40 protein-coding genes and 2 pseudogenes (1 of these 42 cut by a window edge) are annotated in these 40,813 nt (G+C 70.7%); 25 read left to right on the plus strand and 17 right to left on the minus strand.

Annotation, left to right across the window (positions count from 1 at the left end; genetic code table 11):
* Window positions 1–357, minus strand: the beginning of a protein-coding gene (locus KXC43_RS30285) for an alpha/beta fold hydrolase (protein ID WP_221379598.1). 537 nt of this gene lie to the left of the window's left edge; the window shows 357 of its 894 coding nt (coding positions 1–357); its start codon is at window positions 355–357; its stop codon lies off the left edge, out of view.
* 70 nt (window positions 358–427) lie between these two features.
* Between KXC43_RS30285 and KXC43_RS30290 the strand changes: the two genes are divergently transcribed.
* On the plus strand, window positions 428–961 hold the full coding sequence (locus KXC43_RS30290) for a GNAT family N-acetyltransferase (protein WP_221379599.1): 534 nt from the start codon (window positions 428–430) through the stop codon (window positions 959–961).
* A 180-nt stretch (window positions 962–1,141) separates the two neighbouring features.
* On the opposite strand, the pseudogene KXC43_RS52860 reads toward KXC43_RS30290, so the two are convergent.
* Window positions 1,142–1,228: pseudogene (locus KXC43_RS52860) on the minus strand (hypothetical protein); the annotation flags it as partial.
* A gap of 257 nt (window positions 1,229–1,485) precedes the next feature.
* The gene (locus KXC43_RS30300) at window positions 1,486–2,724 is read right to left on the minus strand and encodes a hypothetical protein (protein ID WP_221379600.1); all 1,239 of its coding nucleotides are present in this window, start codon (window positions 2,722–2,724) and stop codon (window positions 1,486–1,488) included.
* A gap of 227 nt (window positions 2,725–2,951) precedes the next feature.
* Here KXC43_RS30300 and KXC43_RS30305 point away from each other — a divergent pair, with 227 nt between their 5' ends.
* Window positions 2,952–4,421, plus strand: a complete 1,470-nt coding sequence (locus tag KXC43_RS30305; RefSeq protein WP_221379601.1) for a mannitol dehydrogenase family protein — start codon at window positions 2,952–2,954, stop codon at window positions 4,419–4,421.
* Here the strand turns inward: KXC43_RS30305 and KXC43_RS30310 are convergent, their stop codons facing one another.
* From KXC43_RS30310 to KXC43_RS30325, 4 genes are read right to left on the minus strand one after another with little or no spacing between them, the layout of a single operon-like run.
* Entirely contained in the window at window positions 4,422–5,120 is a 699-nt protein-coding gene (locus KXC43_RS30310) for a phosphatase PAP2 family protein (protein WP_221379602.1), read from the minus strand.
* A gap of 31 nt (window positions 5,121–5,151) precedes the next feature.
* Window positions 5,152–5,850: a phosphatase PAP2 family protein gene (locus KXC43_RS30315; RefSeq protein WP_221379603.1), complete on the minus strand. Its 699-nt coding sequence runs from the start codon at window positions 5,848–5,850 to the stop codon at window positions 5,152–5,154.
* A 45-nt stretch (window positions 5,851–5,895) separates the two neighbouring features.
* Window positions 5,896–6,192, minus strand: a complete 297-nt coding sequence (locus KXC43_RS30320; RefSeq protein WP_221379604.1) for a hypothetical protein — start codon at window positions 6,190–6,192, stop codon at window positions 5,896–5,898.
* Window positions 6,153–6,815: an MFS transporter gene (locus tag KXC43_RS30325; protein WP_221379605.1), complete on the minus strand. Its 663-nt coding sequence runs from the start codon at window positions 6,813–6,815 to the stop codon at window positions 6,153–6,155. The genes KXC43_RS30320 and KXC43_RS30325 overlap by 40 nt, the downstream gene beginning before the upstream one ends.
* A 351-nt stretch (window positions 6,816–7,166) precedes the next feature.
* On the opposite strand from KXC43_RS30325, the gene KXC43_RS30330 reads away from it, so the two are divergent.
* On the plus strand, window positions 7,167–7,631 hold the full coding sequence (locus KXC43_RS30330; protein WP_221379606.1) for a CGNR zinc finger domain-containing protein: 465 nt from the start codon (window positions 7,167–7,169) through the stop codon (window positions 7,629–7,631).
* A gap of 19 nt (window positions 7,632–7,650) precedes the next feature.
* Here the strand turns inward: KXC43_RS30330 and KXC43_RS30335 are convergent, their stop codons facing one another.
* The 7 genes from KXC43_RS30335 to KXC43_RS30365 all read right to left on the minus strand — a co-directional run bounded on the left by KXC43_RS30335 (window position 7,651) and on the right by KXC43_RS30365 (window position 16,573).
* Entirely contained in the window at window positions 7,651–8,277 is a 627-nt protein-coding gene (locus KXC43_RS30335) for a hypothetical protein (RefSeq protein ID WP_221379607.1), read from the minus strand.
* Window positions 8,278–8,768: 491 nt separating this feature from the next.
* The gene (locus KXC43_RS30340) at window positions 8,769–10,091 is read right to left on the minus strand and encodes a family 4 glycosyl hydrolase (RefSeq protein ID WP_221379608.1); all 1,323 of its coding nucleotides are present in this window, start codon (window positions 10,089–10,091) and stop codon (window positions 8,769–8,771) included.
* Entirely contained in the window at window positions 10,081–11,106 is a 1,026-nt protein-coding gene (locus KXC43_RS30345) for a carbohydrate kinase family protein (protein WP_221379609.1), read from the minus strand. The genes KXC43_RS30340 and KXC43_RS30345 overlap by 11 nt, the downstream gene beginning before the upstream one ends.
* A 70-nt stretch (window positions 11,107–11,176) precedes the next feature.
* Entirely contained in the window at window positions 11,177–13,408 is a 2,232-nt protein-coding gene (gene yicI / locus KXC43_RS30350; RefSeq protein ID WP_221379610.1) for an alpha-xylosidase, read from the minus strand.
* A gap of 35 nt (window positions 13,409–13,443) precedes the next feature.
* The gene (locus tag KXC43_RS30355; protein ID WP_221379611.1) at window positions 13,444–14,325 is read right to left on the minus strand and encodes a carbohydrate ABC transporter permease; all 882 of its coding nucleotides are present in this window, start codon (window positions 14,323–14,325) and stop codon (window positions 13,444–13,446) included.
* Window positions 14,322–15,206, minus strand: a complete 885-nt coding sequence (locus tag KXC43_RS30360; protein ID WP_255645078.1) for a carbohydrate ABC transporter permease — start codon at window positions 15,204–15,206, stop codon at window positions 14,322–14,324. The genes KXC43_RS30355 and KXC43_RS30360 overlap by 4 nt, the downstream gene beginning before the upstream one ends.
* Window positions 15,207–15,259: 53 nt before the next feature.
* Complete coding sequence (locus KXC43_RS30365) at window positions 15,260–16,573, minus strand: extracellular solute-binding protein (protein ID WP_221379613.1); 1,314 nt, start codon at window positions 16,571–16,573, stop codon at window positions 15,260–15,262.
* A 419-nt stretch (window positions 16,574–16,992) separates the two neighbouring features.
* Between KXC43_RS30365 and KXC43_RS30370 the strand changes: the two genes are divergently transcribed.
* The 5 genes from KXC43_RS30370 (at window position 16,993) to KXC43_RS30390 (ending at window position 21,922) form a co-directional block, all read left to right on the plus strand.
* The gene (locus KXC43_RS30370; protein WP_221379614.1) at window positions 16,993–17,595 is read left to right on the plus strand and encodes a hypothetical protein; all 603 of its coding nucleotides are present in this window, start codon (window positions 16,993–16,995) and stop codon (window positions 17,593–17,595) included.
* A 758-nt stretch (window positions 17,596–18,353) separates the two neighbouring features.
* Window positions 18,354–19,079: an ABC transporter ATP-binding protein gene (locus KXC43_RS30375; protein WP_221379615.1), complete on the plus strand. Its 726-nt coding sequence runs from the start codon at window positions 18,354–18,356 to the stop codon at window positions 19,077–19,079.
* A 46-nt stretch (window positions 19,080–19,125) separates the two neighbouring features.
* Window positions 19,126–19,926 carry an ABC transporter permease gene (locus KXC43_RS30380; RefSeq protein WP_221379616.1) on the plus strand — a complete coding sequence of 267 codons (801 nt, stop codon included), beginning with the start codon at window positions 19,126–19,128 and terminating at the stop codon, window positions 19,924–19,926.
* A gap of 17 nt (window positions 19,927–19,943) precedes the next feature.
* Window positions 19,944–21,272: a sensor histidine kinase gene (locus tag KXC43_RS30385; RefSeq protein ID WP_221379617.1), complete on the plus strand. Its 1,329-nt coding sequence runs from the start codon at window positions 19,944–19,946 to the stop codon at window positions 21,270–21,272.
* A 14-nt stretch (window positions 21,273–21,286) separates the two neighbouring features.
* Window positions 21,287–21,922, plus strand: a complete 636-nt coding sequence (locus KXC43_RS30390) for a response regulator transcription factor (RefSeq protein WP_221379618.1) — start codon at window positions 21,287–21,289, stop codon at window positions 21,920–21,922.
* On the opposite strand, the gene helR is transcribed toward KXC43_RS30390, so the two are convergent.
* Window positions 21,866–24,007 (minus strand): RNA polymerase recycling motor ATPase HelR, encoded by a 2,142-nt coding sequence (gene helR, locus KXC43_RS30395; protein ID WP_308129319.1) that lies wholly within the window; start codon window positions 24,005–24,007, stop codon window positions 21,866–21,868. The genes KXC43_RS30390 and helR overlap by 57 nt on opposite strands.
* Before the next feature lie 63 nt (window positions 24,008–24,070).
* Between helR and KXC43_RS30400 the strand changes: the two genes are divergently transcribed.
* A complete protein-coding gene (locus tag KXC43_RS30400) occupies window positions 24,071–24,559 on the plus strand; it encodes a helix-turn-helix transcriptional regulator (protein WP_221379620.1) in 489 nt (162 codons plus the stop codon).
* Between the two features lie 10 nt (window positions 24,560–24,569).
* Window positions 24,570–24,977, plus strand: a complete 408-nt coding sequence (locus KXC43_RS30405) for a VOC family protein (protein WP_221379621.1) — start codon at window positions 24,570–24,572, stop codon at window positions 24,975–24,977.
* Window positions 24,978–24,986: 9 nt separating this feature from the next.
* Here the strand turns inward: KXC43_RS30405 and KXC43_RS30410 are convergent, their stop codons facing one another.
* A complete protein-coding gene (locus KXC43_RS30410) occupies window positions 24,987–26,003 on the minus strand; it encodes a LacI family DNA-binding transcriptional regulator (RefSeq protein ID WP_221379622.1) in 1,017 nt (338 codons plus the stop codon).
* A gap of 272 nt (window positions 26,004–26,275) precedes the next feature.
* On the opposite strand from KXC43_RS30410, the gene KXC43_RS30415 reads away from it, so the two are divergent.
* Window positions 26,276–26,578 (plus strand): protealysin inhibitor emfourin, encoded by a 303-nt coding sequence (locus KXC43_RS30415; protein WP_221379623.1) that lies wholly within the window; start codon window positions 26,276–26,278, stop codon window positions 26,576–26,578.
* A 183-nt stretch (window positions 26,579–26,761) separates the two neighbouring features.
* A pseudogene (locus KXC43_RS30420) lies at window positions 26,762–26,963 on the plus strand (transposase); the annotation flags it as partial.
* Window positions 26,964–27,005: 42 nt separating this feature from the next.
* On the opposite strand, the gene KXC43_RS30425 reads toward KXC43_RS30420, so the two are convergent.
* Window positions 27,006–27,815: an alpha/beta fold hydrolase gene (locus tag KXC43_RS30425; protein ID WP_221379624.1), complete on the minus strand. Its 810-nt coding sequence runs from the start codon at window positions 27,813–27,815 to the stop codon at window positions 27,006–27,008.
* Window positions 27,816–27,912: 97 nt separating this feature from the next.
* Here KXC43_RS30425 and KXC43_RS30430 point away from each other — a divergent pair, with 97 nt between their 5' ends.
* From KXC43_RS30430 to KXC43_RS30490, 13 genes are all read left to right on the plus strand, one after another.
* A complete protein-coding gene (locus KXC43_RS30430; protein WP_221379625.1) occupies window positions 27,913–28,326 on the plus strand; it encodes a MarR family winged helix-turn-helix transcriptional regulator in 414 nt (137 codons plus the stop codon).
* 91 nt (window positions 28,327–28,417) lie between these two features.
* Window positions 28,418–29,974, plus strand: a complete 1,557-nt coding sequence (locus KXC43_RS30435; protein ID WP_221379626.1) for a tyrosine-protein kinase domain-containing protein — start codon at window positions 28,418–28,420, stop codon at window positions 29,972–29,974.
* Window positions 29,975–30,044: 70 nt separating this feature from the next.
* On the plus strand, window positions 30,045–30,968 hold the full coding sequence (locus tag KXC43_RS30440; RefSeq protein ID WP_221379627.1) for a siderophore-interacting protein: 924 nt from the start codon (window positions 30,045–30,047) through the stop codon (window positions 30,966–30,968).
* A 132-nt stretch (window positions 30,969–31,100) separates the two neighbouring features.
* On the plus strand, window positions 31,101–31,517 hold the full coding sequence (locus KXC43_RS30445; RefSeq protein ID WP_221379628.1) for a response regulator: 417 nt from the start codon (window positions 31,101–31,103) through the stop codon (window positions 31,515–31,517).
* A gap of 216 nt (window positions 31,518–31,733) precedes the next feature.
* The gene (locus KXC43_RS53265) at window positions 31,734–31,820 is read left to right on the plus strand and encodes a hypothetical protein (RefSeq protein ID WP_369076962.1); all 87 of its coding nucleotides are present in this window, start codon (window positions 31,734–31,736) and stop codon (window positions 31,818–31,820) included.
* A gap of 25 nt (window positions 31,821–31,845) precedes the next feature.
* A complete protein-coding gene (locus KXC43_RS30455; RefSeq protein WP_221379629.1) occupies window positions 31,846–32,289 on the plus strand; it encodes a TadE/TadG family type IV pilus assembly protein in 444 nt (147 codons plus the stop codon).
* Window positions 32,290–32,336: 47 nt separating this feature from the next.
* The gene (locus KXC43_RS30460) at window positions 32,337–33,524 is read left to right on the plus strand and encodes a pilus assembly protein TadG-related protein (protein WP_221379630.1); all 1,188 of its coding nucleotides are present in this window, start codon (window positions 32,337–32,339) and stop codon (window positions 33,522–33,524) included.
* A gap of 25 nt (window positions 33,525–33,549) precedes the next feature.
* Window positions 33,550–34,353, plus strand: coding sequence for a Flp pilus assembly protein CpaB (gene cpaB / locus KXC43_RS30465; protein ID WP_221379631.1), 804 nt, complete (start codon window positions 33,550–33,552; stop codon window positions 34,351–34,353).
* The gene (locus tag KXC43_RS30470) at window positions 34,350–35,531 is read left to right on the plus strand and encodes a CpaE/TadZ family protein (protein WP_221379632.1); all 1,182 of its coding nucleotides are present in this window, start codon (window positions 34,350–34,352) and stop codon (window positions 35,529–35,531) included. The genes cpaB and KXC43_RS30470 overlap by 4 nt, the downstream gene beginning before the upstream one ends.
* Window positions 35,528–36,916, plus strand: coding sequence for a TadA family conjugal transfer-associated ATPase (locus KXC43_RS30475; RefSeq protein WP_255645084.1), 1,389 nt, complete (start codon window positions 35,528–35,530; stop codon window positions 36,914–36,916). The genes KXC43_RS30470 and KXC43_RS30475 overlap by 4 nt, the downstream gene beginning before the upstream one ends.
* The gene (locus tag KXC43_RS30480; protein ID WP_221379633.1) at window positions 36,913–37,866 is read left to right on the plus strand and encodes a type II secretion system F family protein; all 954 of its coding nucleotides are present in this window, start codon (window positions 36,913–36,915) and stop codon (window positions 37,864–37,866) included. The genes KXC43_RS30475 and KXC43_RS30480 overlap by 4 nt, the downstream gene beginning before the upstream one ends.
* A gap of 4 nt (window positions 37,867–37,870) precedes the next feature.
* Window positions 37,871–38,785, plus strand: a complete 915-nt coding sequence (locus KXC43_RS30485) for a type II secretion system F family protein (protein WP_221379634.1) — start codon at window positions 37,871–37,873, stop codon at window positions 38,783–38,785.
* 53 nt (window positions 38,786–38,838) lie between these two features.
* On the plus strand, window positions 38,839–40,503 hold the full coding sequence (locus tag KXC43_RS30490; protein WP_308129320.1) for a GAF domain-containing sensor histidine kinase: 1,665 nt from the start codon (window positions 38,839–38,841) through the stop codon (window positions 40,501–40,503).
* The last annotated feature ends 310 nt before the right edge of the window (window positions 40,504–40,813 follow it).

Consider the following 40,813-nt stretch of genomic DNA (forward strand, 5'->3'; position numbering starts at 1 on the left):
CGGCCCGGCGATCAGCACCAGCCCCGCCACACGCTCCGGGTGCGCCAGCAGGAAACGACAAGCCAGTTCGGTTCCGTACGAGTGCCCGACCAGCACAGCCGTGCGGTGCCCCCAGGCGTCGAGCAGCAGGCTCAGGTCACGGACGTGCCGCCCGAGCGTGTGCTCCCCCGCCCAGCGCGACCCGCCGGTGCCCCGCTGGTCGTAGCGGTGAACCACGCCCAGGTGCTCGACGAGCCCGGCCACCGGCGCCAGATAGTCGGGCAGCCCCGGCCCGCCGTTGACCAGGACCACCGGCCGGCCCGTCCCCCTCCCGGTCCACGTGCGCAGCCGCACCCCGTCGTCCATCACCACGTCCATGGCCCCGAGCGTAGGCACCACTGCGCCAAGGCCCGCGGTCCCGGTGCCGACGCGTCTGTAGATTCGGCTCATGCCCGAACTGATCGCACCCACCACCCGGCTGCACGCCTCGTGGAAAGAGGCCCGTGACGAGTGGCCGCCCGGCGCGCACATGGACGGCCACAGCGTACGAGCGACCGACGACGTCGACTCGGCGGAAGGGTTCGCCGAGTGGGTGGCCCGCCTGCGCGACGAGGAGGATCCGTCGACCCCGCTCGACGAGGGCCTGGTGCACTGCACGTACCGCTGGATCGTCGAGGACGACGAGTATCTGGGCGCCGTCGCCCTGCGCCACACGCTCAACGACTTCTTGCTCAACGTGGGCGGCCACATCGGCTACGGCGTCCGTCCCTCGGCCCGCCGCCAGGGTCTCGCCGGCTGGGCGCTCGGCCGCACCCTGGAAACGGCGCGCACGCTCGGCCTCGACCGGGTGCTGGTCACCTGCATCCCGTCGAACGTCGCGTCGGCCCGCACGATCGAGAAGAACGGCGGCGTCTACGAGGACACCCGCACCACCGGCCCCGACACGGTGAAGCGCTACTGGATCACGCTGGCCTCGGCCTGACCGCCCGGGCCAGGGCCCGCTCCACCGCGGACCGGTCGATCGCCCACGTGAGGAACCCGATACCCCACGCCGGTCGGTGCGGTCCGCCGGAATCGCCACCTCGCGGTCCAGCCAGCGCGGATCCCCGTCGGCGGCGCCGAGCATCCCGAGCCCGCCCCCGTTCGACACCGCCGCCGCCAGCGCACCCCCGGCGGTGCCCCCCATCGGCGCCAGCGCGATCGGATGCCGCACCCCGAACATCTCGGTAAACCTCGTCGACAACGCCATGTCCGTGGATCCGCCCCTCGTCGCCAGCGTGATCGGATACCGCAGTCCGAACTGTTCCGTGAGCTCTCGACCGTCATCGTCGCGGATCAGAGCCGCCGGGTCTGTGCGTGACCACTCACGCACGTCGCCGTGGTGGGGTGAGCGTTCTGGACGCGCCAGCGGCCAGCTCACCCCGCCGCGGCCCTCGGCGTGAGCAGCGGCCCGTACCACCCACCCCGCTACGACATAGGTCTTGACGTTTTCCTGCGCTGGATCCGTTACTTGCGGTTGATCGTGTAGTGCAGCACCAGGAATGGCATCCCGTAGAGCGAGAACGCGTGCTCGGCGCGCAGCCCGCCGTTCTCGGTGAAGACGTCCAGTTGTTCGGTGAAGCCGTGCACCGCCAGCGTCGTCAGGTCGCGCGTCCCCGGATCGATGTATGTCAGATAATGGCCGGGATGGGCCAGCTCGCTGCGGCTGGTCAGCACCAGGCCCCCGCCCGCGCGAGGCAGCGGCGCCAGCGTGGCCGTGAAGCTGCCCTGGGGCACCGGGAAGCCGACGCTCACATAGCCGCGGCCCTCGTGCCGGTACGTGGTGTAGATCCCCACGTAGATCGGCTCGTCGGTGTCGGCGTACGAGCGGATCCAGCCGCGCACGCCGATCAGGCCGGCGCCGTCGGGGGTGATCGTGTCGATGCGGCTGCGCACGCCGCGCAGGGTCTCGCGCTGGTTCATCGGCACGTTGGCCTGGCCCAGCGGCCGCGCCACGAACGTGCGGTAGAGCAGATAGCCGGGGCGCACCCAGTGCCGCCACTCGGGCCGGATGTCGAGCCGGAAGCGGGTGGTGTGCTCGTAGAACTCGCGCACCAGCGGGTCGACCCCGGCCGGGTCGAAGCCGGGGCCGGCGAGGTCGTCGAGCGAGGCCACGATTCCCACGTCGGGGGCGTCCGCCTCGTACCGGCCGCCCAGCACCTCGGCCAGTTCCCGGACGTATCCGGTGCCGACATAATTCGTCCGGGCCTCGAGCGGCACCACGAACGGCAGGTCCGCCGCCGGGACGCGCTCGGCCAGCAGATCCACCTGCGGATCGCGGAACAACACGGCCGACAGCGCCCGGAAGCCGACCACCGTGCTCGCCGCCACCACGGCCGGCGGAGTGTCGCGGCCCCACGCCGCTCCGACCGCGGCGCCGACCACCGGGCCCAGCAGCACCTTCTGCGGCCGCAGCCCGAGCGCGCCGGCCACCGCGCCCGCGGCCACGCCCACCGTCACCGGCCGGGCCCTCATCAGCCGGCCGCCGATCGCCGCCACGGCGCCGCTCATCACCACTCGCGACCACCACGCCGGGATCTCGCCCGGCCGTTGCCGCGCCCGGGCGACCGCCTCGGTCACGGCGAGCGCCGCCGCGCCCACGGGAGCACCGCGCCGCCCCGCCAGCGCGGCACCGGCCAGCGCCCCCACCGCGGCGGCCAAACCGATGCCGCCGACCCGTTTCCCCCAACCGTCCCGCCCCGTCATGAGCGCACGCTAACAAGCCGGCCGCCGGTTCGGCGCACGAGAAACGGGCATGGAGACGGCAAGGTCGGTCATCGCGGGTCCGGTGTGGCACACGAACGGCCGTCCGCGGCTACGGCCGGCGTGACCGCGACGTGCAGAAGATCCCTCAGCTCGGTCGCCGGTGACCTTTACGAACCAATGCGATGCTGTGGGTTATCCCCGTTCCACTGCCGGGAGGAAGAGCCACCATGCTGCCCCTCAACGCCGAGAACCTGTCCCGACTGCCCGCCGATCTGGCCGTCCCCACGTACGACCGCGGCGCCCTGCGCACCGGCATCGTGCACTTCGGGGTGGGCGGCTTCCACCGCGCCCATCAGGCGATGTACCTCGACCGCCTGATGAACGACGGCAAGGCCCTCGACTGGGCGATCTGCGGGGTCGGGGTGATGCCGGCCGACCGGCGCATGCAGCAGGTGCTCGACGCCCAGGACGGCCTCTACACGCTGGTGGTCAAGGCGCCCGACGGCACGCTCGAGGCCCGCGTCATCGGCTCGATCCGGGAGTACCTGTTCGCGCCGGACGACCCGGAGGCCGTGATCGAGAAGATGGCCTCCCCCGAGGTCCGGATCGTGTCGCTCACGGTCACCGAGGGCGGCTACAACTTCAACGCGGTCACCGGCGAGTTCATGGCCGACAACAAGGACATCCAGCACGACCTGGCGTTGCCCAACCAGCCGCGTACGACGTTCGGACTCATCACGGCCGCGATCGAGCGCCGCCGCGAGCGCGATCTGCCCGCCTTCACGATCATGAGCTGCGACAACATTCAGGGCAACGGGGACGCGGCCCGGCGCAGCTTCGTCGCGTTCGCCGCCCTGCGGAATCCGGCCCTGGCCACGTACGTGGACGAGAACGTGCGTTTCCCGAACAGCATGGTCGACCGCATCACCCCGGTGACGACCGACGAGGACCGCGACGAGGTCCGCAAGCACTTCGGCGTCGACGACGGCTGGCCAGTGGTGTGCGAGCCGTTCACGCAGTGGACGCTGGAGGACAGCTTCGGTGCCGGCCGCCCGGCCTGGGAAGAGGCCGGCGTGCAGGTGGTGCCCGACGTCGAGCCGTACGAGCTGATGAAGTTGCGCCTGCTCAACGCCTCACACCAGGCGCTGTGCTACTTCGGCTACCTGTCCGGCTACCGCCTGGTGCACGACGTGGCCCGGGACCCCGCCTTCGCGAAGTTCCTGCTCACATACATGAAGCGCGAGGCCGAGCCCACCCTCGAGCCCGTCCCCGGCATCAACCTCGACGAATACCAGCACCAGCTGATCGAGCGCTTCTCCAACGCCCAGGTCAAGGACACGGTGGCGAGGCTGTGCGCGGAGAGCTCGGACCGCATCCCCAAGTGGCTGCTCCCCGTGATCCGCCACAACCTGGACACCGGCGGCGAGATCAAGCTGGCCACCGCGGTCGTGGCTTCGTGGGCCCGCTACGACGAGGGCACCGACGAGCAGGGCGCCCCGATCGACATCGTCGACCGCCTCCGCGACGAGCTGAACGCGATCGCCCTGACCCAGCGCGACAACCCCACCGCGTTCATCCGGAACCGCGAACTCTTCGGCAACCTGGCCGACAACGCCCGCTTCGTCGAGGCGTACACCGAGGTGCTCGAGAGCCTCCACACCCGCGGAGCGAAGGCGACGCTCGAAGCGCTGATCTGATCAGTGGGCCACTCGGCGCACGCCGGGGCGGAAGCGGCTGGGCACCGCCCACTTGACGGCTCGGTTCAGGACCTGGCAGGACATGATGACGACGCAGGTGACGCCGTTGAGGAACGAGGCCAGCACGTCCGTGGGGTGGTGCATGCCGCGGTAGAGGCGGGCCGTCGCGACGCCGATCGGGATCAGGACGAGCAGCCAGGCCAGGCGCTTGGCCCAGGTGTGGCGCAGCAGGGTGAACAGCAGCAGGGCCAGGCCGACGTAGAGCGCGACCGCGGCCGAGGTGTGCCCCGACGGGAAGCTGGACGTGGGCGGGGAGTCGTCCATGCGGCGCACGGTGGGGCGCTCGCGGTCGATCATCAGCGTGGTGAAGAAGAAGACCAGGGCCTGCGCGGTCACGCCGAGGCAGAGGTAGAGCGGCTCGCGCCAGCGGTGCAGCTTGAGGTAGAGGATGGCCGCGGCCACGCCGGTGACGGCGATGATGACCGGGGTGCTGCCGATCAGGCTGACGATCTCGCTGATCACGTTGAGCGGGCCGTCACGATGGGCCTCGAAGGAACGGTTGACGTCGTCCTCGACGGTGAGCGGCCAGGAGTGGTCGACCACCCGGGTCACCAGCAGGCCGAGACCCACCATCACTCCGAAGAGGATGGTCACCGGCAGCAGCAGACGCTTGGCGATTTGCGCGATCAGCGGGGGCATGACCGCGCTGTCTACCCAGTCACGCTTGTCGCTACTCCCGCGTCGTGCCCGCGCCGACCGGAACCAGCCGCCGGCGCCGGCGGGCGGCGAACGCGGCCATCGTCGCGGCCACCACGAGCAGGCCGAGCAGCCAGCCGCCGAGCACGTCGCTGAGCCAGTGCACGCCCAGCCCGATCCGGAACAGGCCGGTCACGGCCGGGACGACCAGGCCGCCGGCGATCAGCCAGCGGCGGAGGCGTGGCCGGTGCCGGGTCATCGGCAGCAGCACGGCCAGCACGACCGCGGCGCCGAGCGCGTTGTTCAGCGCGTGACCGGACGGGAACGAATACCCGACCGCCGTGGCCACCGGGTCGAGGAACGACGGCCGATCCCGTTCGAAGACCAGTTTCAGCAGCACGCCCAGTAGTCCGCCGGCCGTCATCGTGATGCCCACCCACCAGGCCAGCGAGCGGGCGCCCCGCCGGACCAGCCAGATGACCAGTCCGAGGGCCGCGACCCGCCACGTCCACGGGTCGAAGACGAGGCACCAGGCCCACATGAAGTCGACCAGCCCCGGATGCCCCGATGCGAAGCCGTGCACGGAAACGCTGACGTCCTCGTCGAGCCGGTGCAGCCAGTCCACCTCGCCCACGACCATGGCCGTGAGCACCGCGAACGGCACCAGCAGAACGACGGTCCCGGCCGCGGCCCCGGCCAGCCGGAATTCGAGGGCGTGCTCCTGGTCCCGCATGGCGACTAGCTATACCCGGACATTCACCGCTGATACACATTCCGTTCACCCGGATCGGGCCGGCCGGATCGTGGCCGTCCGGCGCTCATCGTCTTCAGCAGGCAGAGGCGGCGCGACCGGCTCGGCCGTGACCGGCGCCGCGGGCCACAACACGCGGAAGGCGAGGAACGCGGCCACCGCCACCAGTCCGGCCGCCACCAGCGACACCAGGGCGAACGCGAACCCGTAGGCGTCGTCGGCCCGCTCCAGCAGCGCCGCGCTCAGCTGACCGGGCAGGCGTCCGGCCGCGGCCGCCGCGTCCATCAGCGTCCCGTCGGGCGGCAGGCCGGGCACTCCGGACATCCCGCTCCGGTACGCCGCCACGACCACCGAGCCGAGCACGGCGATGCCGATGGCGCCGCCCAGTTCGGCTCCCGTCTCGGTGACGGCCGCGGCCATGCCCGCGAGGACCGTACGGACGAAACCACCAGATCAGTGGTGAGCGTGTAGACCGGCGCGAGCCCCAGCCCGCCGATGACCATCCCGGCCACCAGCGCGGGCAACCCGCCGCCGTACGGGGCCAGCGCCGTCAACGCATGACCGGCCGCCATCACGACCGCGCCGACCGCGACCACCCGCCCGGCCGGGAACCAGCGCACCAGCACCGGCCCGAGCAGCGACGCCAGCAGGAACGCCCCGACCGACGGCAGCGCCCAGAGCCCGGCCCGCAGCGGCGACAGGTCGAGCACGACCTGCAGGTACTGCACGATCGCCAGCTGGGTGCCGTAGAGGACGAAGAACGAGAGCGCGTTGGCGGCCAGACCGACCCGCACCCGGCCGTCGCGGAACATGGTGAGGTCGAGCAGCGGCTGCTCGACCCGGCGCTGGCGGCGCAGGAACAGGGCGAGCAGGAGGCCGGCGACCACGATCGACAGCAACGGCACGGCCGGCCGGCCCTCGGCGGCGAGGCGCTTGATCCCGTACACGAAACGAGAACCGCGGCCAGGCTGAGCACCGCCCCGCCCAGGTCGAAACCCCGGGCCGAGGTGTCGCGGGCCTCGGGCAGCAGCGCCGGGCCCAGCACGACCAGCAGCAACGTCGCGGGCACGGCGAGCAGGAAGACCGAGCCCCAACCAGAAGTGCTCGAGCAGCACGCTGCCGATCAGCGGCGCGGCCAGACCGCCGAGCGAGAACGACGCGCTCCACGCCGAGCGCGATGCCCCGCTGCCGGGCGTCGGCGAACATCGCCCGTAACGCAATGAATACCTTCATGACGTTACGGTCGACCGACGCCCAACGCAACGCGAAGAACAGTCTCATTGCGTTACGCTGACCGCATGCGGGTGACCGACATGGACATCGCCGAGGTGGTGGCCCTCGTCAACGAGTGGGGCACCGAACCCTGCCGGGTCGACGGCCGCGCCCCGCGGCCCGGCCCTGAGCTGACCGCGCTGGCCGACGAACTGCACCCCATCTTCGCGACCACCGACCCCACCACCCGGGCGCGCCTGGTCACGACGTTGCTGCAGGTCACAGACGTACGCCCCGAACTGGCCCCCGACCTGGCCGAGTCCTGGACCGTGCAAGATCCGGCCCAAGCCGGCCGAGCCGCCGCCGCCCTTGCCCTGCGCCACCACCTGGCCGAATACCCCGGCCGCCTGGGCCTGTGCGCCGACGACCAGTGCGCCGACGTCTACGTGGACGCCTCCCCCGCCGGCAAGCGCCGCTTCTGCTGCCTGACCTGCCAGAACCGGGCCCGCGCAGCCGCCTTCCGGCGCCGCCGGGCACAGAACCGCGCATAGCTCGGCCGGACGGCGACCCTCAAGAGCGGCCGTTGCCTTTCCGGGACCGGCCGCCTCGCCCGTAGTTGATCGTGATGTCGTTGACGCTGCGGTCGCCTTGGATCACCGGACCGTCCCCGTTGGCGTTGCGGGAGCCCGGGTACGGATGGGCGGGCACCGGCGACACGTACCCCGCGACCCTCGGTGTGGCCTGCCGCTCCGGCATGAATGATCCGGACTCCGCGATGCCGCGCTGCAAAGAACTGGCAGCCTGAGCCCGCGCCAGAGCCTTGTCGAGCTTCTTCACCGTCCCGCCGACCCTGGAGGTGGGCGAGACCTCGCTGCGGCGGGTCATCGTGTTGCCGTAGCCCACCATGACGGCCGAGGCGAAGTCGACCCTGGCGCCGCCGAACGAGTGCTTCACCGACGCGCCCCCGTCGGCCAGGCCTTTCGCGCCGTGCAGAAGGTCACGCGTATCGAGGTCGCCCACCGCGGTGAGCATCTTCGCGGCCGGGTCGGCCGCACCGGGTTCGTGCCGGAACGCCGCAGCGAGGTCAGCGTTCAGCTCCGGGCGCTCGTTCAGCATCTCGGCCACCGGGATGACCGTCTCGCGTACGTGGTAGTGGGTATTGACCCGTATTTCCGCCTGGTCACCCTGGTTGACCACCTCAGACCGCGCTCCGCCTCGGCCACTTCGGTCGCCACCTGCCGCGCGGCCATGACCATGGGAGCGGAACGACCCGGCTCGCCGGCGCCCATCGTCCGTCGAGCGCAGCCCCGCAGCACTTCGACCGCCGCGTACACGGCCCGAAGTCGCGGCTCACCGGCGGTCTGTGTGCCCAGCTCGCCGACCGTCCGCTGCACGTCCGTCCAGCGCGCTCCCTCCCGAACCTCGGAGGCTCGCGACGGCGGCCTCAGCGACCCGGCGGCCCGTGCCACGCGTCAACGGTCGGGTAGGCATCCTGGGAAGGCAGCCAGGACGGGGTTGCCCCGCCGGCATCGGGATCGAACCGCTCGTGGGCAGCCGGCTCGGGAACCGTGGGCGAGCTGTCCCAGGCCCCGGGCCGGATCCTGTCGTATCGACCAGTTTCGTGGTCCTTAGTGACATGGTGCCACCAGCCCGAGACGCAGAGTCGCCGGCGCTGTTTTCGGACAGACTCAGCTCAGGTAGCCCAGCTCCGGCAGCTTTTCCTGGTAGGCGTCGATGAGCCGGCGCGCCACCGGCACCGAGTCGATTAGGGGGTGGGCGGCCATCGCCCGCACGGCCAGCACCCGGGATCCCGTCTCGGCCGCGGTCAGCACGGCCCGGTCGGTGGCCTTGATGCGCCGCACCAGCTCGACGCCGTGCGACGGCAACCCGCCCGACGGCAGCGGCCTCGCCCCGGACCCGTCGACCACGCACGGCACCTCGACCACGGCGTCGTCGTCCAGGTCGGCCAGCGTGCCCCGGTTGCGGACGTTCAGGATCAGCTCCTGCCGCGCGTCCTGGGCGATGGCCAGCATCAACGCCAGGGCGACGTCCTCGTAACCGCCGCCCTCGGCGTCGTCGCGCTCGCCGAGGCCCTCCATCGCCATGTACGTCGCATCCCGCTGACGACGCACGGCGTCCCAGGCCTCGTACGCGTCGCCCTCGGTCGTGGTCAGCATGTCGTAGCAGTCCCGTTGCTGGCGAAGCAGGAACTCGCCGCGGGTTTCCCCGGCCGCCAGCGAAGCCCGCACGACTGCCTCGTTGTCGTAGTAGTAGTGCAGGTACTCGTTCGGCACGGCGCCGAGCGACCGGAGCCGATCCGCACCGAAGAGCCGTCCTTCCTCGAAGGACTCGAGGGCGGGCGAGGCCAACAGCTGCGGGAGCAGGTCACGCTTCCCTTCCCGTACGGCGGTCAGCCAGCCCAAGTGGTTCAGGCCGGCGTACTCGACAGTCGCCGTTCCCCGCGTCAGCCCAAGTGCGCGCACCACCCGCCTGGCCAGCGCGGAGGGCGAGTCACAGATGCCGATCACCCGGTCGCCCAGGAACTCCGCCATCGCCTCGGTCACCAGCCCGGCCGGGTTCGTGAAGTTGATGACCCAGGCGTCCGGCGCGACCAGGCTGATCCGCCGGGCGATGGCCCGCGCGACCGGTACCGTCCGCAGCCCGTACGCGATGCCGCCGGCCCCGACCGTCTCCTGCCCCAGCACGCCCTCGCCGAGGGCGACCCGCTCGTCGATCACGCGCCCCTCGAGCCCGTGCACCCGGATCGCGCTGAAGACGAAGTCGGCCCCGGTCAGCGCCTCGGTCAGGTCGGTCGTGGCCTCGACCGAGGGCGCGCCGACGGCCCCGCCGGCCTGGTCGCGCAGCACCCGCCCGATCGCGGTCAGCCGCGAGCCGTCGACGTCGTGCAGCACGACCTCGGAGATCGGCGAGTCGCCGTTGAGCAGCGCGCCGTAGACGAGGGGCACCCGGAATCCGCCACCGCCCAGGACGACCAGTCGCTTACCGGGCATGGGCGTCCGACAGCCGGGCGATCGTGGCGGTCGCGCGGCGCACCGTGCGCTGCTCGCCGCGGGGAATGACGTCGTCGAGGAAGGCGTACCGTTCCGCCAACGGCGACGACCGGGCGCCGCGCCACCAGTCCGCGATGTCGCCCCAACCGGGCGCGGACAGCGACCCCCCGAAGTGCTGCACCGACAGCGCGGCGATCAGGTTGGCGAACGCCAGGCTCTGGGCCAGCGGCCAGTCGCGCAGGCTGCCCAGGATGAAGCCGGCTGTGAAGACGTCCCCGGCGCCGGTCGGGTCGAGGGCCGGCACCGGTACGGCCGGCACGTGCACGGTCTCGCCGGTGCGCGCGTCGTGGGCCAGCACCCCGTCGCCGCCGCAGGTCACGACCACGACCGGAGCCAGGCCGGCCAGCTTCTCCAGCGCCGCTGAGGGGGTGGCAGCCCGCGTGTACTGCATGGCCTCGACCGCGTTGGGCACGAAGGCGTGGCAGTCCTCGAGCATGTCGAGCACCTCGACCGGCCATTCGGCGCTCGCGTCCCAGCCCACGTCGGCGAAGACCAGCGTCCCCGCCTCCCGGGCCCGGCGCACCCAGGGCAGCCGGTCCTTGGTGAGCGAGACCGAGGCGGCCCGGGCGCCCGGGAGCTCGCCGACCAGCCCGTCGGCGTTGAGGGGCAGCGGGTGCCCGTGCGTGATCATGCTGCGGTCCCGGTCGTACGCGAGCGAGACGGTGACCGGCAAGTGGCCGTCGATACGGCGGGACGCGCTCAGGTCGATGTTCTCCTGCCCGCACAGGATGTCGGCGCAGAAATCGCCGTACGCGTCGGTCGCCAGCGCCGTGCCCAGCCCGGTGCGCAGGCCGAGGCGGGACGCGGCGACGGCAAGGTTGGCGATGCCGCCCGGGCAGGAGCCCATGCCGCGGGCCCACACCTCGGTGCCGGGCTCGGGAACACCCTCGAGCCCGGTGAAGACGATGTCGAGGAAGACGACACCTGGGACGAACAGGTCCAGTGCCGGGTTCATCTGGAGATCCTATGCCGCACGACGGGCGGTGGGGCCCGCTGACCAGGGTGGCGAGCCCCACCTTGCCGTTCTAGCCGGCCACCCAGCTCGCGTCGCCGGCGCCGAGGTCGGCTGCCGCGCCCCCGATGATCTCCACGCGCCAGGGCAGCGAGGGACCCGAGCGCTCGACCCGGATCGCCGTGCCGTCCCGGGTCACCGTGAACGTGCTCTCGCCGACCCGCACGGACGTGCTGCCCTCGGCCGGCTCGAACACCCGCAGCGTCACGCCGTCCGCGTAGTCGTAGTCGGGCCGGTCGGTCCGGTTGCCGATCGGGATGACCGCACCCGGCCGCACCAGCAACGGCACGCTGCCGAAGCCGTGCGTCTCGTGCACCCAGCCCGGGCCCGCGACGACGTCGCCGGTGAGGAAGCTGGTCCACCGCCCGGCCGGCACGTAGTAGCTGACCTCGCCACCCTCGCTGAACACCGGCGCCACCAGCAGGTCGCCGCCGAGCAGGTACTGCCGGTCGACGTAGGTCACCGCCGGGTCGTCCGGGAAACCCAGCATCATCGGGCGCATCACCGGCAGGCCCTGCTCATGGGCCTGACGCGCGGCTTCCCAGAGGTACGGCATGAGGCTGTACTTCAGGTGCGTGAAGGAGCGCAGCACCTCGACCGACTCGTCGTCGAACAGCCACGGCACCCGGTAGGAGTGGTTGCCGTGCAGGCGGCTGTGCGACGACAGCAACCCGAAGGCGATCCACCGCTTGAAGACGGCCGGGTCGGGCCGCCCCTCGAAGCCGCCGATGTCGTGGCTCCAGAAGCCGAAGCCCGAGCTCATCAGGGACAGACCGCCGCGCAGGCTCTCGGCCATCGACTCGTACGTCGCGGAGTTGTCGCCACCCCAGTGCACCGGGAACTGCTGGCCGCCGACGGTGGCCGACCGCGCGAACAGGACGGCCTCGCCCTCGCCTCGGGCCTCTTTCAGGACGTCGAACACGACCTGGTTGTAGAGCTGCGTGTAGTAGTTGTGCATCCGCTCGGGGTCGGAGCCGTCGTGCCACACCACATCGGTCGGCACCCGCTCGCCGAAGTCCGACTTGAAGGCGTCGACGCCCATCTCGACCAGGACGGCGAGCTTCGCCGCGTACCACTCCCGCGCGGCCGGGTTGGTGAAGTCGACCAGCGCCATGCCGGCCTGCCACCTGTCCCACTGCCAGACGTCCCCGTCGGCCTTCTTCACGAGATAGCCGTTGGCACGGCCCTCTTCGAACATGGCCGAGCGCTGCGCGATGTACGGGTTGATCCACAGACAGGTCCGCAGGCCGCGGTCGTGCAGCCGCTTCAGCATGCCCGGCGGGTCGGGGAAGATCGCCGGGTCCCACTCGAAGTCGCACCAGTGGAACTCGCGCATCCAGAAGGTGTCGAAATGGAAGACGCTCAGCGGCAGATCCCGCTCGGCCATCCCGTCGACGAACGAGGTCACCGTCTCCTCGTCGTACGGCGTGGTGAAGCTCGTCGTCAACCAGAGCCCGAAGGACCAGGCCGGCGGCAGGGCCGGGCGACCGGTCAGCGCGGTGTACTTGCGCAGGATGTCGGCCGGGGTGGGGCCGTAGATGATCAGGTACGACAGGGTCTGCCCGGCCACGCTGAACTGGGTGCGCGACACCATCTCGCTGGCCACCTCGAACGACACCCTGCCCGGGTGGTCCACGAGGACGCCGTACCCGCGGTTCGTCAGATAGAACGGCACATTCTTGTACGCCAGCTCGCTGCTGGTGCCGCCGTCCTCGTTCCAGATGTCGATGCTCTGGCCGTTCTTCACGTACGGGCCGAAGCGCTCCCCGAGCCCGTAGACGGCCTCGCCCACGCCCAGATCGAGCTGCTCGTGCACGTAGTGCTCGCCGTCCGCGCCGTCGACGATGCCCATGCCGCGCCAGCCCGTGCCGGTGAGCCGCTTGCCCTCGGCGACGAAGTCGAGGCCCCACCTCTCGCCGGCGTCGAAACGCGCGGTCAGGTTGCCCGACGTCAAGGAGACACCCGACACCGCGACCTCGTGGTCCTCGGTCGCGATCTCGAAGTTGGGTCCCTTCGGCACGCCCCCGAGGAAGTGCCCGAGCGTCACCCGGATGACGTCCGGCATCGGCGCCTCGGCCCGGATGGTGATCAGCGGGGTGTCGAGGGTGTCCGACCTGCTGCGTACCGGCTTGGTCGAGGCCCAGACGGTCAGCGCCTTCTCGTCGGCCTGGCTGTCCCGCAGCTGGGCCGGGTGCAGGACCGTGAAGCCCTTGCGCTTGAGCCAGTACCCGTCGGTGAACTTCATGGAGGTCCTTTACTTTCTGAGGAGCCTTCGGCTGGCTACTTGATGGCGCCGGCAGTGATGCCGCGGGTGAGCGTCCGCTGGAAGATCAGGAAGAAGAGCAGGGCCGGCAGGATGCCGATCAGGCCGGACGAGCTGGTCATGGTCACGTCCATCAGGCGGTCGCCCTGCAGCACACCGAGAGCCACCGGCACGGTCTGGTTCTCGTTCGAGACCAGGAAGACCAGAGGCAGGAAGAACTCGTTCCACGTCCAGATGAAGAAGAACGTGAACAGCACGCCGAGCGTGGGCCGGCTGACCGGCACGACGACGCTCCACAGGGTGCGCAGCTTCCCGGCCCCGTCGACGTCCGCGGCGTCCAGCAGCTCGGTCGGGAACTCCTGGTAGACCGAGGTCAGCAGGTAGGTGCCGAAGGCGGCCTGGATGACCGTGAAGATGATGACGATCGAGATCAGGCTGTCGTAGAGCTGCACCTCCTTGGACAGGAAGTACAGCGGGTAGACCAGCACCTCCTGCGGCAGCAGGTTGGCGACCAGGAAGAACACCAGGAACCAGAGCCGGCCCTTCACCTTGCCGATGCCCAGCGCGTACGCGTTGAGAACCGACAGCAGGACGCCGAGCACCGCCACCGTGAAGCTGGTGATGAAGCTGTTCCAGAGCTTCTGGCCGAAGTCGACCCGTTTCCAGAAGTCGACGATGCCGTCCCAGTAGAGGTGCGGTGGCAACGACAGCGGGCCGCCGGTGGCGTAGTCGGCCGGGCTCTTCACCGCGTTGATGGCGATGATCAGCAGCGGCGCCACGACGATCAGCAACAGCGCGAGCAGAGCCGCGAGGATGACGAACCGAAGCGGATTTGTCCGCTTCGCCACCGGTGTGGCCGGGTCGGTCTTGGCCGGTGCCCGATTTGCCGTGAGAGTCATGCTTTACGCTCCGCGCGGTTCTGCAGGCGAAGGAACACGATGGACAGCGCGATGATGAGCACGGTCAGCACCGTGGAGATCGCCGAGCCGTACCCGACCTGGGCCTTCTCGAAGAAGTTCTTGTACGCGAAGTAGCTCGGCACGAGCGTAGCGTTGCTCGGCCCGCCGCCGGTCAGCACGAAGATCGGCCCGAAGATCTTGAGCGCCGCGATCGTGGTCGTCACCAGCACGACGTAGAACTCGGGCCGGATCAGATACACGGTGATCTTGCGGAAGCGCTGCCACCAGGACGCGCCGTCCAGATCGGCCGCCTCGTACAGCTCCGGGTCGACCCGCTGCAACCCGGCCATGAACATGACGATCGGGTAGCCCAGCTGAACCCAGATCATGATGCCCATGACGCTGTACAGCGCCGAGCCCGGCTCGCCGAGCCAGTTGTGGGCCAGCGAGCCCAGGCCGATCGACTCGAGGATCTTGTTGAGCGCGCCGTACTCGGGGTGCAGGATCCAGCCCCAGACGATGCCGGTGACCGCGACCGGGATGATCTGCGGCAGATAGAACCCGGACCGGAACAGCGACGCCCAGCGGTTGCTGAACCTCTTGGCCACGTAGTCGAACAGCACCGCGGCCAGGAACAGCCCCAGCAGCGTCGGCACCACGGCCATGGCCAGGATGAGCAGCAGGATGTTGCTGAACGAGCCCCAGAACAGCGAATCCTCGAAAAGCCGCGTGTAGTTGTCGAACCCGATCCAGCGCTGCTCGCCGACGCCGTTCCACTTGGTGAAGCTCGTGTAGACCGTCATCACCAGCGGCACGACGATCACCAGGATGCTCGCCAGAACGCCGGGGACGAGAAAGGGCCAATACCCCTTGCGCCTCATGTTTGCCCCTTTCCGCGGGCCGGCGAAGGGTTTCCCCTCCGCCGGCATCCGGGTCACTTGCCGAGGTCGGCGAGGTTCTCGTCGTACGGCTTCTGGATCTCGGTGAGCACCTGGTCGGGCGTCTTGGAGCCGTTGATCAGGCCCTGCACGCCGGCGACGAGCACGTCGTAGTAGCCGGGGGCCGGCCAGTCCGGGTAGAACGCGAGGCCGTCCGCACTCGAGACCTTGTTGAAGTTCTCGATGAGCTCCTTGTTCTTGGGGTCGGTGATCGCCGAGGCGTCGGCCGCGACCGGCACACCGCCGTTGTTACCGAGCAGCGCCTGGATCTCCGGCTTCATGGTGATGTCGATGAAGTCGTACGCCAGCGCCTTGGCCTTGCTCTTCTCGGGCACCACCCAGAGGTTGCCGCTGGAGCCCGGGTGCAGCTTGTTGCCGGGGAACAGGAACGTGCCCCACTCGAAGCCCTTGATCTCATTGACGAACCGGCCGTACCACCACGAGCCCGAGATCATGATCGGGAACTTGCCCTGGGTGAACGAGACGCCCATGTCCTCGGCCTTGATGCCGGCCGAGTTCTTGGCGATGTACCCCTTGTCGACCCACTGCTTGAAGGTGTCCGCGCCGTACTTGAGCTGCGGACCCTTGAAGTCGACCTTGTTCTTGTAGAGCTGGTAGTCGTCGACCCAGGCCCGGTCGGCCTTGGAGAGCGCCAGCGAGTAGAGAATCTGCTGAGCCGGGTACTCGGCGCCGCCGACAGCCAGCGGGGTGACCTTGTTCTGCACGAACGTGTCCATCACCTTGGTGAACTCGTCCAGCGTGGTCGGCACCTGCAGGTTGTACTTCTTGAACAGGTCCTTGTTGTAGTAGACCTCGACGTACTCGGCGTAGTTGGGCACGCCGTAGGTCTTGCCCGAGCCCATGATGCCGTCGTCGTCGTACTTCGTGGTCGTCTGCAGGCTCGAGTTGAGGGCCTTGTCCCACCCGCGCTTGCCCGACTCCTCGGTGAGGTCGGTGAGCAGGCCCTGCTTCGACAGCAGCCCCGCGGTGGCGTTGCCCTTGTTGTACTCCATGATGTCCGGCGCGCTGTCGGAGTTCAGAATCATCTGGGCGTTCTGCTGGATCTGCTCGAAGCTCTTCTCCTCGAACTTCACCTCGACGCCCGGGTGCGAGCTCTTGAACTCCTCGATGGCCTTGTTCCAGGCGATACCCATGGCGCTGTTGGGGCCTTCGTAGTGCCAAAGGCTCAGGACTTTGGCGTCGCTTCCCTCGTCGGACGACGAGTCCCCCGAGCCGCCACAGGCAGCGAGGGCGAGCGAGGTGGCAAGCAAGAGGGCACCGGCCGAGAGACCGGCTCGGAAAAGAATCATGTCTGTCGTCCTCCGGGAGGGGCTCCGTCGAAGCGCTTCGACACTGCGCCCACAGGTGGCAGCAGCGCAATCGTCGAAGCGCTTCGACGCGGGACTTTGACAGGACGCTAGGCTCCGCCCCGCACAGATGTCAACGGTGTGACGAAGACATTTCCAAGACCGAGATCGCCCGCCTCGGGCGGCGCGGGTGACTACCCCGAGCCACCGTCCGGGACGACGCACCGTGCACGACCCGGCATCGCAGGCAACCTGAGACGCGCGAGCCGACGGCGAGGACGGCGCAGCCCTCCACGAGCCGACGTCCTGCCCATCCTGGGAGATGTCCGCGCGGGAGCCGGCATGTGAGCCGATGCCGACGCAACCAGGTGCGGTGGTGGCGCGTCTAATCGGCCGACTCCGCGAGCCGAGAAGGGTGCGTCATGAAGAGACAGCCGGCCTTGCTGGCGCTGCCGTTCCTGATGGCCGCCGGCGCGCTTGTCGCCTGCGGCGAGCAGAGTGCGGGCGGCTCACCGAACCGGGTGGGTCCGGCCACCGCCACGGGGGTGCCGCGTGCCTCCGAGGTCACGCCGTTCGTCGACCCGAGCGGGGATCCACGGCCGCGTGCCTCCGAGACGGCGCCGTTCGTCGATCCGACCCTCGGTCCGCGACCGCGAGCGGGCGGAACCGGAAAGCCCAGCACCACCCTCAGCCCCGGCCAAGGCGTGCCCGCGGCCCTCGACTGCGGCACCTTCGTGCTCGGCCAGGGCGACAAGCCGCCCGAGAGCGCGACCCGCTGCTTCGTCGACGCCGCCCAGGCCGGTCACCCCGCGCGGCTCAAGGTCACCCGGCCCACCGTCGAGGGCGACCCGATCCCGGTGACCTACACCGCGGGCGCGGACGGCCGCACCGAGGTCCTCACCGACTCGCGCCAGGACGGCTTCGGCCCGAAGCAGATCACCCGCGAGATCTGCCAAGGCCCGTCCGTGGCCGAATTCGGCATCAAGTTCAACCGATGCACCCCACCGGCGCCGGTCACGAACTGACTGTCACGCCGGGCGACATCCGGCCCGCTCGACCAACGGTCACAGCCGCCATCGGTGACCGGAGAGCAGTCCTCCCAGCAACTGGACTGCGGGAACGATGTGTCATCGCCACCATGCCGGCCGGCACTTCGAGCAGTCGGTGGGTCACCGAATTCGACGTGCCGCCGGGAACGATCAGATACGTGGTGGTGGCGTTCCGTCCCACTCGAATGACGCAGGACAGGGGTTTGTTCCGGAACTCCACCGGGCCCTGGCCCGAGGGGCCGATCCACTGCACGGTCACGTAGGGGGCTTCGATATCCCACAAGGGGACGCCGAGCACGACCGCCGGGCCCACAGCGCGACGGCGATCACGCTGCATACGTAGACGAGCAGGGAAGAAATCAGCTCTGTCCTCGACGGCACATGCCGATTCTCAGTCCCCCGCACCCTGGCGAAGGAATCTTCCAGGACCCCCCCGTAAGCTCGATCGTCAACGCGGACGACGTGCCGTTCGGCGGATGACTCTGCTTGACCGATCCGACAGTGTCGCCGCGGGTCAGCAGCTCTTCGATCAAGGCCAAGGACGAAGTAAGCTCCTCGATGCTTTGGCCATCTCGAAGCCGCGGGTCGCAGCGGGCGATTCGCGTCGGATGGCTGACTCGGAATCAATGCCATTTCCGAGCCGCCCGCGCCGGGGTCGAGGGGGGAAAACCCCTAACCGGAGTCGGGTGGTTACCGGCTTCTGAGCGGCGACGGCGGTGTCTAGCGTCGTCCATGTGATCGAACTACGTGAACTGACGAAGCGTTATGGCGGCCGGACCGCCGTGGACGAGCTGAGCTTCCGCGTCCAGCCGGGCGTGGTGACCGGCTTCCTCGGCCCGAACGGGTCCGGCAAGTCGACAACCATGCGGATGATCCTCGGCCTGGACGCGCCGGACCACGGCGAAGCCCTGATCGACGGCATCCGGTACCCGGAGCTCACCTGGCCGCTGAGGACGGTCGGGGCGCTCCTCGACGCCGGCGCGTTCCATCCCGGACGCAGTGCCCGAGCGCACCTGGGGGCTCTGGCGGCCGGCAACGACATCTCAAGTTCCCGGGTCGAACAGGTGCTGGGCATCGTCGGGCTGTCCGATGTAGCCGCTCGACGGGCCGGCACCTATTCGCTCGGCATGCGGCAACGGCTCGGCGTCGCCGTGGCTCTGCTCGGCGACCCGGGCATCCTCCTGCTCGACGAGCCGGTCAACGGGCTCGATCCGGAGGGCATCCGCTGGATTCGCGACCTGCTGCGCGGGCTCGCCGCCGAGGGCCGGACGGTGTTCGTGTCCAGCCACCTGATCGCCGAGATGGCGCTGACCGCGGACCGGCTCGTCGTCATCGGTCAGGGCCGTCTGCTGGCCGAGACCACCGTCGCCGAGCTCGCGGCCACCGACGACAACCTGGAGGACGCGTTCTTCCGGCTCACCTCGCAGACCACCGACTACCGCGGGAGGACCGCCTCATGAACGGCATCACCACGCAGGCGACCGACCACGGCGGAAGGACAGTGTCATGAACAGCTACCGCAAAGGCGGGAAGAACACAGGCCGCTACGGATTCCGTCAGGCGGCGCGGATGGAATGGATCAAGCTGCGCAGCGTCCGGTCGGCGTGGTGGCTGGCGATCGCGGCGGTGGCCTCGATGGCCGCGTCCGGGATCGGGGTGGGTCTCGGCTACCGGTCGCACACTCCGGTCGCCACCACCGCGCAGATCCTCAACAACAGCCTCAGCGGCGCGATCCTGGCCCAGCTGCTGCTCGGGGCGCTCGGCGCGCTGATGATGACCGGCGAGTACGGCACCGGAATGATCCGCTCGACGTTCGCTGCCGTCCCGCGGCGGCGGGTCGTCCTGGCCGCGAAGGCCGCCGTGTGCGGGCTCGCGACCACGACCGTCGGACTGGTCGCGAGCTTCACCGGCTATCTGGGCGGGCAGCTCACCATCCGGGGCACGGCCATACCGGCCGCCTCCCTCGGGGATCCGCCGGTCCTGCGGGCGGTCGTGCTGACCGGCCTCTACCTGAGCGCCACGGCGCTGATCGGCATCGGCCTGGGGACGATTCTGCGGCACTCGGGCGCCGCGATCGGCGTCCTGTTCGCCCTGATGTTCGTCCCGACGATCGTGGCCGGCCTGTTCGGCGAGGGCGGCGTCGCGATCGGCCGCTTCGTCCCGCTGCTGATGTTGCTCAACTCGGTCGCCGTGATCACGCCGGGCGCCGGGTTGTTCTCCGGCACGGTCAGCGTGCTTCTGATGGGCGGGTACGCGGCGGTAGCGATCCTGGCCGGCGGCGTGCTCCTGCGGCAGCGCGACGCGTGAGCGACGACAATGGGCCGATGACCGCGCTCCGCGCCCCGTTCACCACCCTGGCCCTGCGCCGGACGGTGTTCTGCGTCGCCGGCGTGGTCGGCGCGGTCGCGATCCTGGCCGCCCCGGCGATCGTGCCGGGGGCGGCCGCCCTCAACCTCTGGGCCACCGGAGCCATGTCCGTCCAGCCGGCGCCGGTCGTCGCGCCGGTGTTCCTGGTCCTCTTCCCGCTCACCATCGCGCTCCTGCTCGTGCTGGCCACCCCGGCCGGGCGTGCGCTGGGCGCCGTGCACCGCACGCTCGCGCGCCGGCTGCTCGACGAGCAGGTGGACGCCCCGCCGCCCCGGCGCGGCCGGCGGATCGCCGACGGTCCCGGCTGGCGTGCCCTCGGCTACGGCCTGCTCAAGATCCCCCTGGCCATCCCCGAGGGCTACGGCGCCTTCTGCTACGTCTTCGGCATCGTCAACCTCAGCTATCCGGTGTGGTGGCCGCTGTTCCGCAACCATCCGCCGGGCACGACCCTCGACCCGGTGCGCGCGCTCACGCCGTTCGGCACGCTCGGCACGCGGACGTTCGGCGGCACGTTGATCATCGCCGCCGCCGGTCTGGCCATGCTGCTGGCCGCCCCGTGGTTGATGCGGGCCGGCACGACGCTCGACGTGGCCGCGATGCGCCGGCTGCTCGGTCCGCCCCGGCTCGCCGAGCGGGTGCGCGAGCTGCAGGCCAGCCGGGCCCAGGCGATCGACGACGCGGCCACGATGATGCGCCGGCTGGAACGCGACCTGCACGACGGCGCGCAGATCCGGCTGGCCACCCTCGCCCTGAACCTGGGCATGGCCAGGGAGAAATTCGACGATGACCCCGAACAGGCCCGGGAACTGTTGGCGCTGTCCCACCAGGGGGCCAAGGACGCCCTGGCCGAGCTGCGCGAACTGGTGCGCGGCATCCACCCGCCGGTGCTCGACAACGGCCTCGGCGACGCCCTGGCCACACTGGCCACGAGCAGCGCCATACCGGTCACGGTCACGGTCGATCTGCCCGTCCGCCCGGCGCCCGCGATCGAGACCATCGCCTATTTCTGCGCCTCCGAACTGCTCGCCAACGCGGCCAAGCACAGCCGGGCGAGCAGGATCGCCCTGTCCGTCAACGGGAAGAGGACGCCGACCGCCGAGGACGACGGTGTCGGGGGGCACCTGACGCTCAACGTCGGGGACGACGGCGTCGGCGGGGCCGACCCGGACGGTCCCGGGCTGTCCGGCCTGGCCCGCCGCATCGCCGTGGTGGACGGCCGCATGCGCGTGCACAGCCCGGCCGGCGGCCCGACCCGGATCGGGATCGAACTGCCCACGTACGTATGAGGAAAGGCGACAACATGCGGGTGGTGATCGCGGAGGATGCCGCGATGATGCGCGAGGGTCTGGTCCGGCTGCTCACCGACCGCGGATTCGAGGTGCCGGCCGCGGTGGCCGACGCCGAAGCATTGCGGTCGGCCGTTCAGGAGACAGCGCCCGACGTGGCCATCGTCGACATCCGCATGCCGCCGACGCACACCGACGAGGGCCTGCGTGCCGCCGTCGACATCCGGCGCGACCATCCCGGCGTCGGCGTGCTGGTTTTCTCGCAGTACGTGGAGACCCGCTACGCCCGTCGCCTGCTCGCCGACCGGCCGAGCGGCGTCGGCTACCTGCTCAAGGAGCGGGTGGCCGACGTCGCCGACTTCGTGGACGCGCTGACCCGGGTCGCCTCCGGCGGCACTGCCCTGGATCCCGAGGTGGTCCGCCACCTGATGCGCGCCGGTCAGCCGACGGCCGGGCTGACCCCGCGCGAGCGTGAGGTGCTCGCCCTGATGGCCGAGGGACGGTCCAACGCCGGGATTGCCGCCGCCCTGGTCATCACCCCCGGAGTCGTGGAGAAGCACGTGGCGAACATCTTCGCGAAGCTGGGCCTGCCGTCATCCGACAGCGACAACCGCCGGGTCCTGGCCGTCCTGCGCCATCTCAGTGGCTGACGTGAGAATGATCAGTTGCCGGGTCGCCCGGGTCATGGCGACGTAGCGGTCGACCGCGCCGAAACGCTGCGGATCCACCAGGACGACGAGGTCGAACTCGAGGCCCTTGGCCAACTGGGGAGTCAGCGATCGCACCCGCGGCGCCGCCGGGAACGACGGATCCCCGATCACGCAGGCGATTCCTTCCGCGTACGCCGCCAGCCAGCCGTCGACGACAGCAGCCAATTCCGAAGTGGACCCGTAGCGCACCGGCACCCCGCTGCTGCGGATCGACACCGGCACGTTGGCGTCCGGCAGCACCGCCCGGATCACCGGCGCCGCGGCGTCCATGATTTCCGACGGCGTACGGTAATTGACGGTCAGCGACGTCAGGGTGGCCCGTTCCAAGCCCACCCGGGCCAGCCGCTCCGCCCACGACTCGGTGAACCCGTGCCGCGCCTGCGCCCGGTCCCCCACGATGGTGAAGCTGCGCGACGGGCACCGCAGCAACAGCATCTGCCACTCGGCGTCGGTCAGCTCCTGAGCCTCGTCCACCACGATGTGCGCGAACGGCCCGGCCAGCTGGTCCGGGTCGGCCCGGGGCACTGCCGCGTCGTCGACCAGCACGTCCCGCAAATCCTGCTGCACCAGCATCCACATCAGACCCTCGCCGTCGTCGTACTCGCGCGACGCGACCAGGTCGTCCAGAACGCGCGACATGCCCGCCCGCTGCGCGGCCACCGCCGACTCCTGCTGCCGCCGCAGCCGCGCCGTTCCCGGATCGCCGACGCGGTGCCGCGCCGCGTCCAGCAGCGGGAGGTCGGCCTGCGTCCAGGCGCGTGGTTCCGTACGCCGCAAGCTCTTGATCTCGTCGGCGCTCAGCCAGGGGGCACACTTGCGCAGGTAGGCCGGCACCGACCACAGATCGGCGACGATGTCGTCGGGCGACAGCACGGGCCACGCCCGGTTGAAGGCGGAAGCCAGCGCACGATTGCCGAGCAGGGCCTTCCGTACGAGATCCGCCGGCTCCTCCCCCGCGTACTTCGCCTCGAGGATCGTGAGCAGTTCCTCCCAGGCCTCCTCCCGCCCCTCGTTGTGCGGCGTGCCCGGTCCCGGCGCCGCGAACGCCTCGGCCCAGTCGTCGGCGGTCAGCCGGATCTCGTCGTCGTCCGTCTCGACGAGCATGCCGTGCGCCGGCGGCTCCTCGTAGAACCGGACCGCGGCCTCGATCGCACCGACCATGGCCACCGACGACTTGAGCCGCGCCACCGACACGTCCGTCTCCTCGGCGAACGAGGCGCCCCCGGGCACGAGGTCGCGCAGCGTGCACGTCTGCACCTCGTCCTCGCCCAGACTGGGCAGCACGTCCGACACGTACGCCAGGTAGGGCTCGTGCGGCCCCACGAAGAGCACGCGCCGGGGGTTGGCGTACTGCAGATACGCCGTACGGTGCAACGCCACCACGGTCTTGCCCGTGCCCGGACCACCGTCGACGACGAGCGCGCCGGCCGACCCGGCCCGGATGATCGCGTCCTGGTCGGCCTGGATCGTGCCCAGCACGTCCCGCATCCGGGCCGACCGGTTGCTGCCCAGGCTGGCGATGAACGCGGACTGGTCGTCCAGCGCGGCGTGCCCCTCGAGCGCGTCCGGCGTGAACACCTCGTCCCAGTAGTCGGTGATCCGCCCGCCGGTCCAGCGGTAGCGCCGCCGGCTGTCCAGCCCCATCGGGTTGGCGTGGGTGGCCCCGAAGAACGGCTCGGCCGCGGGCGACCGCCAGTCCACGAGCAGCCGCTGCCCGTCACTGTCGGTCAGCCCGAAACGCCCGATGTAGACGGCGGACGAGCCGGTCACCATGCGGCCGAGGCAGATGTCCAGGCTGTAGCGCCGCAACGCGCGAAGCCGGCTGGTCAACCGCCGCACCGCGTCGTCGCGGTCGACGGCCTGGCGCCCCTTGCCGGCGGGCGCCCTCCGCTCGACCTCCAGCCGGTCGTTCAGCTCGGCGATGGTCCGCTCGAGGCTGGCCGCGATCACCGCGAAGTGTCTCTCGTCGTCGGCGATGAGCACCGGGTCGGATTTGGCTTCGGATACCTCAAAAGCGCTGGTCACGCAGCGATTCTGCGCCGGCACCGGGGTCTTGCGGCAAGGCCCCCTCTGTGTTATACGTTAAACATGGCGAGAGGTGCGGATTTCCCTCCGCCGGCGCGGGGCACGGCGCAGGACGCCAAACATCAGCAACGGCTCAGAGACCTGAGGCTGCTTCGTCGTGTCCGCGACCGGATCGACCGCGACTACGCCCAGCCGCTCGACGTCGAGGCCCTGGCCCGCGGCGTCAACCTCTCGGCCGGTCACCTCAGCCGCGAGTTCCGGGCCGCGTTCGGCGAGTCGCCGTACAGCTATCTCATGACCCGCCGCATCGAGCGCGCCATGGCCCTGCTGCGCCGCGGCGACCTGTCCGTCACCGACGTGTGCTTCGAGGTCGGGTGTTCCTCGCTCGGCACGTTCAGCACCCGATTCAGCGAGCTGGTGGGCATGTCGCCCAGCGCCTACCGCCGGCTGACCGCCGAGCAGTCCCAGGCCGAGGGCCTGCCGGGCTGCGTGGTCAAGCAGGTCACCAGACCGATCAGGAATCGAGAAGCAACGGCCGTCCCCGGCCAATAGCGTGGTCGGCATGAACCTCACCATTCACAACACGTTCCTTCCGGCCGACAACCCCGAGGCCTCGCTCGCGTTCTGGCGCGACACGATGGGCTTCGAAGTGCGCAACGACGTCGGGTACGGCGACATGCGCTGGATCACCGTGGGCCCGCCCGGGCAGCCGCAGACCTCGATCGTGCTGCACCCGCCCACGGTCGACCCCGGCCTCACCGACGACGAGAAGCGCACCATCGCCGAGCTGATGGCCAAGGGCAGCTACGCCAGCATCGTCCTCAGCGCGCCCAACGTCGACGAGGCGTTCGAGCAGGTGCAGAAGGCCGGCGGCGACGTCGTCCAGGAGCCGATCGACCAGCCGTACGGGCTGCGCGACTGTGCCTTCCGCGACCCGGCCGGCAACATGGTGCGCATCAACCAGCAGTGACAGCGCGCATCAACCAGCGGTGACAGCGGGTGGGGCGGTGCTGTCCCGCTCGACCAGCGTCGGCGGCAGCAGCCGCACCGGCTCGGTCGGCCGCCCGTCGAGCAGCTTCATCGCCGTGGCCACGGCCAGCCCGCCCACGTCGTGGGCCGGGATGTCGACCGAGGTCAGCGGCAACGGCATGTTGAGGGCGACGTCCCGCGGACAGACCGCCACCACCGAGATGTCCGCGGGGACGCGCCGCCCGCTCGCCTGCAGCTCCTCGAGCACCATGCGCAGCGCCTCTTCGTTGTGCACCACCAGCGCCGTCACCCCCGGCAGCTGCGCGTCGATGTCGGCCAGGCAGGCCCGCACGCCCTCCCGGTCGGGCTCGCACGGGTGGGTCATCGTCTCGAGGCCCAGCTCGGCCGAGCCGATGGTGAAACCGGTCAAGAACCTTTCGGCGTACGTCGTCCCGCGCTTGTACACCGCGGGGGACGGACCCACGAGGGCGACTTTGCGGTGCCCGTGCCACGCCAGGTGCCGCAGAGCCTCGGCCGCGGCCGCCTCGAAGTCCAGGTCGACGCACACTATCCCGGCGGGGTCCTCCGGCAGCCCGATCAGCACCGAGGGCTGCTTCAGCCGGCGCAGGGCCTGGATGCGCACGTCGTCGCGTTCCACGTCCATGACGATGAGCGCGTCGACCATGGTGCTGTGCGCGACCCGTTCCAGGCCGGCCGTGCCCTCGTCCTTGGTCAGCAGCAACACGTCGTGGTTGTGGGTGCGCGAGGCGGTGACCACGGCCGTCGCGAACTGCATGATGACGGGCACGTTGACGTCGGTGCGCAGTGGAACGACCAGGGCCAGCACGTTGGTGCGGCTGCTGGCCAGCGCCCGCGCCCCGGCGTGCGGGTGGAAGCCCAGTTCGGCGATCGCCGCCTGCACCCGCTCACGGGTCTGCGCCGAGATCGGCCGGCGACCGCTCAGAACGTACGACACGGTGCTCGGTGACACGCCGGCCGCCCGGGCCACGTCGTTGATCGTCGCCATCCGCCCCCCTCATCCGCTGCTCACACTACTCAGCCCACCCGCTTCGTCGAAGCGCTTCGACGGCCTCCTGGCTCACCATAGATGCAGGTGAATGTCGTGTCCACCGTTCCATTCCACCGCGAGCAAGCGGCCGGGTCACGCGAGTGTGAGGCCCGCCGGCGCTACGGTCGACGGGTCAACGCCAACGAGCGTGGCCCCTTCCACGCGCGGCCGGAGAGATCCCCTCCCGAGGTCTCGCGCTGCCGACCGCCCTCCTCGACCGGGAGCACGCCTTGTCCGAGCACGTACGCGCCGAACTCCACCGCACCGGCGGCTTCACCGGGCGGCCGCTGAGCGCCGTCGCCGACTCGCGCACCCTGTCGCCGGCCGAGTCCGCCCGCCTCCGCCAGTTGATGTCCACCCTGGATTTCGCCACCTTGCGCAGCACCCGCCACCCCACGGGCGGCGCCGACCTGTTCCGCTACGACCTGATCCTGACCCGCGGCGACGACCACTGGCGCGGCACCGTCTCGCAAGCGTCCGTCCCAGCCGCCCTCCAGCCACTGCTCCAGCTCTTGACCGGCATCGCCCGCTGACCGCACCACCAGATCTTGGCGCGGAAGCCGTCGGCTCCCATGGCTGCTCGCACTCCGGATCGGCTCAACCGGCCGGTCCGGAAGCCGCGCGTTCGCTGATCCGATCGCGACATCGCCGAGCGGGCCAACTCGCGTAACAGCTACCGGCAGCAAGAAGGGACCCGGGCCGGCGCGGTCGAGCCGGCCGAGCATCTCGACGACGCCCACGCCCACCTACTCGCCTCACCGCGTTCCCGCACGAACTCCGGCGAGACATCTGGTCGAACAACGCGCCGGAACGCCTGAACAAGGAAATCCGGCGACGTACCGAGGTCGTCGGGATCTCCCCGAACCGGGCGGCGTTCCTCCGCCTCGTCGGCGCCGCCTGGCCGATCAGACCGACGAAAACTCTTGCACCACGCCCGCGGACGTGACCGATCGCGGGGGCCTACGCCGAGGGGCGTGCGGGCTTGCTGGTGGCGTGCGCGTCGGCGAAGGCCCATACCGTCCTGATGAGCGCGTCGGGCGTTTCGATCTGCGGCAGATGACCGGCTTCCGGAAGCATCGTGAACTGCGCGCCGGGGATCGCGGCGGCGAAGGCCCGGCCGAAGTCGGGGTCGGCGATTCGGTCGGTCTCGCCCCAGACGACCAGGGTCGGGGCGCTCGCCCCGCCCAGCCGGCCGGCCAACGTCGGGTCGGTCATCGCGCGGCCGGCATACGCCTCGAGGGCCACGCGGTTGCCGGCCATCGCCTCGCGGATCTGCGGGGGCAGCTGGGCCGGGTCGACACCGTACGTCTGCGGGTCGTGGTAGCTGAGTTCGGCGAGCCCGGCGGGAGTGAGCGAGAAGAAATCGGCGACCGGGTGACCGGGCACCTCGATACCGACCGCGTCGACGAGAACGTAACTGCTGACCCGGGGTGAGCGCAGCAGCGCCATCTCCGCGGTGATCCAGCCGCCGATCGAGTTGCCGACCACCGTGACGTCCTGCAGGTCGAGGGCGTCGAGCAGAGCGACGTACGTCGCGGCCAGCCCGGCGATCGAGTCGAGCGCGGCGGGGCGCGGGGTGGCGTTGAAGCCGGGGTGGACCGGGGTGAGCACATGCGCGTGCTCGGCCGCGGCAAACCGGTCGGCCCAGGGTGTGACGGTGAGCGGTCCCCCGCCGCCGTGCAGCAGCAGGAACGGGTGGCCCGCGCCGCGCTCGGTGACGGTGAGCTCCAGGGAGCCGATACCCGGGACGGTGAGTGAGTGGACGGTCATGCGAGCTCCTGGACAGTGATGACGACGACGCGAGTCCGTATATAAGGAACCTTAGATCAGGTTCCTTATATACGCAACCTTGCAGTAGCCTCCGGGGATGAGCGCTTCCTTGCAACAGGTCGGCCTGGCCGTCAAGCGGCTCCAGTGGCGGCACCACCGCGAGGCCAATCGCCGCCTGGCCCCGCTGGGCCTCTCGCTGGTGCAGTGGGACACCCTGCGCCACCTGCACGCCAACCCCGGCGCCTCGCTGCATCGGCTGGCCGAGCTCACCTTTCAGACCGACCAGTCGATGGGCGAGCTCGCCAAGCGGATGGTCGACCGCGGGCTCCTCGAGCGGGTCGAGGGTTCGGGCCGCAAGGTTCAGCACCAGCTCACCGCGACCGGCGACGAACTCCGGCGAGCCGGCGGCGAAGCGGTCGACGGCGTCCTCACCGAGTCCCTCGGGCAGCTCAGCGCCGACGAGCGGGAAACCCTCCACCGGCTGCTGCTCAAAGCGGCCGAGCCGGGGTGAGCGCGCCCGTAGCCGACAGCCGCTGATCTGGCGAGGTCCGATGATCCGGTCGTAGGCTGCGATCAGCGGCATCACGGGAGGGCGGCCCGGCATGACGACGAACGGCAGATCCGCGCGACTTCTGCGCGGGTACGGGTGGTGGATCATCCTGGTGACCGTTCTGATCACCGCCGGGGGCTATGCGCTGAGCCGCGTCGAGCCCGTCGGGCATCGATCGACGGCGACCGCCGTGGCTGGACCGAAGCAGCGGGCCGGCTTCGCGCCCGTGCCCGTCGACGCCGGCACCGAGCGCGAGATCGCCCGCTCCGGCACCGTCCTGCGTGCGGCCGCCGAAGAGCTGGGCATGGCCGAGACGGACCTGGCCGACGGCCTCGATGTGGAGCCGGCCGAGCAGGGGGCGGCGATCACCATCGCCTACACCGACGGCGACGCGGCCACCGCCCAGCGGCGGGCGCAGGCTGTCGCCGAGGAGTACGTGCGATATCGCAACACCACGACCGTGCAGTCCGGCACCGCGGCCACGCTGGTCTCGCCGGCCGGCCCGGCTGAGGAACAGCGGCGTCCGCTCTGGCTCTGGCTCGCCGCCGGCGCGGTCGCCGGGCTGCTGCTGGGCCTGACCAGCGCGTACGCGATGGCCCGCCGCCGCGACCGGCTGCGCGGGCGCGCCCACTACGAACAGCAGACCGGGCTGCCGGTGCTGGCTACGATCCCGCGGGCGCGGCGCTCGCGAGGGCCCGGCGCGCCGCTGCCGGTGATGCTGCGCTCCCCCGACTCGGCCGACGCCGAGGCCTACCGGTACCTGCGTGCGCGCCTCGAACCGCTGCTGGGGCGGCCGGCAACCGTGCTGATCGCCGGTGGCCGCGACGGCGAGGGCCGCAGCACCACGGCCGCCAACCTGGCCGTCGCGCTGGCCCAGTCCGGCCGCCGGGTCGTGCTGGTCGACGCCGACGTCCGCCGGCCCGCGCTGCATCTCATGTTCGATCTGTCCCGCGACCGCGGGCTGACCAACGTGCTGACCGGCCGGCACCAGCTCACCGAGACCCTCGCGGCCGGCGCCATCGTCAACCTGCGGGTGCTGGCCGTGGGGGCCGAGCGTGACAACAGCGCCGACCTGCTCGCCGGGGGCGGCCTCACCGGCCTGCTGCACGAGCTCAAGGAGCAGTGCGACGTCGTGGTGCTCGACTCGCCGGCCCTGCTGGAGGTGGCCGACGGCCTCGGGCCGGCCGCCTGCGCCGACCAGATCCTGGTGGTCACCGACTATCGCCGGGCCACCCGGGCCGATGCCGTCCGGGTCGCCGCCGAGCTCGAGCACGTCGCGCCGGGCCGGGTCTCGGCGGTGCTGATCGGGCTGCCCGAGCGCGACGGCGGCCTGACCCCGGGCACTCGAGCGGGCCGCGCCCACCAGCCCTCCGCCGACCGCTTCGAGGCTCTGGACGGCCCGGCCGAGCACTCGCCCCCGCCCGGTCCGCCGGACGAGCCGGCGCCCGAGAATCCGGAGGCGGCCGGGGAGCCCGAGCCGAAGGCGAAGCCGGTCAGCGCGAAGGCGGCCATCCCCCAGCCGCGCGTCTACACGTCCGCCGCCGCCAAGGCCGAGGCCGAGGCCCGGGTGCAGGCGAAGGCGGCTGCCGAGGCGAAGAGCGAGGAATGACCCGGGTGGTGGCCACCGGGAGGGACAGGTTAGGTTAGCCATACCTTGCCGTAGTTCCCTGGAGGCCCCCGTGACTCAGACCGCTGACCCGGCCGTGGCGACGGTGCCGTGGCGGTTCTTCGCCGTCGAGGTTCGCGAGGTGCGGCGGCTCAGCCCCCACTTCGTCCGGGTGACCTTCACCGGCGACGACCTCGACCGCTTCGCCGACAACGGCTTCGACCAGCGGATCAAGCTGATCCCGCCGCTGCCCGGCTCGGGGCTGGCCCACCTGCCGACCGGCGAGGACTGGTACACGCAGTGGCGTGCCCTGCCCGCGGAGCACCGCAATCCCATCCGTACGTACACCGTGCGCGCCGTCCGTCCCGAGCTGCGGGAGGTCGACATCGACATGGTCCTGCACGGTGTGAACGGCCCCGCCTCGCGGTTCGCCGCCGAGGCCGGTCCGGGCGCCCCGGCGTACCTGATGGGCCCGAACGCCGATTTCGACGGGGTGCACGGGGGCATCGACTTCCACCCGCCGGCTCACACGGACTGCCTCCTGCTGGGTGGTGACGAGACCGCGGTGCCGGCCATCGCCGGGATTCTGGCCGGTCTGCCCGCCGACGCGCGCGGCGAGGTGCTGCTCGAGGTGCCCTCGGCCGGGGACGCGCTGGAGCTGACCGCCCCGGCGGGCGTGCGGGTCACCTGGCTCACCCGCGACGACGCCGCCTACGGCGCCAAGCTGATTCCCGCCGTACGCGCGGCCAGCCGCCGCATCCTCGGTGACGAGCAGGTCGGTCCGCCCGTCGAGCTCGAGGACGTGGACGTCGACCACGACGTGCTCTGGGAGGTGCCCGAGGAGGTCACCGACGTGAGCCGCTTCTACGCCTGGCTGGCCGGCGAGGCGGGCATGATCAAGCTGCTGCGCCGCCACCTGGTCGCCGAGTGCGGTGTCGACCGGCGCCTGGTGGCCTTCATGGGGTACTGGCGTCTCGGGCGGGCCGAAGGCAACTAAGACCCGTTTCCGCCGAATTCCTCCGGCGGTGTGGCTTTTCGCCTAGCGTTTTTGGTGAGGCCACGCCCGCGTGCGGCCGTCAGCTGAGCCGCGCCCGAAGGGCCTGGCTCCACAGAGCCCGAGGAGGAAGACATGTGGAACACCTCGGCGCCCCAGCAGGGTCCGGTCGTCCTGCTCGTGGAGGACGACGAGGACCTGCGCGACATGACGACGCAGATGCTCGAGCTGCGAGGCTTCCAGGTGCTGGCCGCGAACGACGCGGTCAGCGCCATCACCAAGTGCAAGGTGCACGAGGGAAAGATCGACGTGCTCCTGACCGACCTCGGCCTGCCCGGCGTCTCCGGCGGCGAGCTGGCACGCTCGGCGCAGGCCGTCCGGCCGGGCATGGAGACGGTCTACATCTCCGGCATGCCGCAGGAGATCGCGATCCGCCGGGGAATCATCAAGCGCGGGGCTTCCTTCATCGCCAAGCCGTTCACGGCCGACCAGCTGGCCGGCACTCTGCGGTCGGTCCTGGCCCAGAACAACAGCAACGCTCCTGCACCCTGACCTGGCTCAATTCGGTCCGACCGGATCCGATTCGTAGGGCACAGGCCGGGAGAACCCGGCCGGCCAGATGATCCGGGGGGACCCAATGCTGCCTTTTCATACGTCGCTGCCTACCTCCAGTCGCGTCTGACCAGCGCCGGGGAGCGTCTGGCCAAGAAGGGCGACGAGGGCGCGACCGCCGTCGAGTACGGCCTGCTCGTCTCGCTCGTCGCCGTCGTGATCATCGTTGGCGCCACCACCTTCGGCAAGCAGATCAGCGACCTCTTCGCTGCTGTCGCCGGCAAGATCAAGATGCCGGCGTAAGGATGAAAGGCCGGTAGTCACGGCAGTGCTCACCGCCGTACGCAGTCTCCTCAGCCCCGGGCCGCGCATCGCGCGCCGGCCGGTCCGGGGCGAGGAGGGCGCGGCCGCGGTGGAGGCGGCCATCGTGCTACCGCTGATTCTGCTGGTGCTGTTCGGCATCATCGACTTCGGCCGGGCCCTGCAACAGCAGGCCCTGCTCACCGCCGCCGTGCGCGAAGGCGCCCGGACAGCCGCGCTGAACGGCACCTCCGCCTCGGTGACAGCCAAGGTGCACAGTGTCGCCGGCGCCGACGCCACCGTGGCCAGCACGCTCTGCACCGGCGGATCCGCGGTGACCGCCGACGCGTCGGTGACCGCCACCCAGCCCTTCACGGCGCTCACGCCGGTGTTCGTGCTCATGCAGTACTACGGCACCACCAGCAGCCTCACCACTCTCAGAGCCACCGGGATCATGGCGTGCACCGGCTGATCCGCAGGCACTCCCTCGCTCCGGTCCGTCGCGCTTGGCGACGGACCATGCGGCGTTCCCGCTCCGAGCACGGCGCTGTGGCGGCGTTGTTCGCCGTGATGGTGAGCACCGGCGTCGTCATCGCCATGGGCGCGCTCGTCATCGACGTCGGCCAGATCGCGCTCGAACGTCAGGAGCTGCAGACCGGGGCCGACGCCGCCTCGTGGACGATCGCGTCCCGGTGCGTCCAGAACCCCGCCGACTGCACCATGGCCAAGCAGAGCCTGGTCGCGTCGGACTACGCCAGCCGCAACACCAAGGACGGGTCGGCCGACGCGCAGATCTGCCTGTCGAACCAGACCGCCCTGTGCACGGCGTGGAAGAGCCCGGGCGCGTGCCCGCCCACCACCGTCGCCGGCGGCACCTCGGTCGAAGTGCGCACGTCCACGCGTACGGGAACCTCGACCCTGCTTCCACCGGCCTTCGCCAGTGCCATGTCCGGTTCGGTGAGCTCGGGAGTCATGGCCGGCGCCTGCGGGCGGGTGGCCTGGGGACCGCCGGGCATCACCAAGGTGCTCGCGCTGGGCATCTCGATGTGCGACTGGAAGCGCATGACGGCCAACGGGTCCACCTTCTACGGCCCGTTGAGTCCCCTGCTGAGTCAGCTCGGCCTCTACTCGGTCCTCGGCCTGCCCGCGCCGACCGCCGCCGCCGAGAGCGCCATCCCTATGGTCACGTCGGCGAAGGTCCTACTTCCGCTTCCGTCCTGCACCTCACCGATCGACCCGACCGAGCCACGCGGCTGGGTCTGGCTGGCCGACAACGACCTCTCCCCACCCGACGCCAACTGCGAGCTGACGCTCAAGGTAGGTGATCTGCCCCGCTCGTTCCTGCTCTCCGGCCTGACCCAGGGCATTACGTGCGCGAGCCGGCTGCAGGCCCAGCTGGCCAGCCGGCAGCCGGTGCTCGTGCCCATCTACGACGAGGTGCAGGGCCTGCTGTCGCTCGCGCCCGCCTATCGCATCGCCGGGTTCGCGCCGTTCGTCCTCACCGGCTGGACGAGCCTGCTCGGCGGCCTGCTGAGCGGGGTCGGCAGCCTGCTCAACGGCGGTCTGCCGGGACTGCTCCAGAGCGCGCTGTGCGGACTGTCGCAGTGCATCCTCGGCTACTTCACCAAGACGCTCGTGCCCCTCGACAGTCCGACGTTCGGCACGGGCCCGAACTTCGGCGCCACGGTCATCGGGCGTACGGGATGACGGGGCCGCGAAGGGGGCAGGGGACATGAGCCGACGGATCGTGCTGCTGGGCGTCGCCGCCGTGCTGGCGATCCTCAGCGCGGTGGCGGTGGTCGCCTACGCCGGCGGCGCCGACCGCCGAGCCGTCGAGGGCAAGAAGGGCGTCTGGGTGCTCCTGGCCACCGAGGCGATCCCGAGCGGCACGACCGGCGCCCAGATCCGCTCGCGGCGTCTGGTGCGGCAGGTGCTGATGCCGGCCGAGACCGTGCCGTCCGGGGCCCTGACCAAGCTCGACCCGGCGCTCGACGCCAAGGCGCTCAACGCCACCCTGCAACCCGACCAGATGCTGCTGACCCGGCAGTTCGACCCGGCCGCGAAGGCGGCCGCCAAGCCGGCGGCGACCTTCAAGGTGCCGCCCAGGCAGCTCGCCATCAGCGTCGAACTCGGCATCGCCCGGCAGGTGGCCGGCAACGTCAAGCGCGGCGACAAGGTGACCGTGTACGTCACCGCGCCCAAGAGCGACACCCCGGAGAATCCGCAGAAGACCTGGGTCGTGCTGCCGACGGCCACGGTCCTCAGTGTCGGCGAGAGCGTTCCGCCCAACATCGCCACGTTGCTCTCACCGAGCGGACACCCGCACGCCTCGGGCCCGGCCGGTGCGAGCCCTGCTCCCAGCCCCACGACCACCGTCACCCTGCTGCGCTACGTGGCCACCCTGGCCGTCACCCCCGACCAGGCCGAAGCGCTGATCAACGGCTACAACCGCGGCTACCTGCACCTGGCGTTGCAGGGCGCGAAGGCGACCGTGACCGCCACGCCGACCGTCGTCGAGAGCGGGGATGCCGGATGAGTCTCTACGTCTACCTCGAGCCGGATCGCGAGATGCTGGCCGAGCGCGGGCCCGAGTTCCAGTCGGTCGGCGGCGCCATCGTGCACAGCATGGCTGAGCTCGAGGCCCACCTGCCCCGCTACCCCGAGACGCTGCTGGTCCTCGTCGGAGCGAGCGTCGACCTCGACGAGGCGCTGATGTTCACCGCCTACCAGAGGCTGCAGCGGCCTCTCATCGGCGTGGTGCTGATCCGCCGCACGATCCTGCCGGCCGAGGTCATCCGCTGTCTGCAGGCCGGCGTCCGCGACGTCGTCGAGGAGTCCGACTGGGACAGGGTCCGGCAGGCGACCAGCCGCTCGGTCGACATCTCCAAGGCGCTCAGCACGTCGCTCCGCTCCGGCGCCGAGGGCACGCCGCTCGGCCGCATCATCACCGTGTTCGCCGGCAAGGGCGGCTGCGGCCGCAGCTTCGTCGCGATCAACCTGGCCGTGGCGTTGTGGGCCGGCGGCGCCCGGCGGGTGCTGATCGTCGACCTCGACCTCCAGTTCGGCGACGTGGCCATCATGTTGAAGCTGCCGCCCGACCGCAGCATCGCCGGCGGCATCGCGATGGCGGGCCGCCTCGACGAGCCCGGTCTGCGGTCGATCGTCACCCCGTACCGGCCCGGGGTCGACGCGCTGCTCGCGCCGGGCAACCCGGCGCAGGGCGAGCACGTCCGCCGCGAGCTCGTGCTGGAGATCCTCGACGTGGCCCGGCCGCACTACGACTTCATCATCATCGACACCCCGGCCATCGTCACCGATCAGGTGCTGGCCGCGCTGGACGTCTCCGACTGGTTCGTGCCGATCGTCACGCCCGACCTGCCGACGCTCAAATCGGTGCGCCTGACCGTCGAGATGTTCGACATGCTGGAGTACCCGCGCGACCGCAGCCTGCTCGTCTTCAACCGCGCCAACACCCAGGTCGGTCTGACCACGGCCGACGTCGAGGAGGCGATCGGCATGCCGTTCGCGTCGCTCGTGCCCTCCAGCCGCGACGTGCCCCTCTCGGTCAACCAGGGCGAGCCGCTGATGGTCACCGAGCCGCTGCACCCGGTCAGCCGGGCGATCCGGCAGCTCGCCGACCGCTGCGCCGGCACGGAGACCGCGCAGGAGCCGAAACGCGGCCTGTTCGGCCGCCGGAAGAAGGTGCCGCGATGAGCCTGTCCGCCCGGCTCGGCATGTACGGGAACAAGATCAACGCCGAGGAGGAGTCCGAGCACCCGGAGGAGGCCGACCGGCGCGGATCCGCGAACCGCTACCGGGCGGCCGGGCGGCAGGCGGCGGACCCGGTCTACGACGTACGCCTGAGAATCCAGCGCCGGCTGGCCGACGAGCTCGGCCCGACGCTGTACGCCAGTCGCGGCGAGGACGAGGCGCTCGATGCCCGCGTCCGCGACGTGCTCTCCGACCTGCTGGCCCGGGAGGAGACCCCGCTCTCCGGCAGCGACCGGGCGCGCATCGTCAAGGAGATCACCGACGAGGTCCTCGGGCACGGGCCGATCGAGGGGCTGCTGCGCGATCCGTCGGTCAACGAGGTGATGGCCAACGGCGCCAAGAACGTCTACGTGGAACGGTTCGGCCGCATCGAGCGCACCGAGGTGGAGTTCGACGACGAATCCCACCTGCGCCGGATCATCGACCGCATCTGCGCCCGGGTCGGCCGCCGCGTCGACGAGGCCAGCCCGATGGTCGACGCCCGTCTGCCCGACGGCAGCCGCGTCAACGCCATCGTGCCGCCGATCGCCCTGGACGGCGCGTCGCTCACGATCCGGAAATTCTCGGCGACGCCGCTGACCGTGGGCGACCTCATCTCGTACGGCACGATGACCCGGCCCGCCGCCGAGTTCCTCGACGCCTGCGTCCGCGGGCACCGCAACGTGCTGGTCAGCGGCGGCACCGGCTCCGGCAAGACGACGATCCTCAACGTGCTCTCCAGCTTCGTGCCGGCCGACGAGCGCATCGTGACCATCGAGGACGCCGCCGAGCTGCGTCTGGGGCAGGACCATGTCGTACGCCTGGAATCGCGCCCGGCCAACGCCGAGGGCCGGGGCACGGTGAACGCCCGCGACCTGGTGCGCAACGCGCTGCGGATGCGCCCCGACCGGATCGTCGTCGGCGAGGTCCGCGACGCCGCCGCGCTCGACATGCTGCAGGCCATGAACACCGGTCACGACGGCTCGCTGACCACCCTGCACGCGAACACGCCACGCGACGCCGTCAGCCGGCTCGAGACCATGGTGCTGATGGCCGGCATGGACCTGCCGAGCCGGGCCATCCGCGACCAGATCTCGTCGGCCGTCGACCTGATCATCCAGATCACCCGGTTCAAGGACGGCTCGCGCAAGGTCAGCCACATCACCGAGGTCGTCGGCATGGAGGGCGACACCGTCACGCTCCAGGACCTGTTCCTGCTCGAGGTCACCAGCGACGTCCCGCCCCACCTGGCCCAGCTCAGGCCGACCGGCATCCGCCCCCGGTTCGTCGACGCCCTGGCCATGTACGGCGTGACCCTGCCCGCCGGCATCTTCAGCGGTGCCCGATGATCCTCGTCGCGGTGTCCTCCGCCGCGGCCGCGTTCCTGCTGTTCTTCGTCCTGGTCGAGAGGATCTTCGGCCGTACGCCGATGCAGCGCCGCCTGACCACGCTGAAGCAGTACACCGTGGGCGACCGCCGGAACGACGAGCCCCTGCTGCGCCGCCTCCAGCACGCGGCGGGCGACGTGGTCGAGCAGTCCCCCGGCCTGACCAGGCTGGCCGCCCGGTCGACGGTCAAGCTCGACCAGGCCGGCGCCCAGATGCGCCCCACCGAGTGGCTGGTCCTGCGGGCCGGCGTCGCGGTCACCTCCGCAGTCGCGCTGGCCGTCCTGCTCCACGTCGTCGCCGGGTTCGTGCTCGGCCTGCTGCTCGGCTTCCTGGTGCCGGGCATCCTGCTCAACAGCGAAATTAGCCGACGCCGGCAGCGGTTCGCCGACGACCTGCCGGCTCTGCTCCAGCTGGTCCTGAGCGCGCTGCGCTCCGGCTTCACGCTGCAGCAGTCGGTCGACGCCGCGGTCCGCGACGACGAGGGGCCGGTGGCCGAGGAGTTCGCCCGGGCCCTGTCCGAGTCGCGGATCAGCGGCGACTTCGAGGATGCGCTGGAGCGAGCCGGCGAGCGCCTGCAGAGCCCCGAACTGGGCTGGCTCACGCTGGCCCTGCGCCTGCAGAAGGAGACCGGCGGCAGCCTGTCCGACGTCCTGCAGACCACCGCCGAGACCATGCGCGAGCGCGCCTACCTGCGCCGGCACGTGCGCTCGCTGTCGGCCGAGGGCCGCATCTCGGCGTACGTGCTGGTCGCCCTGCCGATCTTCGCCACCGGCCTGCTGTTCCTCACCCGGCGCGAATACATGCAGGTGCTCTGGCAGAGTGCCCTCGGCCTGGTCGTCCTGGGCGTGGCGCTCCTGATGGTCATCGTCGGCAGCCTGTGGCTGCGCTCGGTCACGAAGATCGAGGTCTGACCCCATGACGGCCGGAACGCTGGTCCCGATCGCCGCGGCTGCCGCCGTGCTGGCGGTCGCCTGTGCCGCGGCCGCCGTCACCATCCCGGCCGGCCGCCGCCAGCGGATGCTGCGCATCCTCGCCGAGTTCGAGAGCAGCCGTAACGCGTCCCGGGCAGTCGGACGCCCCCTCGGCGGCAGGCTTCGTGCCCCCGTCGTCCGGGTGATCCAGCAGATCGGCGACGTCATCACCCAGCCCCGGATCCGGCAGCGGCTGTCCCAGGGGCTCGACTACGCCGGGAACCCCTCCGAATGGCCGCTCGACCGGGTCATCCGGGCCCGGGTGGTGGGCGCCGCGGCGCTCGGTCTGCTGGGCTGGTGGGTCGGCACACGCTCGGGCGGCCCGTGGGCGCTGCCCGGCCTGCTGGCGGGTGCTCTGGCCGGCATGAACATCCCCGATCTGCTCGTGTACAACGCCGGCGCCAAGCGGCAGGCGGCGCTGACCCGGGCCCTGCCCGACGTGCTCGACGCCATGGTCATCGGGGTCGAGTCCGGCCTCGGCCTGGACGCGGCCATGGCCCAGGTGGCGGTGCTGCTGCGCGGCCCCATGCCCGACGAGATCAACCGCGTGCTGCAGGAGATGCGCCTCGGCGTGCCCCGCACGGAGGCCCTGCGTTCGCTGGCCGCGCGGACCACCGTACGTGACCTGAAAACGCTCATCACGGCGCTCGTGCAGGCCGGTGAACTGGGCATCTCGGTGGCCGGCATCCTGCGCGAGCACTCCCTCGAACAGCGCACCCGCCGCCGCCAGTACGCCGAGGAGAAGGCTCAGAAGGTGACGGTCAAGCTGCTCTTCCCGGTCATCTTCTGCCTGTTCCCGGTGATCTTCATCGTGGTGCTGGGGCCGGCCATCATCAACATCATGACCGGTGGTTTGTGAGCCTGGCCCGGGCACACCGCTCAGACGGCAGCGCCTCCTGCCGATGAGTGGAGGTGATCACTGTCGGCACTGACCTCGACGAGGAACGCCGGCTCGCCCTCCTGCACGAGTACTGCCTGCTCGACGCGCCCGCCGACGACGAGCTGACCACCGTGGTGCGGGTCGCGGCGCTGATCGCCGGGGTGCCGACCGCCACGCTCAACCTGATCGACGAGAGCCGGCAGTGCCAGCTCACCACGTACGGCTTCGAGGGCGGCAACACGGCCCGGTCCGACTCGATGTGCGCCATCCAGTTCCGCTCCGGCCAGTTCGTGCACGTCAGCGACGCTCGCGAGCATCCGCTCTACCGCGACAACCCCTGGGTCACCGGCAAGCTGGCCGCCGTCCGGTTCTACGCCTCGGCGCCGCTGATCACCCCCGAGGGGTACGCCCTGGGGACGCTGTGCGTCTTCGACGACTGCGTCAAGGAACTCACCGACGACCAGGCCGGACGCCTCGCCGACCTGGCCGACGTGCTGGTGGCCCTGTTCGAGCGGCGCCGTCAGGCCCGGCTCAACGAGAAGCTCGCCATCGAGGCCGAGCTGCGCAAGCAGTTCACCACCACGGTGCTCGAGACGATCGACGTGGGCGTGGTGGTCTCGGACGCGGACGGCCACGTCACCATGTTCAACCGGGCCGCCCGGGAATGGCACGGGCTGGAGGCCGACGCTTCCCTGGACCCGGCCGCGCTGCCCGATCACTACGGCCTGTTCGACGCCGACGGAACGCGCCGCCTGCAGCCGGACGAGGTGCCGTTGCTGCGCGCTCTGCGCGAAGGGCTGGTGCAGAACGCCGAGATGACAGTGCGGGCACCGGGTCGTCCGGTCATGCAACTGAGCTGTACGGGACGCCGCATGGTGGACGACACGGGCCGGGTGCAGGGCGCGGTGATCGCGTTGCACGACGTAACCGCCGACCGCGCGTACCGTCGCGAGATCGAGGGGGCCAGCGCCGAGATCGCGGCCCGCGGCGAGGCGTTGTCAGCCGCACTGGTCGAGCTGCGTCGTTCCAACGAGGAACTGGAACACTTCGCCGGCACAGTCAGCCACGACCTGGTGCGTCCGATGGCGGCCGCCCACGGCTTCCTGGACCTGCTGGTAGGCGAATACTCCACGAACCTCGACGATCGCGCCGGGAAGTGGTTGACCGGGGCGATCCGCTCGGTGGAGCGGATGCAGAAGCTGGTGGACGCGCTGCTGAAGTACGCCCGGGCCGGCCAGACCCCGTACCAGGCAGAACCGGTACAGCTCAACGCCGTGCTGCTGGACGTGCTGGCCGACCTGCGCACCGCCACGGAGAGCAGCCAGGCTCAGATCTCCGCCACCGACGACCTGCCCACCATCCAGGGCGACCCGGTGCTGCTGCGCCAACTCCTGCAGAACCTCATGGACAACGCCATGAAGTACCGCCATCCCGACCGCCCCTGCCGCATCTCGGTCAGCGCCTCGTCCCGGCCCGACCGCTGGGTGATCCGAATAGCCGACAACGGCATCGGCATCCCCGCCGAACAGCGTGAGCGCGTGTTCGAGATGTTCGCCCAGGTCGATCCCCAGCACCAGAAGGGCTACGGCATAGGCCTCTCCACCTGCCTGCGCATCCTCGAGCGCCACAGCGGCAAGATCATCCTCGAGGAGACCCCCGGCGGCGGCACCACAGTCTGCCTGTCACTTCCCAGATAGCGCTGAAGCCGTCCGCACACCTCGTCGCGGCCTGGCGCGAGACGGACCGTCTCGTGTCTCGCTGCGACTGGCGAGCCGAACCGTCTCGTCTCGGCACAGCTGGCGAGACGAGACGGCTTGTCTTGTAGCCGATCCGCGGTCGCGGCCCGAGCTGTGCGGCCGGGTAGCCGGCGTTTCGTCGGCCGGCGTTTCGTCGGCCGGCGTTTCGTCGGCCGGCGTAAGAAATGGTCCGGAAATGGCAGTAGGCCCACCCCGGTAAGGGGTGGGCCTACTGTTCACGTTGAGTCCGGCGGCGTCCTACTCTCCCACA

Source organism: Paractinoplanes polyasparticus, assembly GCF_019710575.1.
Taxonomy (GTDB): Bacteria; Actinomycetota; Actinomycetes; order Mycobacteriales; family Micromonosporaceae; genus Actinoplanes; species Actinoplanes polyasparticus.

Excerpts from the sequence above, each read along its gene's own strand:
- KXC43_RS30475 (WP_255645084.1), top strand. The coding sequence starts at position 35,528 with ATGAGCCTGTCCGCCCGGCTCGGCATGTACGGGAACAAGATCAACGCC.
- KXC43_RS30390 (WP_221379618.1), top strand. The coding sequence starts at position 21,287 with ATGCGGGTGGTGATCGCGGAGGATGCCGCGATGATGCGCGAGGGTCTG.
- KXC43_RS30360 (WP_255645078.1), bottom strand. The coding sequence starts at position 15,206 with ATGAGGCGCAAGGGGTATTGGCCCTTTCTCGTCCCCGGCGTTCTGGCG.
- yicI (WP_221379610.1), bottom strand. The coding sequence starts at position 13,408 with ATGAAGTTCACCGACGGGTACTGGCTCAAGCGCAAGGGCTTCACGGTC.
- KXC43_RS30380 (WP_221379616.1), top strand. The coding sequence starts at position 19,126 with ATGAACAGCTACCGCAAAGGCGGGAAGAACACAGGCCGCTACGGATTC.
- KXC43_RS30385 (WP_221379617.1), top strand. The coding sequence starts at position 19,944 with ATGACCGCGCTCCGCGCCCCGTTCACCACCCTGGCCCTGCGCCGGACG.
- KXC43_RS30400 (WP_221379620.1), top strand. The coding sequence starts at position 24,071 with ATGGCGAGAGGTGCGGATTTCCCTCCGCCGGCGCGGGGCACGGCGCAG.
- KXC43_RS30300 (WP_221379600.1), bottom strand. The coding sequence starts at position 2,724 with ATGACGGGGCGGGACGGTTGGGGGAAACGGGTCGGCGGCATCGGTTTG.
- KXC43_RS30470 (WP_221379632.1), top strand. The coding sequence starts at position 34,350 with ATGAGTCTCTACGTCTACCTCGAGCCGGATCGCGAGATGCTGGCCGAG.
- KXC43_RS30410 (WP_221379622.1), bottom strand. The coding sequence starts at position 26,003 with ATGGCGACGATCAACGACGTGGCCCGGGCGGCCGGCGTGTCACCGAGC.
- KXC43_RS30365 (WP_221379613.1), bottom strand. The coding sequence starts at position 16,573 with ATGATTCTTTTCCGAGCCGGTCTCTCGGCCGGTGCCCTCTTGCTTGCC.
- KXC43_RS30355 (WP_221379611.1), bottom strand. The coding sequence starts at position 14,325 with ATGACTCTCACGGCAAATCGGGCACCGGCCAAGACCGACCCGGCCACA.
- KXC43_RS30330 (WP_221379606.1), top strand. The coding sequence starts at position 7,167 with ATGCGGGTGACCGACATGGACATCGCCGAGGTGGTGGCCCTCGTCAAC.
- KXC43_RS30425 (WP_221379624.1), bottom strand. The coding sequence starts at position 27,815 with ATGACCGTCCACTCACTCACCGTCCCGGGTATCGGCTCCCTGGAGCTC.
- KXC43_RS30370 (WP_221379614.1), top strand. The coding sequence starts at position 16,993 with ATGAAGAGACAGCCGGCCTTGCTGGCGCTGCCGTTCCTGATGGCCGCC.
- KXC43_RS30430 (WP_221379625.1), top strand. The coding sequence starts at position 27,913 with ATGAGCGCTTCCTTGCAACAGGTCGGCCTGGCCGTCAAGCGGCTCCAG.
- KXC43_RS30305 (WP_221379601.1), top strand. The coding sequence starts at position 2,952 with ATGCTGCCCCTCAACGCCGAGAACCTGTCCCGACTGCCCGCCGATCTG.
- cpaB (WP_221379631.1), top strand. The coding sequence starts at position 33,550 with ATGAGCCGACGGATCGTGCTGCTGGGCGTCGCCGCCGTGCTGGCGATC.
- KXC43_RS30290 (WP_221379599.1), top strand. The coding sequence starts at position 428 with ATGCCCGAACTGATCGCACCCACCACCCGGCTGCACGCCTCGTGGAAA.
- KXC43_RS30340 (WP_221379608.1), bottom strand. The coding sequence starts at position 10,091 with ATGCCCGGTAAGCGACTGGTCGTCCTGGGCGGTGGCGGATTCCGGGTG.
- KXC43_RS30310 (WP_221379602.1), bottom strand. The coding sequence starts at position 5,120 with ATGCCCCCGCTGATCGCGCAAATCGCCAAGCGTCTGCTGCTGCCGGTG.
- KXC43_RS30320 (WP_221379604.1), bottom strand. The coding sequence starts at position 6,192 with ATGTCCGGAGTGCCCGGCCTGCCGCCCGACGGGACGCTGATGGACGCG.
- KXC43_RS30460 (WP_221379630.1), top strand. The coding sequence starts at position 32,337 with ATGCGGCGTTCCCGCTCCGAGCACGGCGCTGTGGCGGCGTTGTTCGCC.
- KXC43_RS30485 (WP_221379634.1), top strand. The coding sequence starts at position 37,871 with ATGACGGCCGGAACGCTGGTCCCGATCGCCGCGGCTGCCGCCGTGCTG.
- KXC43_RS30480 (WP_221379633.1), top strand. The coding sequence starts at position 36,913 with ATGATCCTCGTCGCGGTGTCCTCCGCCGCGGCCGCGTTCCTGCTGTTC.
- KXC43_RS30405 (WP_221379621.1), top strand. The coding sequence starts at position 24,570 with ATGAACCTCACCATTCACAACACGTTCCTTCCGGCCGACAACCCCGAG.
- KXC43_RS30345 (WP_221379609.1), bottom strand. The coding sequence starts at position 11,106 with ATGAACCCGGCACTGGACCTGTTCGTCCCAGGTGTCGTCTTCCTCGAC.
- KXC43_RS30315 (WP_221379603.1), bottom strand. The coding sequence starts at position 5,850 with ATGCGGGACCAGGAGCACGCCCTCGAATTCCGGCTGGCCGGGGCCGCG.
- KXC43_RS30445 (WP_221379628.1), top strand. The coding sequence starts at position 31,101 with ATGTGGAACACCTCGGCGCCCCAGCAGGGTCCGGTCGTCCTGCTCGTG.
- KXC43_RS30435 (WP_221379626.1), top strand. The coding sequence starts at position 28,418 with ATGACGACGAACGGCAGATCCGCGCGACTTCTGCGCGGGTACGGGTGG.